Source organism: Polyangium spumosum (assembly GCF_009649845.1).
Taxonomy (GTDB): Bacteria; Myxococcota_A; Polyangia; order Polyangiales; family Polyangiaceae; genus Polyangium; species Polyangium spumosum.
In genome coordinates, this window is record NZ_WJIE01000018.1 from 1 (window position 1) to 57,671 (window position 57,671).

46 protein-coding genes and 2 pseudogenes (1 of these 48 running past the window's edge) are annotated in these 57,671 nt (G+C 68.5%); 27 read left to right on the forward strand and 21 right to left on the reverse strand.

What is annotated here, in order from left to right; genetic code table 11:
• Positions 1-143: 143 nt before the first annotated feature.
• From GF068_RS36980 to GF068_RS37005, 7 genes and pseudogenes are all read right to left on the reverse strand, one after another.
• Positions 144-845: a hypothetical protein gene (locus GF068_RS36980; protein ID WP_153824264.1), complete on the reverse strand. Its 702-nt coding sequence runs from the start codon at positions 843-845 to the stop codon at positions 144-146.
• Positions 842-1,855 (reverse strand): ATP-binding protein, encoded by a 1,014-nt coding sequence (locus tag GF068_RS36985; protein ID WP_153824265.1) that lies wholly within the window; start codon positions 1,853-1,855, stop codon positions 842-844. The genes GF068_RS36980 and GF068_RS36985 overlap by 4 nt, the downstream gene beginning before the upstream one ends.
• Before the next feature lie 756 nt (positions 1,856-2,611).
• Positions 2,612-2,881: pseudogene (locus GF068_RS47480) on the reverse strand (PAAR domain-containing protein); the annotation flags it as partial.
• Positions 2,882-2,907: 26 nt separating this feature from the next.
• Complete coding sequence (locus GF068_RS36995; protein ID WP_153824267.1) at positions 2,908-3,279, reverse strand: hypothetical protein; 372 nt, start codon at positions 3,277-3,279, stop codon at positions 2,908-2,910.
• A gap of 10 nt (positions 3,280-3,289) precedes the next feature.
• The gene (locus tag GF068_RS45760) at positions 3,290-3,895 is read right to left on the reverse strand and encodes a bacteriophage T4 gp5 trimerisation domain-containing protein (protein ID WP_240807984.1); all 606 of its coding nucleotides are present in this window, start codon (positions 3,893-3,895) and stop codon (positions 3,290-3,292) included.
• Positions 3,896-4,073: 178 nt separating this feature from the next.
• Positions 4,074-5,126, reverse strand: a pseudogene (locus GF068_RS47485) (type VI secretion system Vgr family protein); the annotation flags it as partial.
• Positions 5,127-5,251: 125 nt separating this feature from the next.
• Positions 5,252-5,695: a GNAT family N-acetyltransferase gene (locus GF068_RS37005; protein WP_153824269.1), complete on the reverse strand. Its 444-nt coding sequence runs from the start codon at positions 5,693-5,695 to the stop codon at positions 5,252-5,254.
• Positions 5,696-6,028: 333 nt separating this feature from the next.
• On the opposite strand from GF068_RS37005, the gene GF068_RS37010 reads away from it, so the two are divergent.
• The 3 genes from GF068_RS37010 to GF068_RS37020 all read left to right on the forward strand — a co-directional run bounded on the left by GF068_RS37010 (position 6,029) and on the right by GF068_RS37020 (position 9,425).
• Complete coding sequence (locus GF068_RS37010; protein WP_153824372.1) at positions 6,029-7,285, forward strand: aminotransferase class V-fold PLP-dependent enzyme; 1,257 nt, start codon at positions 6,029-6,031, stop codon at positions 7,283-7,285.
• Positions 7,282-8,913: a DEAD/DEAH box helicase gene (locus GF068_RS37015; protein WP_153824270.1), complete on the forward strand. Its 1,632-nt coding sequence runs from the start codon at positions 7,282-7,284 to the stop codon at positions 8,911-8,913. The genes GF068_RS37010 and GF068_RS37015 overlap by 4 nt, the downstream gene beginning before the upstream one ends.
• A gap of 221 nt (positions 8,914-9,134) precedes the next feature.
• Entirely contained in the window at positions 9,135-9,425 is a 291-nt protein-coding gene (locus tag GF068_RS37020; protein WP_153824271.1) for a hypothetical protein, read from the forward strand.
• 33 nt (positions 9,426-9,458) lie between these two features.
• Here the strand turns inward: GF068_RS37020 and GF068_RS37025 are convergent, their stop codons facing one another.
• Positions 9,459-12,005 (reverse strand): c-type cytochrome, encoded by a 2,547-nt coding sequence (locus tag GF068_RS37025; protein ID WP_170319893.1) that lies wholly within the window; start codon positions 12,003-12,005, stop codon positions 9,459-9,461.
• A gap of 469 nt (positions 12,006-12,474) precedes the next feature.
• Between GF068_RS37025 and GF068_RS37030 the strand changes: the two genes are divergently transcribed.
• From GF068_RS37030 to GF068_RS37055, 6 genes are all read left to right on the forward strand, one after another.
• Positions 12,475-13,176: a TetR/AcrR family transcriptional regulator gene (locus GF068_RS37030; RefSeq protein WP_153824273.1), complete on the forward strand. Its 702-nt coding sequence runs from the start codon at positions 12,475-12,477 to the stop codon at positions 13,174-13,176.
• A gap of 37 nt (positions 13,177-13,213) precedes the next feature.
• Complete coding sequence (locus GF068_RS37035; RefSeq protein ID WP_153824274.1) at positions 13,214-14,401, forward strand: cytochrome P450; 1,188 nt, start codon at positions 13,214-13,216, stop codon at positions 14,399-14,401.
• 224 nt (positions 14,402-14,625) lie between these two features.
• On the forward strand, positions 14,626-15,642 hold the full coding sequence (locus GF068_RS37040; RefSeq protein ID WP_170319894.1) for a sensor histidine kinase: 1,017 nt from the start codon (positions 14,626-14,628) through the stop codon (positions 15,640-15,642).
• Positions 15,639-16,376, forward strand: coding sequence for a LytR/AlgR family response regulator transcription factor (locus GF068_RS37045; protein ID WP_153824276.1), 738 nt, complete (start codon positions 15,639-15,641; stop codon positions 16,374-16,376). Before GF068_RS37040 ends, GF068_RS37045 begins: the two co-directional genes overlap by 4 nt.
• Positions 16,377-16,471: 95 nt before the next feature.
• Positions 16,472-16,840 carry a hypothetical protein gene (locus GF068_RS37050; RefSeq protein ID WP_153824277.1) on the forward strand — a complete coding sequence of 123 codons (369 nt, stop codon included), beginning with the start codon at positions 16,472-16,474 and terminating at the stop codon, positions 16,838-16,840.
• A gap of 27 nt (positions 16,841-16,867) precedes the next feature.
• A complete protein-coding gene (locus GF068_RS37055; protein ID WP_153824278.1) occupies positions 16,868-17,419 on the forward strand; it encodes an antibiotic biosynthesis monooxygenase family protein in 552 nt (183 codons plus the stop codon).
• Positions 17,420-17,458: 39 nt separating this feature from the next.
• Here GF068_RS37055 and GF068_RS37060 read toward each other — a convergent pair whose 3' ends face one another.
• Positions 17,459-18,070 carry a hypothetical protein gene (locus GF068_RS37060; RefSeq protein WP_153824279.1) on the reverse strand — a complete coding sequence of 204 codons (612 nt, stop codon included), beginning with the start codon at positions 18,068-18,070 and terminating at the stop codon, positions 17,459-17,461.
• 317 nt (positions 18,071-18,387) lie between these two features.
• On the opposite strand from GF068_RS37060, the gene mxcG reads away from it, so the two are divergent.
• The 5 genes from mxcG to GF068_RS37085 are packed head-to-tail and all read left to right on the forward strand — an operon-like array spanning position 18,388 to position 28,837.
• Positions 18,388-22,749 (forward strand): myxochelin non-ribosomal peptide synthetase MxcG, encoded by a 4,362-nt coding sequence (gene mxcG / locus GF068_RS37065; protein ID WP_153824280.1) that lies wholly within the window; start codon positions 18,388-18,390, stop codon positions 22,747-22,749.
• A 35-nt stretch (positions 22,750-22,784) separates the two neighbouring features.
• A complete protein-coding gene (locus GF068_RS37070; RefSeq protein WP_153824281.1) occupies positions 22,785-24,077 on the forward strand; it encodes an aspartate aminotransferase family protein in 1,293 nt (430 codons plus the stop codon).
• Between the two features lie 7 nt (positions 24,078-24,084).
• Positions 24,085-26,613, forward strand: coding sequence for a TonB-dependent siderophore myxochelin receptor MxcH (mxcH, locus tag GF068_RS37075; RefSeq protein WP_153824282.1), 2,529 nt, complete (start codon positions 24,085-24,087; stop codon positions 26,611-26,613).
• A gap of 29 nt (positions 26,614-26,642) precedes the next feature.
• Positions 26,643-27,866 carry a hypothetical protein gene (locus tag GF068_RS37080; RefSeq protein ID WP_153824283.1) on the forward strand — a complete coding sequence of 408 codons (1,224 nt, stop codon included), beginning with the start codon at positions 26,643-26,645 and terminating at the stop codon, positions 27,864-27,866.
• Positions 27,863-28,837, forward strand: coding sequence for a PepSY domain-containing protein (locus GF068_RS37085; RefSeq protein ID WP_153824284.1), 975 nt, complete (start codon positions 27,863-27,865; stop codon positions 28,835-28,837). Before GF068_RS37080 ends, GF068_RS37085 begins: the two co-directional genes overlap by 4 nt.
• Before the next feature lie 19 nt (positions 28,838-28,856).
• Here GF068_RS37085 and GF068_RS37090 read toward each other — a convergent pair whose 3' ends face one another.
• From GF068_RS37090 to mxcK, 6 genes are read right to left on the reverse strand one after another with little or no spacing between them, the layout of a single operon-like run.
• A complete protein-coding gene (locus GF068_RS37090) occupies positions 28,857-29,633 on the reverse strand; it encodes a 2,3-dihydro-2,3-dihydroxybenzoate dehydrogenase (protein WP_153824285.1) in 777 nt (258 codons plus the stop codon).
• Positions 29,617-30,549, reverse strand: a complete 933-nt coding sequence (locus GF068_RS37095) for an isochorismatase family protein (protein ID WP_153824286.1) — start codon at positions 30,547-30,549, stop codon at positions 29,617-29,619. The genes GF068_RS37090 and GF068_RS37095 overlap by 17 nt, the downstream gene beginning before the upstream one ends.
• 19 nt (positions 30,550-30,568) lie before the next feature.
• A complete protein-coding gene (locus GF068_RS37100; RefSeq protein ID WP_153824287.1) occupies positions 30,569-32,215 on the reverse strand; it encodes a (2,3-dihydroxybenzoyl)adenylate synthase in 1,647 nt (548 codons plus the stop codon).
• A complete protein-coding gene (gene dhbC, locus GF068_RS37105) occupies positions 32,215-33,456 on the reverse strand; it encodes an isochorismate synthase DhbC (RefSeq protein WP_153824288.1) in 1,242 nt (413 codons plus the stop codon). The genes GF068_RS37100 and dhbC overlap by 1 nt, the downstream gene beginning before the upstream one ends.
• A 47-nt stretch (positions 33,457-33,503) precedes the next feature.
• Positions 33,504-34,964, reverse strand: a complete 1,461-nt coding sequence (locus GF068_RS37110; RefSeq protein WP_153824289.1) for a 3-deoxy-7-phosphoheptulonate synthase class II — start codon at positions 34,962-34,964, stop codon at positions 33,504-33,506.
• 13 nt (positions 34,965-34,977) lie between these two features.
• Entirely contained in the window at positions 34,978-36,201 is a 1,224-nt protein-coding gene (gene mxcK, locus GF068_RS37115) for a myxochelin export MFS transporter MxcK (RefSeq protein WP_338046731.1), read from the reverse strand.
• 429 nt (positions 36,202-36,630) lie between these two features.
• Here mxcK and pqqA point away from each other — a divergent pair, with 429 nt between their 5' ends.
• Genes pqqA through pqqE form a run of 5 tightly spaced genes read left to right on the forward strand, consistent with a single transcriptional unit; the run spans position 36,631 to position 39,819 of the window.
• On the forward strand, positions 36,631-36,759 hold the full coding sequence (gene pqqA / locus GF068_RS47490) for a pyrroloquinoline quinone precursor peptide PqqA (RefSeq protein WP_170319895.1): 129 nt from the start codon (positions 36,631-36,633) through the stop codon (positions 36,757-36,759).
• Between the two features lie 6 nt (positions 36,760-36,765).
• Entirely contained in the window at positions 36,766-37,698 is a 933-nt protein-coding gene (pqqB, locus tag GF068_RS37125; RefSeq protein WP_153824291.1) for a pyrroloquinoline quinone biosynthesis protein PqqB, read from the forward strand.
• Positions 37,698-38,435, forward strand: a complete 738-nt coding sequence (gene pqqC, locus GF068_RS37130) for a pyrroloquinoline-quinone synthase PqqC (protein WP_153824292.1) — start codon at positions 37,698-37,700, stop codon at positions 38,433-38,435. Before pqqB ends, pqqC begins: the two co-directional genes overlap by 1 nt.
• Positions 38,432-38,719 carry a pyrroloquinoline quinone biosynthesis peptide chaperone PqqD gene (gene pqqD / locus GF068_RS37135; RefSeq protein WP_206079633.1) on the forward strand — a complete coding sequence of 96 codons (288 nt, stop codon included), beginning with the start codon at positions 38,432-38,434 and terminating at the stop codon, positions 38,717-38,719. The genes pqqC and pqqD overlap by 4 nt, the downstream gene beginning before the upstream one ends.
• Positions 38,716-39,819, forward strand: coding sequence for a pyrroloquinoline quinone biosynthesis protein PqqE (gene pqqE, locus GF068_RS37140; protein ID WP_153824294.1), 1,104 nt, complete (start codon positions 38,716-38,718; stop codon positions 39,817-39,819). Before pqqD ends, pqqE begins: the two co-directional genes overlap by 4 nt.
• On the opposite strand, the gene GF068_RS37145 is transcribed toward pqqE, so the two are convergent.
• On the reverse strand, positions 39,808-41,070 hold the full coding sequence (locus tag GF068_RS37145; RefSeq protein ID WP_153824295.1) for a PQQ-dependent sugar dehydrogenase: 1,263 nt from the start codon (positions 41,068-41,070) through the stop codon (positions 39,808-39,810). The genes pqqE and GF068_RS37145 overlap by 12 nt on opposite strands.
• A gap of 389 nt (positions 41,071-41,459) precedes the next feature.
• On the opposite strand from GF068_RS37145, the gene GF068_RS37150 reads away from it, so the two are divergent.
• Both GF068_RS37150 and GF068_RS37155 read left to right on the forward strand, forming a co-directional pair.
• Positions 41,460-42,698: a pyridoxal phosphate-dependent aminotransferase gene (locus GF068_RS37150; protein WP_206079634.1), complete on the forward strand. Its 1,239-nt coding sequence runs from the start codon at positions 41,460-41,462 to the stop codon at positions 42,696-42,698.
• 19 nt (positions 42,699-42,717) lie between these two features.
• Positions 42,718-43,569, forward strand: a complete 852-nt coding sequence (locus tag GF068_RS37155; protein WP_153824297.1) for a carbon-nitrogen hydrolase family protein — start codon at positions 42,718-42,720, stop codon at positions 43,567-43,569.
• Here GF068_RS37155 and GF068_RS37160 read toward each other — a convergent pair.
• On the reverse strand, positions 43,556-45,040 hold the full coding sequence (locus GF068_RS37160) for an alanine/glycine:cation symporter family protein (RefSeq protein WP_153824298.1): 1,485 nt from the start codon (positions 45,038-45,040) through the stop codon (positions 43,556-43,558). The genes GF068_RS37155 and GF068_RS37160 overlap by 14 nt on opposite strands.
• 318 nt (positions 45,041-45,358) lie before the next feature.
• On the opposite strand from GF068_RS37160, the gene GF068_RS37165 reads away from it, so the two are divergent.
• The 3 genes from GF068_RS37165 to GF068_RS37175 all read left to right on the forward strand — a co-directional run bounded on the left by GF068_RS37165 (position 45,359) and on the right by GF068_RS37175 (position 48,820).
• Positions 45,359-45,976 carry a hypothetical protein gene (locus GF068_RS37165; protein ID WP_153824299.1) on the forward strand — a complete coding sequence of 206 codons (618 nt, stop codon included), beginning with the start codon at positions 45,359-45,361 and terminating at the stop codon, positions 45,974-45,976.
• Between the two features lie 119 nt (positions 45,977-46,095).
• Entirely contained in the window at positions 46,096-47,820 is a 1,725-nt protein-coding gene (locus tag GF068_RS37170; RefSeq protein ID WP_153824300.1) for an MYXO-CTERM sorting domain-containing protein, read from the forward strand.
• Positions 47,821-47,971: 151 nt separating this feature from the next.
• Positions 47,972-48,820: an arylamine N-acetyltransferase family protein gene (locus GF068_RS37175; protein WP_153824301.1), complete on the forward strand. Its 849-nt coding sequence runs from the start codon at positions 47,972-47,974 to the stop codon at positions 48,818-48,820.
• 16 nt (positions 48,821-48,836) lie between these two features.
• Here the strand turns inward: GF068_RS37175 and GF068_RS37180 are convergent, their stop codons facing one another.
• From GF068_RS37180 to GF068_RS37195, 4 genes are all read right to left on the reverse strand, one after another.
• A complete protein-coding gene (locus GF068_RS37180) occupies positions 48,837-49,481 on the reverse strand; it encodes a CD3072 family TudS-related putative desulfidase (protein WP_153824302.1) in 645 nt (214 codons plus the stop codon).
• Positions 49,482-49,536: 55 nt separating this feature from the next.
• Positions 49,537-50,319, reverse strand: a complete 783-nt coding sequence (locus GF068_RS37185) for an amino acid ABC transporter ATP-binding protein (RefSeq protein ID WP_153824303.1) — start codon at positions 50,317-50,319, stop codon at positions 49,537-49,539.
• Positions 50,316-51,314 carry an ABC transporter permease subunit gene (locus GF068_RS37190; RefSeq protein ID WP_153824304.1) on the reverse strand — a complete coding sequence of 333 codons (999 nt, stop codon included), beginning with the start codon at positions 51,312-51,314 and terminating at the stop codon, positions 50,316-50,318. Before GF068_RS37190 ends, GF068_RS37185 begins: the two co-directional genes overlap by 4 nt.
• 81 nt (positions 51,315-51,395) lie before the next feature.
• Positions 51,396-52,274: a transporter substrate-binding domain-containing protein gene (locus tag GF068_RS37195; RefSeq protein ID WP_153824305.1), complete on the reverse strand. Its 879-nt coding sequence runs from the start codon at positions 52,272-52,274 to the stop codon at positions 51,396-51,398.
• 175 nt (positions 52,275-52,449) lie between these two features.
• Between GF068_RS37195 and GF068_RS37200 the strand changes: the two genes are divergently transcribed.
• The 3 genes from GF068_RS37200 to GF068_RS37210 form a co-directional block, all read left to right on the forward strand.
• On the forward strand, positions 52,450-53,640 hold the full coding sequence (locus tag GF068_RS37200) for a M20 metallopeptidase family protein (RefSeq protein WP_153824306.1): 1,191 nt from the start codon (positions 52,450-52,452) through the stop codon (positions 53,638-53,640).
• Positions 53,637-54,779: a carboxylate-amine ligase gene (locus tag GF068_RS37205; protein WP_153824307.1), complete on the forward strand. Its 1,143-nt coding sequence runs from the start codon at positions 53,637-53,639 to the stop codon at positions 54,777-54,779. Before GF068_RS37200 ends, GF068_RS37205 begins: the two co-directional genes overlap by 4 nt.
• A 131-nt stretch (positions 54,780-54,910) precedes the next feature.
• Positions 54,911-57,671, forward strand: partial view of a TOMM system kinase/cyclase fusion protein gene (locus GF068_RS37210; protein ID WP_153824308.1) — the 5' portion only. The gene runs 1,289 nt beyond the window's last position; the window shows 2,761 of its 4,050 coding nt (coding positions 1-2,761); the start codon lies at positions 54,911-54,913; its stop codon lies beyond the right edge, outside the window.

Here is a 57,671-nt window from a genome sequence, read left to right on the forward strand (position 1 = left end):
GTACGAGCGAACCACCACATCGAGTCGCGCCGATGTCCTTCACGCAATGACCGCATTGATGCTCCGACGCCTGACGACCACCGACGTGTCGCGCAAGGAAGCTCGGAAATCCTGATGAACACCCTCTGAGCGGCCCGCAGCGATCAGCCGCCGCGACGGGCCTCGAGCCACGCCCGGAACGTATCACAGGCGTCCTTCCAGGCCTCTTGCACCTCCGCGTCGAATTGCATCCGCTCCTGCCAGTACGCCTCCACGCGCCGTCGCTGCTCCTCGTCGAGCCGATAACGCGACAGAATGGAGAGCGCCTTCGCCGGGTACATCGAGAGCTCCACGTGGAGCGAGGCGTATTGCTCCAGCGACAGGACCGGCGTGGCCTGGAACGGCAACGTCGGGCCGCGCGGCGCGACGAACGCGGGCTGCGTCCCGCGCAGGTCGGTGACGTCGCGTGATCCTCTCGGCGCCGGTATTCGCGCCTCGCTCGCGGCAAACACGGGCTTCGCGCCGGGGTCGAAGGGCAAGGCTCTTTCGCCGGGCGCGACGAATGCAGGCTGCGTGCTCGCGAGATCGGCGAAATGCTGCATCCCCTTCGGAACCAGGAGCGGCGTCTGCTTCGCCTCGATCCGCCGCGCGGCATGCTCGTACGCGTCCCCGAAGCGCTTGCCGGCCCCATCGGGCGCGTCGGCCGAAGCTTCGAGTGCCGAGATCCATCGTTCACGCACGCGCGCGAAGCTGGTCTCGTCGAGGCCCACGGCTGCGAGCGTGGAAGCGCGGTCCGCGAAGGGATCGTCGAGCTCTGCCACGAGCTCGGCGAAGGCCTCGATGCTCGTCTCGATCCGCGCCGTCATTTCACGACCGCGCCCCTGGCCGCCTTTCCGAGATCGATCACCTGCTCGGCCGGGAATCGCGCGACGAGCGGCTCGGACCCGGTGGCGGCGAGGATCTGGTTCCCCGACCCGAGCTTGGCGAGCCGCAGCAAGAGCTCCGCGTGGTGCGCGGAATGCTGATGCAGCTCGGGCTCGTCGACGAGCAACACGGAATGGTGGAATTGCATGGCGCCATGCGCGAGCGCGAAGAGCAGAGCCTGCTCCTCGCTGGCCGAGACCTCTTCGAGCGTGACCGTCCGCCCGTCGCGGCGCAAAAGCTCGAGCGATACGCTGCCCTCGCGCAGCCGGACCGCGGTCAGGCGCAGCTCGGGGAGCATGGTGGCAATGGCGTGCTTGAAGGGGGCGAGCAGGTCCGGCACGTCGGCCCGTACGGCGATGCCGCGGGACCCGAGCGCCTCCGCCACGCGCGCGGCCTGCTCGTTCACCAGGTCGAAGAGCGCCCGTCGCAGCGACGTGTATTTGTCCGGATCGCCGCGGAGCCTGCGACCCTCCTCGACGGCGGCCGAGAGTGGCTCGTGGGGGAAGCGCCACTGATCGACGCGGAGGCCGCGGTTCTGGGGGAAGAGCTCCAGCTTGCCGAGGGTGGGGGCGCGGGAGAAGGGCGTGAAGACATTACGCAGGGAGGGATCCCCCGTGCGTTTCTCCGCGCCGGGCCCGAATTCGACGAGGGTGCGTTGCTCGCGGGCGGAGAGGTGCGCGCGTGCGGCCTCGTCTTCGGACAGGAGCCACGTGGCGCCGAGCACGCCGCGGTTTTTCCCCGGCCGGAGCAGGCGGCGCAGGTCCGGCGGGGAGCCGTAGGGGCCAAACGCCTCCTTGAGCGCGGCGATGGCCAGGAGAAAACTCGTCTTGCCCGAGGTGGGCGGGCCGGTGACGAGCACGACATCGTGCGGGGCGCCGCTCTGGGCGGCGCGGAAGGAATGGGTGCCGTCGGGAAAACGCAGGCCCTCAGCCGTGAAATCGAGGAGCTTCATGCGGGATCAATACGTCTCGTTGGCGGCCGAAACGTCACGCTCGACGACGCCCCTCGGGAAGAGGCGGTCCATCTCGCGATAACGGTGGGGGAAGAGCGCGCGCGCCGAGGCCTCGCAAGGGGTGCCCCGGGTGGAGGAGAAGACGATCATGAACTCGGCGAAGTCCTCGAGGAGGTTCGTGTCCCCGTACTCCGACACGCTGCGGCGATCCGCGTCCATGGCCTTCTGCCAGGCGTCCTTGGCGCCGGGATCCTTGGCCCAGGCGACGTCGAGGGAGAACGCGTGGCCGCTCTCGTGTTGCAAGGCCCAGTCGATGTCGGATTGCGGGTGCGGCTCGTTGCGGGGAAAATAGCGGATCGTGCCACCACTGTAGTCAGCGACCGTATTACGTCGGCCCACGGTGCAAGGGTGCGGGACGATGAAGACCCTGTCGAGGGCCTGCAATTGCTCGTCGGAGAGCGTGGCCAGGCCCTTGGCGACGCTATCGGCGGTGGGGAGCCACTTGTCCGGAGGCGGACCGTACACCGGCTCGTGGATCGTCACCTTGTGACCTCGAATCGTGACTTCGCGTGCGTCGAACGCGGTCACGCTCGTGTCGTCGGGTACTTCTTCCCACACCTGCGTCGGAGGCGAGAGATCGTACTGGTCGCGGAGGCGGCCCAGGCGCCTGCCCGTGGCTTTGTGACCAAAATCCTTGAGGAACGTGCATTCCGGGGGAATGGGGATCACCCGCCCATCCGCGTCGACGGGCGGATGGCCGATAAGCACGCGCGCGAAACCACCCGTGACCACGCCGCCATGCGCGCAGCGCTCTGCGAGGCGCGCCGCAGGCTGGTTGCCAATGAGCACCGTGGGGCAACCGTCGACGATGGGATCCGGGGTGGTATCCAGGCAAAGAGCGCTGTCCCCCTTCCTCGCGGCCGGCTGATTGCCGATGAGCACGGTCGGGCAGCACGGCCCGGTGACGGGGGACGCGCCGTGATGGGGGCACGTGTGAACGTCATCTCGACGGACGGAAGGGAGCATCACGAAAGCCTCTTTCAATCAGACTGTCAATGATCCTTGCCCGCATAGGCGTGCCGCCAGTGTTTCGGATTGAGCCCGACCTCCTCGTATTCGACGCGCCACCCCTGCTCCGGCGGGACGGGTTTTCCCTCCTTGTCGCGCGAGAAGATGATGACCTTGACGATCGGGACACGAAGCTTGTACGTCCCGTGATCACCGTACTCGGTGAACCACCGCTGACTCTCCGGCACCTCGGCCCATGGGATCTCCCTCGACACGCCGTTCAGGACCTCGATCTGCACCTTCGGCGCCTCTTCTTCCGTGTACACGTCCTTCGTCGTATCCACCTCGCCGCCCTTCTTCGCGCAAGCGCCTGCCAGAAGCCCGATCGAAAGCCCGAGGACCCATGCGAAACGCATTACCCACACCTCAATCGCAGTTGAGCTTCACGAGCGCCCCGCTCACGTCGACGTTGCCGGAGCTCGTGATCTGGATGCCGTCCTTCGAGATGACGATGGACGACCCTCCGCAGACCAGGCGAATGTCGTCCGCGAAGACGTGGAAATGCGGCGCGACGACCTGCACGACGTCCTGCGAGCGCAAGTACGTGCTGCCAGACCGGAGGAAATGGTTGCCGTGTGTCTGGTCCGTGCGATCCGCGTCCGTCGAGAGCGTCATGTCCCCGGCCGCGGAGAGCTTCATCGTCTTGCTCGAATGAAGCTCGACCCCCACGCCCGAAATCGCGATACGTCCCGTCGACGAGAGCTCCGCGTCCCCCTCGATGGACTCGACCTGCCGGCCCACCACGGTCTTTTGCACGTCCCCCCGCACCGTCACGTTCTCGTGCCGCCCGACGAACACCGTGCAATCTCGCCCCACCTTCACCGAGAGGTCCCGCTCTGCCGTGAGATCCACGCGCTCCGCGCCCGCCGCGTCGTCGAAGAGCAGCTCGTTGAACCCGGCGCCCCCGGGCGAACTGCGCGTCTTGAACGTGCTCACCGTCGGGTGCTTGCTCGCGTCGTACGGCGCCGGCATTTTTCATGACCCGCGCGGGGCGGAAGCGGTAGGCCATGGGCAGCGCGACGAAGCGGCTCTCTAAGCCGGGGCGATCGTCCTCCCGACCGAGCACGACTCCCTCCGGGAGGAGCTCGATCGCGTGGGTCTCGACGCGCACGACCAGAAGATCGACGTCCTCGCGCAGGCCATCCTGATCGTGCAAATGGACCCTCAGCCCCGCCTGAAGGGAGCGCACCGTGCCGCTGCCTTCGGCGAGGTGGCGCTCGGCCTCGGAGCGCTCGAGGCGAAGGGTGGCAGGGACGCGGCAGGTTTGCCCCCGGACCCGGCCCTCGGCGGCGGGATATTCGGTATACATTGCGGCCGAGCGGTCGCCGGCGACGGCCTCCACGCGGGTGAGCGGCTCCTCGGGCGCATAATCGCGCACGCGCACCGCCGCGAGTCCGATGCGCCCTGCGGGTCGGAATGCGCGCACGATCTCGCGCTCCGAGGGATCTCTGCCGAGATCGTGGAGGGTATGGAGCGTGTGCCGCTCCTCGGTTTGCAGCAGCGCGACGCGGCCGGGGTAATCGGTGAGCGTGAGGATGCTGCCGCGCGCGTCGTGCTCGAAGAAGTACGATATGCCCTCTTCCTCGAGCAAGCGGGAGACGAAATCGAAGTCGGTCTCGTTGTACTGGGTGACATGCTCGCGATGATCCGGGTCCGAGAGGCGCGCGGCGTCGTCTCCGACGAGCGCCCAGCGGAACGCGCCGACGAGCTCCCAGAACTCGCCTCGGTCGAGGTCGACGCCAAAGGGCACGGCCTTCCCATCAAACGGGACGAGCCCCCCTGCCCCGCGGGGCCGAGCCGGGGTGTCGTTCCGCAGCACGGCCGAGACGATGTCCACGATGCTACGATGCCGAAAGACCTGGCACGATTGCCGGAAGCGCGCGCGCAAGAGGTGCGGGGCGAGGACGACACGAAAGACGCGCAGAGAGCGTGTCTGCTCGAGCTCCTCGGCCTCGGCGAGGATGCCATGAACGGCGCGTATCCCCGCGCTCGTGCGGATGCAGAAGGTCGCGCCGGTGTCGACGAGGGTATCGAGATCGAGGTCCCCCTCCGCGCGCGGACACAAGAGGGTGATGTCATAATGGAAGGGGCGCGAGATCTCCTCGACGCAATGCCATCGCACGACACGCAACGCGCCCCAGCCCTCGCGGGTGCCGAGGAGGTAATTTGCCGTCACGCTCGCTGCTCGCACCGTCTCCGTCATCGCCGCCAGGAGACAGGAGGACGCGGTCCGGTGTCAAGGAAGCGGCCTCGTCTCGTGCCGCCACCCCCGGCCGGCGTATTGCGGGGCGCGACGCGCGGGATGATCATCGAGGAGCGTCGCGAGGCTCAAACGGGGCGTGACATGAGATAGTGGGGGCCGATGCCGGGCAGTTCGAACTCGGCCCCATCCGCCTCGAAGCCGAGCTTGCGGTAAAAGCCCGCGGCCGTCGTGCGCGCGTTGCACCAGAGCCGGGTGCCTCCGTGCTGACGCGCGTGTTCGATGCACGCGTGCACGAGGGCAGCTCCGTACCCGAGGCCCTGATGCTCGGGCAGGACCGCCATGCCGCGCAGCCGATAGGCGCTGGCATCCGGCGTGCCCGGCAATGGCTCGCGGAACATCGACGCCACGGCGCGCTGCTCGCCTTCCACGGAAAGGTCGAGGTGCAGCGTATCCGGCGCATCATCGCCCGGATAGACGAGATCCTCGGGGCGCTGGTGGGGGCGCAGGACGAAGTGGCGCAGGGGACGAGTTTCCGACGCGGAGATCCGACGGATGCCGTAGGTGGTCATGGGTCGTAGTGCGAGGAGGATACGCCAGAAAGGCGGGACCACGCGAGGGCAAGAAGAGGGAGGGACAGCCGGTGGGCGCCGCCGCCGCCCCCACCGTGTCTGCGGCCGTGCCCCGCACCGCCGCGGGCAGACGCGGGTAGACGTTGCTCCGGAGCAGCACGTCGTCCGAGACCTTGCCGAATGACCTCACCCATGAGAACCTCCCTCGTTTGCAAAGGGGGCGACGAGCGCCTCGGACAGCAAGAGGTGGGCCATTCGCCGGGCCCCGACGAGAATTTTTTCGTTCGTCATGGCCACGTCCTCGGCGGCACGCGTGTTGCTCCACCGCGGCGCATGAAGGACATGGGGCGTGAGAGGGCCGGCGGCGCGGCCGTCGAGGTCGAGCGCGTGCGGCGGGACTTCCCGATCCTCCAGCGGCCGGTGGACGGGCGGCCGCTCGTGTATCTCGACACCGCCTCGAGCGCGCAGAAGCCGCGGGCCGTCCTCGACGAGATGACGCGCTTCATGAGCGAGGACTACGCCAATGTCCATCATGGCGTGTATGCCCTGAGCCAGCGCTCGACGGCGCTCCACGACGCCGCGCGGGAGAAGGTGGCCCGCTTCCTCCACGCCGGAGATCCGCGCGAAATCGTCTTCGTTCGCAATGCGACCGAAGGGATCAACCTCGTCGCCAGCAGCTACGGGCGCCATTTCCTCCAGGAAGGCGACGAGGTCCTCGTCACCCAGATGGAGCACCACGCCAACATCGTGCCGTGGCAGCTCCTGCGGCAGGAGAAGGGTATCACGCTCTGCGTCGCGCCGATCACCGACGAGGGCGAGCTCGACATGGAGGCCTTCGAGCGAATGCTCACGGACCGCGTCAAGCTCGTCTCGGTCGTCCACGTCTCGAACTCGCTCGGGACCGTCAACCCGGTCGAAGAGATCGTCCGCCTCGCGCACGCGCGCAAGATCCCCGTGCTCATCGACGGTTGCCAGGCGGCCGTGCACATGCCGGTCGACGTGCGCGAGCTCGACGCCGATTTCTACGTCTTCAGCGGCCACAAGCTCTACGGGCCGACCGGGATCGGCGTCCTCTTCGCCAAGCTCGCGCACCTCGAGGTGATGCCGCCGTACCAGGGCGGCGGCCTCATGATCTCCTCCGTGACGTTCGAGAGCACCGAGTTCTCGCCGCCGCCGCAGAAATTCGAGGCGGGGACCCCCAACATCGTCGGCGCGATCGGCCTCGGCGCCGCGATCGATTACGTGTCCTCGATCGGCCTCGCGAACATTCACGCCCACGAGTCGGCGTTGCTCGCCTACGGAACCGAGCTGCTCCGGGAGATCCCGGGGTTGCGGTTGATCGGCACGGCGCGGGAAAAATCGAGCATCCTGGCGTTCGTCATGGAGGGGAGGGACCCGCAGGAGATCGGCGCCGCCCTCGGCAGGAACGGTATCGCGGTGCGAGCGGGACACCATTGCACGCAGCCGCTGATGGACCGCCTGGGGATCCCCGGCACGACGCGCGCGTCGATAGGGCTGTACACCACGAGGGAGGACATCGACGCGCTCGCTCGTTGCTTGCGGGAGGCTACACTGCCCGCCCCCGCATGACCCCTGCCCCGCCCCCGACGTCACCTGCGCCCTCGCTCCGCCCCTACCAGCGTGAAGCCGTGAGCGCTGTCCTCACCGCCCGGCGCGCGGGCCTGCGCCGCATGGTCGTTTGCCTCCCGACCGGCGCCGGCAAGACCGTCATCTTCGCCGAGCTCTCCCGCCTCGCGCGCCGCGGCGTCCTCGTGCTCGCGCATCGGGAGGAGCTCGTCGAGCAGGCCCGCGACAAGATCCACCGCGCCCTCGCAGGGGATGCCATCGTCGCCGTGGAGCAAGCCGCGCGCCGCGCGCCGCGTGAAGCCAAGGTCATCGTCGCCTCGATTCGCTCGCTCCACGAGGCGCGCCTCTCGGACCTGCTCGCCGGCCGCGACCTCGGGCTCGTCATCTACGACGAATGCCACCACGCCGCCGCCGACGACAACCTCCGCGTCCTCCGCAGCCTCGGCGCCTTCGATTCCGGCTGGAATGGCACCTTGCTCGGCTTCACGGCCACCACCTCCCGCGGCGACGGAAAGGGCCTCGACGTGGTCTTCGAGCGGATCGTTTATACGAAGACCTTGCCGGAGCTCATCGAGCAAGGGTATCTCGCTCCGCTCTCCGGTTATCGCATCGCCACCACCGCCGACCTCTCGCGCCTCTCGGGCGAGGGCCTCGACTTCGCCGAGGACGAGCTCGCGCTCGCCGTGGACATCGAGGAGCGCAACGCGCTCGTGGCGCGCGCGATTCAGGAGCTCGCGCGCGACAGGCGCACCATCGCCTTCTGCGTGACCGTGAGCCACGCGCGGAACCTGTGCTACGCGCTCAACGCCCTCGGCGTCCCCGCCGGCATCGTCCACGGCGCCATGAAGCCCGAGGACCGCGCGAGGGCCCTCGAGGATTTCCGCAAAGGCCGCACGATCGTGCTCACCAACGTCGGCGTCTTGACCGAGGGCTTCGACGATCCGGGCGTGAGCTGCGTCGCGATGGCCCGCCCCACGCGGAACGAGGGGCTCTACGCGCAATGCGTGGGGCGCGGGACGCGTCTATTTCCTGGAAAAACCGATTGTCTGATCCTCGATTTCGTGGATCTCTCCGCCCTGGATCTGTGCACGCTCCCGTCTCTCTTCGGCATGCCGCGGGACCTCGACCTCGAGGGCCGCGACGCCTCCGCGGCGAGGCGCGCCTGGGAGCGGATCGCCTTCGATCATCCGGGGTTCGCGCTCGAGGCGGGCGCGATCACGCTGGGCGAGATCCAGGACCGCGCCGCGCGCTTCGATCCGCTGGGGCTCGGGCTGCCGGGCGAGGTCCGCGCGATCTCGGGCAATGCCTGGTCGTCCCTCGGCAAGTACGGGCTCGTCCTGCATTTCGAGCGCAGGCCGGGAGAGCTCGCGGAGGCGCTCGTCGTGAGCCGCGGCGCGCGCGGCAAGCGCTGGGAGGTGCTCGTCGACGGCGAGAGCATGGCCCGCTTCAGCCGGATCGAGGAGGCGGTGGAGGCGGTCGATTACGAGGTGCAGCGGATGGGCCGCGCGGCAGAGGCCTCGGCGCTCGCGGGCGCGGCCTGGCGGAGCGCGCCCGCGCCCGCGGGATCGGCGGCGAAGACACGGGCGGACGCGCTGCGGCTCGAGGTGTTCTTGCGGGTCGTACGAGGCTAGCGGGCGAGCTTCCGGGGAGGGTGCGGTCGATACGACGACCAGGACGTACGGCATCGTTTGAATTGTGAAATGCAGCCAAGTGAGCCGCCCTCGCTGGCTGCGGCACCTTCGCGCGGCGTGCTCGATTCTCTTCAACTTGCCGGGCAGGTCATGGCATCATCCGCGATATGACAGTCCCCTCACCGTGCATGCGCCAAGAGCTCCTCGCGACCATTGCCACCTTGAGACTCCGCATCATCACGCGCGACTCCACGGGCACCGTCGAGCTCGGCGCGCTGGTGACGAAGGGCCTCCGGCCTGCCGAGCAGAAGTTCATGATCTCGAACGCGGAGTGGACGCTGGGCATCGTCCCGCCGGGCACGACGTCGTACCTCATCGCGCACGAAACGTTCGAGGTGCTCCGTCGGGCGACGGCGGCGGACGACGGCTCGTTCACCTCCGGTGGCAAGCGCTACTGGCTCAGGCCGAACGATACGGCGGCCCCTCCCGTCGCGGAGGTCGTCCCGGCCTGAACGCCTCCGGATTCGCCAAGGGAGACGACCGCATCAATCGCACCGAAAATCGCTCTCGACGCACGTCCCGAGGCCCACGGCGACCCGCGGCGTGTCCTCCGAGAGCGTGCGCGACGTGTCGATGCGGAGCCTCGCGTTGCGCGGGGCGCCGATCCGCCCGCCCGTCTGGACGTCGACCTTCGTTACTTGCCTCCAGCGCTCGAGGTTCGGCACGTTGAAGACACGCGAGGCGCTGTCCGCGGTCCCCTCGTCGAGCCTGAGCGTCTTCCACGAGAAATACTCGTCCCCCCAGAAGGTCGACGAGGGCGAGACGACGTGGAGCGCCTCGCGCTCGCCCTCCTTGCAATCGCCGCACGAGGTCCGGAACACGAAGGCCAGGCCATTCGCCACGGGCACCGCGTCCGCCACGATGCTCGACGTGAACCAGGTCTCGCGCTTCACCACGTGAATGAAGCCGCGGCGCTGCTCGACGTGGAGCCGGCCGTCGGGCAGCGGATCGATGGTCTGCACGAGGATGTCTCTCCAGTGACGCCTCCCATCCTCGTCGGGGGCGCTCACGCAGCGCTCGAGCAGCCGGGTCATACCCGTGGATCGCCAGTCGAGCATGAGCTGCGCGGCCGCGTGATACGGGACCGCCGCGCAACCCGATTTCCATACCAGGAGGTCCAGGCGGACGCCCCCTTGCGGCGCCGCCACTTTCTCGTCGTATTGCAGGCCGCTCTCCACGACGACCGTGGGCAACGCGCCGAGGTCGAAATCGACGTTCTCCCACACGCCGCGAGGCGGACGCTGGCGAAGGACGAGCCGCTCCATCGGGCTCGTCGCGACGGGCGGCAGCGACGCGGCGCCCGCCGGGCGAACGAATTCACGCATCGGTCGCGCTTCCACGGCCGCGGGCCCGAGCGACTCCATGTATGCGACCATCGCCGCGCGCGCGTCCGCCGAGAGATGCCTGGCGTGCCCCATCTTGTCGTCGGCCTTCGCGAGCAGATCGGAGAGCGAGGCGTGACGACCGTCGTGGAAATAGGGGGCGCTGCCCGCGATCGACAGGAGCGACGGGGTATCGAACGAGAGGCGCGCCTCGAGCGCCCCGCCCGTGCCGACGTCGTGCCGCCCGCGATCGGTGCCGCCGCCCGCGTGGCAATCGCCGCACCCCTGCGCGGCGTCGTGAAACAACTCGCGCCCTCGGGCGACGAGCTCCTCGGACGCCGGGTCGGGCGTAATCACGGGCGCCTTCATGCGCGTGATGTACGTCGCGAGCGCCGTGAGGTCGGCGTGGTCCCTGACCGCGAAGCCCTGCCCACCCAACCGCGAGACCGTGTGCGCGAGGTGATTCGACAAGGTCCCGTGCTCCCCGAACCAGCCGAACGGCGTCGCGCTCGCGAGGCGGCCGGCGAGCGAGATGGTCTGGCGAGGCCCGTCCGGGGTCGACCACGTGAGGCCGTCTTCACGGCCCTCGGGGTGGCAGCTCGCGCAAGCCCGGCCATCCGACGAGATGCGCGGATCGAAGCCGTCGTGGAAGATGCGGCGGCCCCGATCGAACACCGCGTCGACCTCGCCCCTCGGGCGGGACAAACGCACGACGAGCGGCTCGGGCGCCGCGCCGTCGAGGTCGACGATGCTGACGGCGCGGTCGAACTGCGAGACGACGATCGCGTGACGGTCGGAGAGCGCGAGCCCCAAGGGGCCGCCGGGCAAGCGGACGCGGCGTCGGACGAGCTCCGCGGCGTTCTGCGCGCGCCCGTCGAGCTCGAGCAACGTGTCGGAGCCGAGGCACGTGACGAACAATCGATCCCCCTTCGCCGCGGCGGCGCGCGGGAGCAAGCACTCGAGGCTGTGCGCGGACCGGCCGGGAAGGGGCAGATCGAGCGGCTTGCGGGCGACGAGATCCACGACGCCGACGAAGGGCTTGATGGGGCTCTCCGTGCCGCCGTAGACCGTGGTGATCTTCGGCTCGCCGGGGTCGACCGTCACCATGGGGACGAAGAGGCGGCCCTCGTTCGTGGCGAGCGAAAAGGCCTGACCGCCGCGGACGAGGTCGCCACGTGCCGCGCCGATCGATTTCGCCATCTTGCCCGACAGGACATCGAGCTCGTCGACCTTGCCCGTGGCGAGCTCCACGACGCTGAGCTCGGCGGAGACGACGTGGCTCACGAAGGCGTGCTCGCCCGAGATCACGACCGCGCGTGGATCACGCGAGAGGTTCGCCGTCCGCTCGAATGCGAGGTTTTTCGCGGAGAGCACGCCCAGGGTATGCCCGTACCCGCTGACGACGACGATCCGCTCGCCCGCGCCCGCGACGAAGGCCGAGAGGCCCACGGGCTCGCTCGGGACGACCGTCCGGCAACGCGCCTCGAGCGAGCCTGCGCCATTCGCGGCCGCCTCGAGCACGAGGACCTCGTTGCGATCGCGGAGCGCCACCACCAGACGCCCGTCGGACAAACCCACGAGGGCGGACGGGGAGCCGGGGAGCTGCATGACGGCCACTTCGTCACGCGCGTCGAGGTCGATCGTGTGAATGGCCGCGTCGTCCTCGTTCGCCACGAAGGCGAGCGTCCGCTGCGCGCTCCTCGCCAGCACGACGCGGTCGCCTCGACCCGGATGCAGCGGACGCAGGGACGCCGGATGGTGAGGAGCGCAGGGGCCGAGATTCGCCGCGGGTCCCGTGGTGACGGGCGCCGGAGCGGGCACGGTTTGCCCGGCCGAACGAGGCGGCGACGACGGGAGCGAGGGGGAGGTCGTCGGAGGCCCGCCGCCGCATCCGGCGAGGATCAACAGGGACGAGGCGGCAATCCGAAGGAAACGGCGACCGGCGATGCGTGCTCCCATGGCGGGTCGGAGCGCCTGGCACGAAGCAGACCAAGCGGCAATTCAAGGTGTTCCCGGGTGACGACGCGACGGGGAGGTTCGGCGCGGGACACGGCCGCGTGGCGCCGGGCCCACACGTCCACCCGTGTCCGTTTCTCCCTTGCCGCCGAGACCCAGCCTGCTACCTTGCCCGCTGACCAGATGACCGATTTATCAAAACTGGTCAACAGGTCAGCGAGGAATGTACCCCGTGTCCCAGCACGCGCAACAGGCCAGCAGCCGCGCCGACCGGATCCTCGACGCCGCGGCCACGTTGCTGCTGCGTATGGGTTACCGGAAGGTGACCATCGAGGACATCGCCAAGCAGGCGGACATCGGCAAGGGGACGGTGTACCTGCACTGGCGCTCCAAGGAGCAGCTCTTCCAGGCGCTGCTCCGGCGTGAATCCATCGCCCTCGTCGAGGAGATGCGGGCCGGGTTGCGGAAGGACCCGGCCGAGAGCAGGCCCCACCGCATCGCGCGGAGCAAGTTCCTGACGACCCACCAGAGGCCGCTCACGATGGCGCTGGTGCTCGGAAACGCCGAATTGCTCGGCAAGCTGACGCAGAGCCCCGTCTCCAGCCAGGAGCTGCTCTCGACGAACCGCTCCTTCGAGGTGATGATCCGCCACGGCCTGCTCCGCGCGGACGTGCCGAACATCGTTTATGCGATGCGGGCCGCGTCTGTCGGGTTTTACCTGCTCGGCGCCCTCGACCCCGCGAGCGCCGGCCCCGACCTTGAGGCCAGGGCCGACGCCCTCGCCCACACCATCCGGCACGCCTTCGAGCCTGCCGGCGAGCCACGAAAGGAGGCAACCGCGGCGGCCGCCGCCGAGCTCTGCGCAATATTCGACGATCTCATCGCCTGCTACCGCAAATGGATCTACGCCGCCGAGCCCGGCTGATCCCCGGACCCGGAAGCGCGCTGAAAAGGGGAACGCGATGACCACGCTGGCAGATACCTGGGGCATTCACAAAGCGCAGTTCTGGATACGCGGGCAAGTGCCGGACGAACCCGTCCGGTTCGCTCCCGAGCTCGGGATGTGGAACGTCTACGGCTACCCGGAGACGCTGCGGATCCTCGGCGATCCCGGCCTGTTCTCCTCCAACACCCTCCGCCTCGTCCCGGACATCCGGCGATCCACCGAGGGCAACCTGGTGCAGATGGACCCGCCGGAGCACAAGAAGCTCCGGAACCTCGTCAGCCACGCCTTCACGCCGAAGGTCGTCGCGGACCTCGAGCCGCGGATCGCGCGTCTGACCCACGAGCTGCTCGACGCGGTGGACGGGCGGGACCGGATGGAGCTCGTGGCCGATCTCGCGTATCCGCTCCCGGTCATCGTCATCGCCGAGCTCCTGGGGGTGCCCAGCGGCGACCGCGACACGTTCAAGCAATGGGTCGACAAGATGCTGGAGAACTCCACGCAGTTCTCCCTCGTCAATCGCTCCGAGGAGCAGGAACGCAGGCTGCAGGTGGCGCTCGAGCAGAGCAAGCTCCTGACCGACTACCTCGGTGAACACGCCGCCGAGCGCAGGCGAAAGCCACGCGAGGACTTGCTCACCAAGCTCGTCGAGGCCGAAGTGGACGGCGACCGCCTCACCGAGACCGAGGTCGCCAATTTCGCGAACGTCCTGCTCATCGCGGGGCACATCACCACGACCATGCTGCTCGGCAACACGGTGCTCTGCCTGGACACGAACCCGGAGCAGAAGGCGCGTGTGCGCGCGGACCGGTCTCTGGTCCCCGCCGCGATCGAGGAATCGCTGCGCTTCTTCAGCCCGTTCGCGGCCCTCGGCCGGGCCACGACGAGCGCGGTCGAGCTCGGCGGCAAGACGATCCCGGCCGATCAATTGCTCATGGTGTGGATCGCGGCGGCGAACCGGGATCCGAGGCAGTTCACGAATCCAGACGTGTTCGACGTGTCCCGTGACCCGAACCCGCACGTCGCCTTCGGACGAGGCATCCATTTCTGCATCGGCGCTCCCCTGGCCCGGCTGGAAGGCCGGGTCGCGTTGAACATCCTGATGGATCGTTTCCCGGGTTTGCGTATGGATCCCGAGGCGCCGCCGGACTTCATCCCCAGCCCGAACATGACCGGGGTGCGCAAGCTGCCGCTGCTGCTCCGCTGAAGGGGAAGCCGCGCCGAGCTCCGTCGCCGGCTTCCTCGACGCTCGTGGACGTCACCACGGCGTCGCCGCTCATCCGCCGGGAGAGACCATCCATCCGGGGCGGGTTGATCCCCGCAAGCGAGGCCCGCTACGCTCCGCCTCGTATGGGGAGGCCCTCCGAAAGCAGCCAGAGCAGCCGTCTCGAGGTCACCCTGCCGGGGAGCGGAGACCTCATCCCTCGCGAGATGCTGTGGCTCTACCCGATCGTGCCGTTCGCGGCCGCGCCGCTGCTCGCCGGGGACCTCTTCGTGGTGCGTCTCGAAGAGGCGCTCGTGCGGATCGCCGGGATCTATTTCCCTTTCATCACGATCTCGTTCTCCTTCCACGCGCTCTACGTCTGGGTGATGCCCGGGCTGGTGGCGCGCCTCCGCACGCCGTTCTCGCGCGGCGCGCTCCACGTCGCGGTCACGACCGCGGTCCCGGTCGTCCTGGCCCCGCTCATCCTCGCCGTGAAGGGGAGGTTCTTCCCGGGACAACACAAGCTCGCCAAGTTCGCCCTCGAGTGCGTCATCATCTCGTGGATCTACATCTTTCCGGCGCTCATCGTGCAGCGCCTGCGGAACCGAGCCCAGAACGTCGAACGAATGGCCCAGCTCGAGCGGCAGGCCGCGCTCGAGGCCCAGCTCAAGGCGCTCCAGGGCCGCACGAACCCGCATTTTTTCTTCAACAGCATCAACACGGTGGCGAGCCTCATCCCCGAGGACCCCGCGCTCGCCGAGCGCACCCTCGAGCGTATGGCCGATCTCTTCCGTTACGCGCTCGACAGCTCGAAGATCCGGCTCGTCACGCTCCGGCGCGAGGTGGAGATGGTGCGCGATTATCTGGCCATCCAGTCCGCGCGGTATGGATCGCGCCTCCGCGCCGAGGTCGAGCTCGACGAGCGGGCCGCCGAGGTCCTCGTCCCGCCGCTCCTCCTGCAGCCTCTCGTGGAGAACGCGATCCTGCACGGCATGGCCCACCGGCAGAGCGGCAGCGTGCTCGTGCGCGTGCGGCACGAGGGGCACCACGTCTCGCTCGAGGTGCTCGACGACGGGCCAGGGCCCTTCGCCTCGGAGCACCGCGGCAGCCAGACGAGCATGGAGGACCTCCGCGAACGCTTGCACCTGCTTTATGGGGAGCACGGAGCGATCACCCTTTCGGCGGCGCCCCTCGGAGGCTGCCTCGCGCGGGTGGCCATTCCGGTGAAGGACGGTCTGGCATGAAGATCCTGGTCGTCGACGACGAAGAGCCCGCGCGCCGGCGCTTGATCCGCCTGCTTCGAGACGTCCCGGGCGCCGAGGTCGTGGGGGAGGCCGGGGACGGGGATGAAGCGCTCCGGCGAATCGAGACGCTGGGGCCCGAGCTCGTGCTGCTCGACATCCGGATGCCCGGCCTGGATGGGCTCTCGCTCGCGCAGCGGTACACGGACCTGCCGCCCCTCGTATTCATCACCGCGTACGATGAATACGCCGTGCAGGCCTTCGAGGTGAACGCGGTCGACTATCTGCTCAAGCCCGTGCGCCCGGAGCGGCTGCTCTCCGCCATCGAACGCGCGCGCCAGCGGCTCCTCGCGACCAGGGAGGCAGCGGCCCGCGCCCTTGCGGCGGTGGCGAGCCGCGGGACGCCGTCGGCGCGTATCGTCACCGTCACGCGCGGGGTCATCCGCTTCTTCGATGCCCGCGACGTCACGCGATTCTGGAGCAGCGACAAGTACACGCTCTTCCGCGCGGACCGGGACGAACATTGCACCGAGGAGCCGCTGTCCACGCTCGAGGAGCGGCTCTGCGCCCACGGCTTTTTGCGCGTGCACCGGGGGGAGCTCGTGCACATCGGCAGCGTGAAGGCCCTGCACCGCGTGGAGGGCAGTTACGAGGTCGAGCTCAAAGATGGCCAGGTCGCGCGCGTGAGCCGGCGCTCCTTGCCCGCGGTGAAGGCGGCGCTCGGCCTGGAGGAGTAGCCGCTCATCGGCCAGGACGTGCCGCCCATCCGCTCTCCCGCGCCGCGTATCGGATCGGACCGGCGACGAACGGCGTGGCCTGTAGCTTTCGGGGCATGCGACGAACGGTCCTTGCCTCCCTGATGATGCTGGCCGCGGGGCTCGCGGTGGCCCACGCGGCCTCGCCCGAGCGGCCCGCCGAAAACCCCCTTTTGCGGTACGCGCTCGGGCCTTCGGCGAAGTTCGGCTTCACGGGGCGCGTCGAGGAGCGCCTGTCTGCGGGTTCCTACCTCTATCTCCGCGTGCGGGACGCGGCCGGTGCTGGGCACTGGGTCGCCACGCTGACGTCCACCGCCTCCGCGGCGGATGACGTCGACGTCCGGGTCTTCGCGCGCGCCGAAAACTTCCAATCGAGGCGCCTGGGCCGCGACTTCTCGCCGCTCCTCTTCGGCGCCGTTCGATCCCGATCCCCCGAAAACCGCTGATCTCTTGCTTCGAAAAGGAGTCACACCATGAACCTCAACTTCGCCACGACGGCTCTCCTCTCCGTTTCCCTCCTCGCGTGCGGCGGCTCGGACGCCGAGCCACCCTCGCAACCGCCCCCCGTCACGAGTGGCGACGGCTGTGTGCGCGACGAGCTGGAGCCCGATTTCGAGCCCACTCCATTGCAGGGCGCAGGGGTCGACGCCGAGGGGAAGCTCGCGCCGGGGACCTATCTCGTGAGCAGCACCTATATCCACCGGAAGGGCACGCCGGAGTCCGACGCGAAGTTCGGCGAGCTCGTGGGCCCCATCGTCCAGGCGCTCCAGAGCCAGCCAGGGCTCGTGGCGTTCCAGCTCGGCACCTCCGCGAGCTGCAGCGCGGGGCGCACGCTCACCGTCTGGGAGGACGAAGAGGCGATGTACCAGTTCGTCGGCAGCCCCGCGCACGCCGAGGCAATGGCGCGTACCGGGGAAGTGAGCCGCGGCGATAGCGTGGTCACGAGCTGGCAGGATGACGAGCGCGGCGCCACCTGGGAGAAGGCGCTCGAAAAGCTCGCCGCGGAGACGGGTCCTACCTACTAACCCGACGCTGCGAGCGGATCTCCTCGGGCACCCGCCGGATCACGGGAGCACGTCGAGGAGCTGGCGGCGCACGCCGGGGTTCAGCCTCACCGACAGATCGGGCAGCAGGATTTGCGGTTGCAGGACATAGACCCACCGGCCGTTGCGATAATAAAGAAAGTTGAACGCGTTCGCCACCCCCTGGGGGCCCATCACGTTGGCGTAATCGTCCCAGTTCACGATGGAGTGGACGGGCTGGTTCAGGTTGTTGATGTGGTTCCACACCGCCTGCACGTTGGGGTGCTGGTGGTGATAGAGGCGAAAGTACCCCCCGCCGTTCGGCGAGTCGGTCGCCACCAGGGCGCAGCCGTTCATCGCGGCGGTGAACACGAAGGGCGTCTGGGGGTTCTGGCGGGGGACGTCCACGTAGCCCGGCAACCCGTGACCCTGGAGGAAGGGGCACCAGTACGCCTGGATCGGGAGTTCGTTGCCGCCGGCGTTCGCGTTGACGACCGTGAGATCCACCGCGTTCTGGTTCCGGTTCGGCCAGCGGAGGTCGAAATGTCCCATTTTGAGATGGGTCAGCATGCCGATGCGGCGGCCTTCGTTCCCGTGGTTGTTGCGCATGATCCAGCGCACGGAGTTGACCGCGAACATGCTGGTGTACGCCACGGGGTCGGCCCTGAACCTCGTGTTGTGGTTGTCCATTCATCCAGTGGAGAATGGCTGGCTCCGAGCGTCAAGCGTGAAGCGCGCGCCCCTCCCGCCCCCCACCCCTCCCGCCCCCCGCGCTGGTCGATTCCACGAAGGTCCCGGGCATCGGGCCCATTCCGAATCCAGAACCACTCCTTGGGCCCCTGGCCCATGTCTGTTGTGTTCTTCACATCTGTTGAATGTGAGCCAGGATCCATAGCGATATGGACTTGACTTTGAACTTCATTTTCAACAAAGTTGGTGGAGTCTGCATCAAGGAAGTGGTCGGGACAACAATGCACAAGCGAGTTGGCGAGCGCTGGCCTCTCTCGGCCGCGCAGCACGGTATCTGGCTGGGCCAGGCGCTCGACCCGGCGAGCTCGCTCTACAACGCCGGCGAGTGCATCGAGATCTGCGGAGCCGTGGATCCGGCGGTCTTCGAGGCTTCCGTGCGTCAGGCGAACGCCGAGGCCGAGACGTTGCACATGCGGTTTTTCCCGGCGGAGGAGGGCCCGCAGCAGATCCCGAGTCCTTCTCTCGACTGGCCCATGCATCGAATCGACGTCGGCGCCGAGGCCGATCCATGGGCGGCCGCGCGAGCGTGGATGCAGGCGGACCTCGAGACGACCGTCGATCTCCAGCGCGGACCACTCTTCGCGGAGGCGCTCTTCATGGCCGGCCCCGACCGGACCTACTGGTATCAGCGGGCGCACCACATCGCGCTCGACGGTTTTGGATTCTCGCTCGTCGCGCGGCGCGTGGCGGAGCTGTATACCGCGCGGATCGAGGGCCGAGATCGCGTCGGCGCGCCGTTTGGTTCGCTGCTGCGCGTCCTCGAGGAAGACCTCGCTTATCGCGCGTCCCCCGATTGCGCTCGCGACCGCGACTTCTGGCTCCGACGCTTCGCCGATCGCCCCGAGGCCGTGAGCCTCGGCGGCAGGCCCGGCATGGTTTCTCGCAGCGCATCCCGAATTACGACCTCACTTTCGCCCTCGACGATGGAGCGAATGCAGGAGGTGGCGCGTCGCGCGGGCGCGACCTGGCCCGACGTGATCCTCGCCGCGACGGCGGCATATACGCATGGCATCACCGGCGCAGGGGAGCTCGTCCTCGGCCTGCCGGTGATGGGCCGCCTGGGCTCCGTTTCTCTGCGTATCCCGAGCATGGTGATGAACATCGTGCCGCTGCGTGTCCCGATCCCGAGAGAAGCGAGCCTGTCCGCGCTCGTCCGGGCGGTCGCGGAGGAGATTCGCGTGATACGGCCCCATCTGCGCTACCGGTACGAGCAGCTCCGCCGCGACCTCAAGCTCGTCGGCGGGGATCGGCGGCTGTTCGGCCCGGTGGTGAACATCATGCCGTTCGATTACGATCTGCGGTTCGGTGTCCACCGCGCCCTCGCGCACAACATCTCCGCCGGGCCGGTCGAGGACATCTCGATCAACGTGTACGCGCGATCGGACGGGCGCGGGCCCCGCGTCGATTTCGACGCCAATCCGGATTGTTACAGCGCCGAGGAGCTCGCGGCGCACGAGCAACGATTCCTGGGTTTTCTCGAGGCGGCCCTGTCCGCTCCCGCCGAGCCGATCGCCGGGATCACGATCCCCGGAGCCGCGGCGCCGTGCATGGCGGCGCATTCGCCCGGTATCGTCCTCGACGGCGGGCCGCTCCCCTGCCCGGCGCGTGACGTCGTCGAGCGGATCCTGGAGCGAGCGCAAGAACAGCCCACCGCGACGGCCCTCGAGCACGGCCCTCGGTCGATGACCTATGGCGAGCTCGTGCTCGCCGCCCGGCGGCTCTCGGCCCGCCTCGTGGCGCTCGGCGCCAGACCGGGCGCGCTCGTGGCGGTGCTCTTGCCCCGCGGCGTGGAGGCCATCACCGCCATTCTCGCCACGCTGCTGTCCGGCGCGGGATATCTGCCGCTCGATCCCCAGGGGCCGACCAGCAGGACGGCGGCGATCCTCGCGGACGCCGGCCCCGCGGTGGTCGTCACGTCATCTCTGTATGCCGCTCGAGCGAGGCAGGCGCATCGGGCCTGCGTCGTGGTGCTGGACGAGGAGGTCCTCCCGGACGCGCTGGAAGCGCCGGTGTTCCCGGGGAAGGAGGAGCCGGCGTACGTGATTTACACGTCCGGCTCGACGGGTCGCCCCAATGGTGTCGTGATCAGCCGCGCGTCGCTCGCGCATTTCGTGGCCGGCGCTGCCGATCGGTATGGGTTTCAGCACGACGATCGGGTGCTCCAGTTCGCGCCGCTGCATTTCGACGCGAGCGTGGAGGAGGTGTTCCTCACCTTGTGCGTGGGCGCCACGCTGGTCTTGCGCACGGAGGAGATGTTGCAATCGGTCCTCCGGCTGCTCGACGCCTGCGCCGAATACACGATCACCGTGCTGGACCTGCCCACGGCGCTCTGGCACGAGGTGGCCTACAGCCTCTCGACGGGCGCAGCCTCGTTTCCGCCCTGCATTCGCACCGTCATCATCGGCGGGGAGGCTGCCCTCCCGGAGCGCGTGGCTCGGTTTCGCCGCGCCGTCGGGCCCGCGGTCCGGTTGCTCAATACGTATGGTCCCACGGAGGCGACCGTCGTGGCCACGTGCGCCACGTTGTGCGGCGACGCGTCCGCGCCCGAGCGTGACGAGGAAGTCCCGATAGGCACACCGCTGCCCGGCGTCCGCGCGGCCGTCCTCGGCGCGGACCTTCGGCTCGTCGCGCGCGGCGTCGTGGGGGAGCTCCATTTGATGGGTGGAGGGCTGGCCACGGGGTATCTCGGGCAGCCGGAGCTGACCGCCGCGCGTTTCACGACCCTCGAATGTTTCCCCGATCGGCCCCGCGCGTACCGAACCGGGGACCTCGTCCGGCAAGACGAGGACGGCCAGCTCGTCTTCGTCGGCCGCGTCGACGAGGAGCTCAAGATCAGCGGGCACCGCGTCGATCCGGGCGAAATCGAGACCGTACTGCTTCGTTTCCCGGGCGTGCGCGAGGTCGCGGTGGTGGGGGCCGTCCTGCCAGGCGGCGTCAAGCGCCTCGCCGCGCATGTCGTGGCCGACGCTCCCCTCCCCTCGCCCGCCGCGCTCCGCCGGCACGCGCAGTCGGCATTGCCACCTGCCTCCGTCCCTTCGGCCATTCTGTTCATCGATCGATTGCCGAGGACCAGCACGGGCAAGATCGACCGGGCCGCGCTGCGCGAGGCGGAAATCACCCGCTCGGCCGCGTCGGGCCTCCCGACGACGGACCTCGAGAAGGTCGTCCTTTCGGTCTGGGAGCAAGTCCTCGGGATGGGCGACCTCTCCGTGGAAGATGATTTCTTCGAGCGCGGCGGACAGTCGTTGCAGACCATCCAGGTCGCCACGCGCCTCGGGATCGCGCTCGGGCGCGAGATCCCGGTCGCGATGGTGTTTCGTCATCCGACGATCGCCGAGCTCTCGCGGGCCCTGGAGCAAGGCGTCGCGAAGGTCTCCGCGGGGCTCACGGATGTAATGCTGGCCGACGCCGTCCTCCCGGAGGACATCGTCCCTCCCGCGCTCGCGCCCTCGCCTTCGCCGTCGTCGCCTCGACAGGTCTTGCTCACCGGCGCGACCGGGTTTGTCGGGGTGCACCTGTTGCATGCGCTCCTCACGGGGACGGACGCGCGTGTGGTTTGTCTGGTCCGCGCGACGGACGAGGCTCGAGCGGCTGGTCGGCTCCGCGCTGCCCTGGAGACGCAGCGCCTGCGGCCCGAGCATTTCGAGGACAGGGTGGTGGCCGTGCCGGCCGACCTCGCCTCGCCCCGCCTCGGGCTGCGGGTCGAGACGTGGGAGAGCCTCGCCGCGACATGCGACGCGATCTACCACGACGCCGCGATCGTCAGCCTGGTGCGCGATTACCGCAGCATGCGCGCGGTGAACGTCCTCGGGACGCGTGAGGTGCTCAGGCTCGCCGCCGCTGGGCGCCCGAAGCCCGTGCATCACGTGTCGACGCTGGCCGTGGCGCCGTCGATCGCCCGGAGCCCCGAGGTCCACGAGGCGTTTGTCCCGCCGCACGCGGAGCTCCTGGATGGATACAAGCAGAGCAAATGGGTCGCCGAGCGGCTCGTGCAGCAGGCGAGCGAGCGTGGCTTGCCGGCGTGCGTGTACCGCCTCGGCCGCGTCGTCGGCGCTCCCGATACGGGGATCGTCAACGAGCAGGACCTCGTCTTTCGCCTCCTCCTCGCCGGCGTCCCCGCGGGGGTGTTGCCCGATCTCGACGTCTCCGAGACGTGGACGCCCGTCGATTACGTGGCGCGAGCGATCGTGGCGCTCTCCCTCACCCGGCCGCCGAGCGTCGTCGTCTACAACCTGGCCCCCGCGCCCGAGGTGCGGCTGCGAGACGTGTTTCGCTGGGTCCACGAGTATGGTTATGCCGTCGAGACCTGCTCGGTGCCGGCCTTCCGCGCTCGCCTGGGGAGCCGCGCCGGCGCCGCCGAGAGCGCCACGCTCGCCTTCTTCGATCTCCAGGCCGACGCCGGAGAAGATCCGCAGAGCTTCGGCCTGGGGCGCGTGTGTTGTGACAACGTGATGCGTGGTCTGTCCAGGAGCGGGGTCGATTGTCCCGCCGTCGATCGTCCGCTCGTGTTTCGTTATCTGGATCATTGCGTCGAGACCGGCAAGCTGCCGCGTCCGCCTTCCCGGCGAGAGGGCCGTGCCTGAGAAGACGCGCTCACCCGAAGCAAAGGAAATCAACGATGACCTCACGGACCCCTGGTCTCCCGCGACCCATCGCGGTGGAATGGAAGCTCGATCGCTCGAATGCGCTGCTCGCCGAGGCGCGCCGGCTGATCCCCGGCGTCACCCAGTCGCTCATGAAGCGGCCGGAGATGTACGCGCTGGGCTCGTTCCCGGTGTACCTCGACGGCGGCGAGGGCGCGCTCGTGCGGGACGTGGACGGCAACGAATACATCGATTACATCTGCGGCCTCGGGGCGAACACGCTGGGGCACAACCACCCCGCCGTCGTCCGTACCATCCGCGAGCGGCTCGAAAAAGGCGTGCTGCATTCGTTGCCGACGGAGATCGAGGTCACGGCCACGCGCGCGCTGGTCGATCTGATCCCGGGCGCGGAGATGGCCCGCTTCTTCAAGACCGGAGCGGACGCGACCTCCGCGGCGCTGCGTCTCGCCCGCCACGTGACGGGGAAGGAGAAGGTCGTCACCATCGGCTACAACGGGTGGCACGATCAATTCATGTTCGACACGCCCGGCGTGCCGGCGGTGCTGCGCGAATACACGTATCGCATGCCGCTCATGGCCGAGGCCGACGAGCGGCCGCTGCTCGACTTGATCACCGACAAGGGATCCGAGATCGCGGCCGTGCTGCTCTCGTTGCCTTACAAGCGCTGCGTATCGGCGGAGTTCTTGCGTGTCCTCCGCGAGACCTGTCACGCCCACGGCGTGCTCTTCGTGCTGGACGAGGTCGTGACGGGCTTCCGGCTCGCGCGCGGCGGCGCCCAGGAGTTTTACGGGATCTCCGCTGATTTCGTGTGCCTCTCGAAGGGCATCGCGGCGGGCATGCCGCTCTCGGCCATCGCCGGCCCGCGGGAGGTGATGAGCCGCCTCGCGGAGCTGCAGGTATCGACGACGTTCGGCGGCGAGATGCTCTCCCTGGAGGTCTGCAAGGCGGTCCTCGCCGAGTATCGGGACACCGATTACATCGAGCGGCTCGCCGCGCTCGGCAAGCGGCTGCGCGAGGGCGTGAACGACAAGGCCGCGAAGAACGGGGCACCGCTCCGCGTGGTCGGATACGACTCGATCCCGTTCTTCCTCTTCGCCGACGATCTCGCGACGCACACGAGGCTCGCGGCCCAGTTCGTCGGCGCCATGGCGAAGCGCGGGGTGCTCCTGCGCCGTGACGTGAGCTTCCTCTGCGGCGCGCACACCGAAGCGCAGGTCGATTTCACGATCGAGGCGGCGCACGACGCGCTCGTCGAGATGGCGAGGAGCGGCGCATTCGAGGGCAGCCCCGCCGGCGCGAGGTCCTGATTCACAGATGTTCCGCGGACGCCGTTTTTCGTGCACCGGGTTTGCCGGAGCCCTGGCCCTCGTCCTCTCGGCCGCCCCGCCCGCCCTCGCGGAGGACGCAGCGCCCGCGCAGGCGAGCGCGACGAGCGAGCGCGAGGTGAGCCCGCCCGAGCTCATCGAATTCGCAGAGGCTGCCTATCCCGAGGAGGCGCGCGCGGCCCGGCAGGAGGGCCGCGTGGTGCTGAAGCTTCGTATCGACGTCGAGGGGCGCGTCACGCGGGCCGAGGTCGTGGAATCGGCCGGCAGCGGCTTCGACGAGGCCGCGCGCGAAGCGGCCCTGCGATTTCGATTCGCGCCGGCTCGCCGCGGTGAAAAGCACGTCGCAGCGATCATCCTCTACGCCTATGATTTCAGGCTGCCCCCGGAGCCTGCCCCGGTCGAGGAGGCTCCGCCCGCTCCAGCGCAGCCTCCACCGGACTCGACAGCGCGCGCGGCAGGGGTCTCGGTCGGTCCTGCCAAACTGCCGATCGATGTCATGGTGCGCGGAGCCTCCGAGGCCGACCGACTCCGGCGGTCCGCCCAGGCCGTCCAGGTGATCGAGACCGAGGAAGCGCAGCGGCAAACCGCGGATCTCGGCGAGGTGCTGGCGCGCTCCGAGGGCGTCTCCGTGCGCCGGGCCGGCGGGCTCGGATCGAGCGCGCGCCTCTCGCTCAATGGCCTCACCGGGGATCAGATCCGCTTCTTCCTCGACGGCGTGCCCCTCGACCTCGCCGGGTATGCGCACGGGATCACCAATGTGCCGGTCAACCTCGTCGAGCGTATGGAGATCTACCGCGGCGTCGTGCCCGTGCGATTCGGCGCCGATGCCCTGGGAGGCGCGGTGAACCTGGTGACCGATACGGACGTCCGCGGCACGCACGCCTCCGCGTCCTACCAGGTCGGCTCCTTCAAGACGTATCGGCTGACGCTGAGCGCGAGGCACAAGCACGAGCCGAGCGGGTTCTTCGCCCGCGTCAATGGGTTCTACGATTATACACGAAACGATTATCCCATCGACGTCGAGGTCTTCGACGAGCTCGGGCGCCTCTCGCCGGCGCGTGTACACCGATTTCATGACGGCTACCGCGCCGGCGGCGGGAGCGTCGAGGTGGGGATCGTCGAGCGCCCGCGGGCGGAGCGGCTCCTTTTGCGCGCCTTTTACACCGAGCACCAGAGGGACGTTCAACACAACGCGCTCATGTCCGTTCCTTATGGCTCCGTCACCTACGGCAAGCAATCGGCGGGCGCGCACCTCAGGTACGCGCAGCGCTTCTCCAGGCGGACGCGCCTCGACGCGGTGGCAGGGTACACGTACACGCGCACGGCCTTTCAGGATCTCTCCACGTGTCGATACGACTGGTTCGGTCGATGCGTGTTCGAGCTCCCGCAACGAGGCGAGATCGAGGCGCGCGCGATCGACCAGATCGTCGAGCAACACAACACCTTCGCCCGCTTCAACCTGGCGTGGAACCCCGCGCCGTGGCATTCGTTGCGCTTCGGGCTCTCGCCCACCCATGCCGCCCGGACCGGGAAAGACCAAGCCATCCCCGCGGACGATTACGATCCGCTCACCGCAGAGCGAGGCTTGCTGAGCAGCGTGGCCGGCGCCGAGCACGAATGGCGCCCGTTTGCAGGGAAGGTCGCGAACATCGCCTTCGTCAAGGGGTACTCGCAGGTCGCCCGGACCAAGGAACAATTGCCGAATGGGAACCTCCGCGATCTCGACCGAACGAGTCACCGCGTGGGGATCGGCGACAGCGTGCGTCTTCGTTTCTCGGAGGCGTTTTACGCCAAGGCTTCGTACGAGTACGCCACACGTTTACCCAACCCGGAGGAGGTGTTCGGCAATGGCGCGCTCGTCCTCGAGAACCTGCACCTCGAGCCTGAGGCGAGCCACAACCTCAACCTCGGCCTGACCCTGGAGCGCGTCGACACCGCCGTCGGCCTCGTCCGGTTCAATGTCAACGGCTTCGGGCGCTTCGCGGAGAACCTCATCGTCCTGCTCAGCGCAGGCAATTATTTCCAGCACGAGAACGTCCTCTCGGCTCGATCGGTCGGCGTCGAGGCGGCCCTGGGGTGGTCCTCGCCGGGGGATTGGCTCTCGCTGGACGGATACGTCACCTGGCAGGATTTCCGCAACACGGCAGGTGACGGCGCATTCGGCAAATTCGAGGGGGATCGCATCCCCAACCGCCCGTACCTGCTCGCCGGCGGGAGCGCCCGCGTGCAAGGGTCCGATTTGCTCCGGCCGCGCGACGCCCTCTCGCTCACGTGGCAGGCGCGGCACGTCCGGGCCTACTACCGCGGGTGGGAGAGCGTCGGGGCCGCCGATTCCAAGCTGGTGATCCCCTCCCAGCTCGTCCACGCGCTCGCGCTCACGTACACCGTCAAGCACGGCGACGGCTCCGTGAGCGGGACCGTCGAGGTGCAAAACCTGACGGATGAAAAGGTCTTCGATTCGTTCGGGGTCCAGCTCCCGGGGCGAGCGGCGCACGCCAAGGCCGTCCTCGAGCTCTGACCCCCCATTCTTTTCCAGGAGATACATCCATGAAAAACACGTCCGCGCTCATCATCACCCTCGTCTTCCCTTGCCTCGCCGCCTGCGGCGACGGAGGCACCGGCGGCGAGGGCGGTCAGGCCGGGGGCACTCCCGTGACCGGGCCCGCGTATGCCTTCACGACCCAGGTATTCGGCGCCAATGGCGGTGACAACCAGAGTTATCTCCTCGTGACCGACGAGATCGGGGGTGAAGCCACGCTCTCGCTCGATGATGGCGTCGAAATCGCCGGGCGCGCCCTCGGCGTCGGGCCCGAGGGCGGGGGCGCCGTGTTCGTCGCGGGCGACGCGGGGCCGACCTTGACGCGTTACGACCTGCAAGCGGACGGCAGCTTGCGAGCGGGCGCCACGGTGAGCTTCCAGGGCAAGGGAATTGCCACGTTCGGTGAATACCACGGCCAGTTTCAATTCGTCTCCGAGACGAAGGCGTATTTCTTCGACGGCCCGACGGCCCAGGTCGTGATCTGGAACCCGAAGGACATGACGATCATCGGGGACATTCCGCTCGATGGGCTCGTCATCGCGGATACCACCTTGACGTTCACGGCCGCGCCGCTGCGCCTCGGCGACGACGTCATCACCTTCGCGGGGTATCGAAAGGGGCCGGAGGTCCCGAGCCGGGCGGCGGTCGTCGTCGTGAATGGCAAGACGGACGAGGCGACCATCGTCACGGACGATCGCTGCGGCTACGTGCGTGATGGTATCGAGGGGCCCGACGGCAACATTTATCTCGCCACCGAGGCCTACGGCGCGGCCGTGCACCGGTTGAACAGCGCCAATGCAGCGCCGTCTTGCATGTTGCGGTTCGACCAGGCGACGAAGGCGTTCGACGCCGCGTTCCACGTCGAGCTCGGCGCGCTCTTCGGCGGGCAGACCGCCGGTTCGTTGATCCGCGGGCCGGGCAACGAGGCCTTTTTGCGGGTGCTCGACGAGGCGGTCTTCCCGATCATGCCGGACACGCACCCGCGTGTCCTGGCGAGCGCGCCGGCCTGGAAATGGGCGTCCGTCACCCTCGGCGATACCCCGACGGCCACGGTGCTGGACGCCGCCCTCAGCACGGGGAGCGTCATTCCGCTGGAGCTCGGCGACCGGAGCTTCATGGCGCTCTTCCAGGGCCAGGACTCCACGAAGCTCGTCGAGCTCGGCGCGACGGGCCCGAGCGACGCGGTGCTGAGCGCGCCGGGCCTCGTCTTCTCGGCCGTGAAGATCCGATGACGTCCCCGGATCCCGAGAAAGAGGCCTCGTCGCCGCGGGTCGAGCCCCCTCGCCCGCGCCGCAGGTATGGCGCCGTCATGAAATTCGTGCGGCGCCTGCACATGTATCTCGGCCTGCTCGTTTTCCCGTGGGTGCTCCTCTTCGGAGCGAGCGGCGCGCTGTTCAATCATCCCGAGATCGGGCGTGACATCGAGCAGCGGGACCTCTCCCCGGAGGAGCTCTCCACGCTCACCGGATGGAAGCCGTGGAATCCCGAGCAGATCGCGCAAAGGGTCGTCGCGCAGATCAACGCCGGCTCCTCCGGAATGTATACGCTGGATCCGAGCGCACCGAGCTCATTCTCGGGCTGGCCCTTGCTCGCGACGCCGAGCCGCGCGGGAGGCCGCCACGTGCTCATCGTCAGCCTCGACGGCGGCGGCGCGACGTTCTCCACGCATGCACCGGAGCCGAAATCCGACCCTCCCCCTTTCGTCGGCGCGACGATCGAGTTGCCAGAATACAGAATGGCGGCCGTGCAGGATCAGTTGACGGAGCTCTTGCCGAAGCTGGGGATCGACGCGGAGGGGCCTTTGCGGGCGCATCCCAAGGTCCACCCCGAGCTGCGTTTCCGTATGCGTGACGAGAACGGACGCACGTGGAACGTCGTTTACGACCTCGGCACCGGCCAGGTCGACGGGCGGCCTGCTGGAGCGGGGAAGCTCCGCTTCGTGGAGCTCCTGGAGAGGCTCCACACGACGCACCATTTTCCCATTCACGGCGACATGGCCTGGTTCTTCGCGCTCTTCGCCGACATCACGGGCATCACGCTGGTCGTGTGGGCCCTGAGCGGACTCGCGATGTGGTGGCAGATGAAGCCCACGCGGGTCGTCGGCGCGCTCGCGATTGCGATCGCCTTGGCCGCCGCCGCGCTCGTCATGCGCGGGACGGCCTCGGAGATTCAATTCGGCAACGTGCAGGGCGACGGCCCCTGAGCCCCGCGACGCGGCGGCGTCACGCTCCCAGCGTGGCGCCGCCGTCGACGCAAAGATCGTGCATGGTGATGTGGCGCGCCTGATCCGAGAGCAGGAACAACACCGCGCCCGCGACGTCCGCCGGATCGGCGATTCTTTGCAGGGGAATCCCTACCTTGAAAGCGCCCGGCGCGCCGTCGATGACGGCCTGCGCCCCGCTTTCGTCCCTCCACAACGAGCGCTGCATCGGCGTATCCGTCGATCCCGGCGAGACGACATTGCACCGGATGCCGTGCTTCGCGAGCTCGAGGCCCATGCATTTGGTGAACATGGCGGCGGCCGCCTTCGATGCCGCATACACCGACATGTGCATGCGTGGCGTCCGCCCCGCGTTGGATCCGACGGTCACGATGGCCCCGGCGCGGCGCGGCACCATGCGCCGGGCGACGGCGCGGCAAAGGTAAAACACCCCTCGGGCATTCACCGCGAAGGTCCGCTCCCAGTCCTCGTCGCGCAGCGCTTCGATGGGATCGACGCGCAAGACGCCCGCGACGTTGACAAGAAAATCGATGGGGCCGAGCTCGCGCTCGATCCGTTCCACCGCCGCGTCGACCGCCTCGCTGTCCGTGACGTCTGCGTGAAACGGCGAAGCGCAGCCTCCCCTCGCCTGCATTTCGGCGATCACCGCGCCGAGGCGCTCCGCGTTCGAATCCACCGCGGCCACCCTGGCGCCACGCGCGGCGAGCGCTCGCGCGACGGCCTCCCCGATGCCCTGGGCAGCGCCCGTCACGAGCGCGATTTTACCCTCGAACTCCATGAGCTCGCTCCCTCTCGGGTCCCTTCCCTCGCCCGAGCGGCATTCGCGCGGCGAGGATCTCCCACCAATCGTCGAGCGTCGCGCGCTCCGCGAGCTCCACGAACGAGATGTCGATCCCGGCGGCGCGTAGCCTCTCCACGAGGGTCATGAGGCGAATGGAATCGAGGCCCAGGTCGAGGAGCGAATCGCCGCTCTGGATGTCGGAGACCGGTCGCTCCAGAAGATCGGCGACCTCGCCGCGCAGGCGCTCCAGATCGAGCGTCGCGGCGCGGGGCGAGCTCTCCGCGAGCGCGTCGAGCACGTCGCGGGTCGAGAGCACGACGCCGCACCGCTGCGCCACGTAGGTCATGGCCATCTCGTGCCAGTTTCGCGTGAAATCGGAGGTCGCGTCGGCCACGAAGAAGGGCTGCACGTCGTTCATGAACGCCTCGCCGGCGGTGAGCATGCACCCGATGTGCGCGTAGACGCCGCAAATGATGAGCTGATCGCGGCGCCATCGACGCATGATGTCGAGGAGCTCGGTGCGTTGAAATGCGCTGTAGCGCCATTTCGTGAGGACGGTGTCCGTGTCCTCCGGCGCGAGCTCGTTCACGATGGGGTGCTTGTGCGGGTGCGCCGTCAGGCCGGGGCCCCACAGATCCAGCAGGAGGCCGCGCTCCTCGGCCGTCTGCTCCGGCGGCTGCATGGTATAAACGACCGGGATCCCGAGCGCCCGGCACCGCGCCCGCACCTTCTGGATGTTCTCCAGGAGCTCGACGACCGGCGACGCCTGGGGATCGTAATAATCGATGAAATACTGCTGCATGTCGTGGATGAGAAGGGCGGCGCGGCCCGGCTCCGGCGTCCAGGACATGCGGTTCTTCGGCAGCTCCTCTTTCCGCGGCATGAAATAAGGCTGGATGCTGGGGATTCCCATGGTCGATGTTCTCCGATCGTCATTGGCCCTTCTGGGCGATCTTGTCGGCGATCCAGTGGCGGAGCGCCTTCTTGTCCACCTTCCCCACGCTCGTCTTGGGGAGTTCATCGAGGAGCTCGATGCGGTCCGGGATCTTGTAGGGGGCGAGGCCACGCCCGCGCAGGAATGCGGTGAGCTCACGTGGGACCGGCGTTCTCTCCCGGGGGACGACGAACGCGCACGAGCGCTCGCCGAGGAAAACATCCGGCATGGAGACGAGCGCCACGTCGCGCACCGCGGGATGGGCGAGCAGGTGGTTCTCGATCTCCTCGGCCGCGATCTTCTCGCCGCCGCGGTTGATCTGATCCTTCGCGCGCCCCTCCACGACGAGGGCCCCGGACGGCGCGCGCCGCACGAGGTCCCCCGTCCGGTAGAACCCGTCACGGGTGAATGCCCTCTCGTTGTGGGTGTCGGCCTTGTAATAACCGCGGATGGTATAAGGGCCGCGCGTCAAGAGGTGCCCCACCTGACCGACGTCGACGTCTCGGTCGTCGTCGTCGACGATCCGGATCTCGTCGTCCTTCGATATGGGGCAGCCCTGGGTCTCGACGATGACGTCCTCGGGATCGTCGAAGCGGGTGTAATTGACGAGCCCCTCCGCCATTCCGAACACCTGTTGCAAGGTGCATCCGAGCGCGCCCCGTACGCGGCGCGCGACCTCCACGCTCAGCTTGGATCCGCCCACCTGCAGCAAGCGGAGGCTCGAGAGATCATGCCGGGTATTGCGCGCGGCTTCGAGCCAGACCGCGCAGAGGGGCGGCACGACGGCGGTCACGGTGACGCGCTCTTTTTCGATCCAGAGGAATGCCTCGTCCGGGCTCGGGCGCCGGCTGAGCACGACGCGGCCGCCTGCATGGAGCGCGCCCAGGCTACCGGGAGAGCTCAGCGGGAAGTTGTGCGCGACGGGCAACGTGACGAGATAGACGCTCTCCTCGTCGAGCGCGCAGATCTCCGCGCTGGCGCGGACACTGTAGAGGTAATCGTCGTGCGTTCGGGGGATCAGCTTGGGCACACCGGTGCTGCCGCCCGAGAGCTGAAAAAATGCGACGTCCCCGGGCGCGGGCTCGGGGAGCGGGGCAGGCTCGTCGTAGACGCTCTCGAGTGCGGTGAACGGCCCCGGTTCGCCGGCGACGAGGACGTGCTTCACGGTGCTCGCTTCGGCCCGGATCTCCTCGGCGAGCTTGCGGTAATCGAATCCCCCGTCCTTGTCGGCGATGATGTACGCGACGGCCTCGGTGAATTCGCAGAAATACGAGATTTCGGACCGTCGATGTGCGGGCAGGGCGAGCACGGGCAGCGCGCCCAGCCGGAACAAGGCGAAGCAGACCTCGAAGAACTCCACGACGTTCGGGAGCTGCACGACCACGCGATCCCTCGGCCGGATACCCAGCCGCGAGAGACCGGCCGCGAGGTGAGAGGCGCGTGTATCGAGCTCGCGGTAGCTCAGGCGGCGCCGTTCGTCGACGAGCGCGACCCGATCGCCGAATCGCGCCGCGCGCGCGTGGAGCCATTCTCCGAAGGTCTCACCTCGCCAGTGGCCGGCGCGCCGGTAACGATCGGCGAATTCGGGGGGCCACGGCGTGAATCCATCGAGCGCTTGCGGGCCTCGTGATTCATCGGCGCGCATCAGAGGTCCTCCGGCAAGGGATCGAGGCCCAGCGCGTTCAACACGGTGCGCATTTTCGACGATATCTCGGCTCGCTCGCGTTCGGGCACCGAGCCGGCGACGATGCCGGCTCCGGCATACAGGCGAACCGCGTCCCCGCGGATGTCGGCGCAGCGGATGGTCACCGCCCATTCGCCGTCGCCTGTCGCGTCGCAATACCCCACGAGGCCGGTGAAGTACCCTCGATCGAAGGGCTCGATGGCCTCGATCGCCGCGCGCGCGCGTGTCGTCGGATATCCGCACACGGCCGGCGTCGGGTGCAGGGCCATGGCGAGCTCGAGCGACGAGACCGAGAGATCCGCGAGCTCCCCCGTGATCGGGCTCGAGAGGTGCCACATGGCCGGCGTGTGCAAGAGCGACGCCTTCGAGGGGACGTCGAGCCGCCGGCAAAATGGCCGGAGCGCTGCGGCGACGGCGTCGACGACGACCGCGTGCTCGCGCCGGTCCTTCTCGGATGCGAGCAGCGCGTCTGCCCGTCGGCGATCCTCCTCGGGGTCCGGGCTCCGCGGCGCGGAGCCTGCCAGCGGATTGGCGAATACCGTGTTTCCGGATCGGGACACCAAGAGCTCCGGGCTCGCTCCGAGGAGCGTCCGCGCCGGAGGCTCCGATGCGGAGCCCGACGCGCGCTCCTCGGGGAGCTTGACGGCGAACGTATACCCGGTGGTGTTCTGCTTCGACAACCGCTGGAGCAGGAGGGCGAGATTGACCGCCGATGGCAAACGCAGCTCCAGCACCCTGGACAGGACCACCTTCGACAGCTCGTCGTCACGTATCGAGGCGAGGGCTCGTTCGACTCCGCGCAGATAATCGTCACGCTGGGGGACCATTCGTATCTCGTCGGCGGACACCGGCGCCGGGGCGCGAGGCGACATCGACGCCGCGTCCACGGGCCCGGCCATCCGGATGGACCTCGGAACGAGGAGGTGGGCCGGGGATTGCACGTCGAATGGCAACGCGCCGACGGCCATGGGATGGTCGTGCCCGGACCTCTTTAGCGAACCGAGCGCCGCCGCGACGCGTCCCGGGAGCTCACCGCGAGCCGATCCGCCCGGATCCGCGATGATCTCGCGTATGCCCTGCGCCAGGATCGTGCGGGTTGACGACGAAAAGAAGAACGACGATTCGGCGTTGTACTCTCCGAGGAGCGCGGCGCCGCTGCGCGCGGGTGAAAGTGTGGCTTCGGACGGCGAAATCGAGGTCATCGGGCGACTCTCCTTCCAGGCTGGGGCGGGATCATGAGCATCACGGGTCACGGGCTCGTCGCCCGCATTCGCCGCGCGATGCAATACGAGAGCTCCAGCGCCTGGGCCTGGTTCAGTCTTGGATCACAGAGGGTCTCGTAGGCGCGCGAGAGGTCCTCCTCGCGCACGCTGCCGCCGATGCATTCGGTGACGTCGTCCCCCGTGAGCTCGAAATGGACGCCGCCGAGGTAGGTCCCGCAGGCGTCGTGTGCGTCGTACGTCCGCTCGATCTCGCGCAGGATCGACGCGAACTCGCGCGTCTTCACGCCCGAGCTCGTGGTGATGGTGTTCCCGTGCATCGGATCGCAGACCCAGAGCACGCGCCGGCCGGCGCGCTTCACCACCTCCAGCAGGGGCGGCAGGGCATCCCCGACGCGTGTTGCGCCCATCCGCGTGATGAGCACGATGCGCCCGGGGATCTCGCCCGGGTTCAGCGTGTCGAGCAGGCGCAGGACGTCGACCGGCGATACCGTCGGCCCGAGCTTGATGCCGATCGGATTGCTGATGCCCCGGAGAAACTCGACGTGCGCGCCGCCCGACACCCGCGTCCGTTCGCCGAGCCAGGGCATGTGCGTGGTGAGGTCGTAATATGCGTCCCGGTCCGGCGCAGGGCGCGTCTGCGCGGACTCGTAATGGAGGTTGAGCGCTTCGTGGGACGTGAAGAACTCGACGCGCGAGAGCTCGTTCCCTGCCCCGCCGAGCGCGTCCATGCATCGAAGCGCATCGCCGAGCTGCCGCGTCGTCGCCTGGAAGCTCTCGCGCACGGCCGCGGGCAGCCCATCACGCTCGGAGAACGAGAGGCTCCAGCGCTCCGGGCGCTCGAGATCCGAGAGCCCGCCGGCCGAGAACGAACGCACGAAATTGAGCGTCATCGCCGCGTGCTGGTAACAGGCGAGCATCCGCTCCGGGTCCGGGCGTCGCGCCTCGGGCGTGAATTCGGGGCCGTTCACGAGATCGCCGAAATAACTCGGCAGCTCGAGCCCGCCGCGGAGCTCGGTCGGGCGCGAGCGCGGCTTGGCGTATTGCCCGGCGAAGCGCCCCACCCGCACCACGGGCCTGCGGCCCCCGACGAGGAGCACGAGCGACATCTTGAGCAGGATGTCGAGCTTCTTGACGATGGTGCCCGCGCGACAATCGCGCATGGTCTCGGCGCAATCGCCGCCCTGGAGCACGAAGCGCCGGCCGAGCTGCGCCTCCGCGATGAGGGATCGCAATCGCTCCACCTCCCACGAGCTCACGAGCGGCGGCAGCTCCTCGATCCGCGAAACCACGCGCTCGACCGCGGCGGGTTCGTCGTACCGCGTTGCCTGCGGATCGGGCTTGTTTTTCCAGGACGTGGGGCTCCAGTCGCTGGCGCGTGCCGGGGGGCGCGGGCGCGCGAGCGGGCTCTCCCCGGGCGCACGCTCCGCGGCGACCTCGCTGTTCGAGGAGCTGCGCGCCGGCGTGCTCGTGGCGATTTCGTGGATCATGACGGCTTCCGATTCAGGTATGCGCGGCGCGCTGCGGGACGACGTTGCGCCCGAGCACCCACAGGATGCAGACAGCGAGGAGCGAGATGCTCGCCGCGAGAAAACCCATGCGACCGAAGCCGATCAGCGCGCCGTCCGGCGTGGTCGTGATGAAATGGCCGCTCGTCCACGCGGCGAGGCCGGAAGCGCCGTCGCTCGCCGCCATGTTGACCGAGAGATAACGCCCGCGCAGCGCGGGCGGGACCCGGGCCGTGATCAGGGCGATCGTCGGAATGGCCCGTCCTGAATTCAACGTCATGAAAAGGACGAAACATGCGGCCACGACCGCTTTCGGGGAGGCCGAGATGTGCGTGAACAGGAGATACGGGCCCAGGGCGGCGACGAGCAGAGAGCCCAGCACGCGGGGCGGACCGTGACGGTCCGAGAGGTGGCCAATCCAGCGCGCGCTGAAGAGTGTGGCGGCGCCGCCGCATAGATACACCCAGGACAGGTCCGAGAGGCGGAGCCCGAGATTGCCCACCATGAACGTGCTCAGGTACGGGATCAGCAAAAACCCTGCGAAGACCACGCTGAACGTCAGCCCCCAGCCGAGCAAATGCCCGGGCGCCCAGAGGGCCGGGGCGGGAGGGTTCGGGCCCTCCTCGCGCGCTCGGGCGAGGTGATGATCGACGGCGGGCAACATTCGCCAGGCGAGGAGCCACAGGACGAAGGCGAGCGCGCCGATGACCCAGAAGGGCGCGCGAAAGCCCCATCGACTGGCAATCGAGACCCCCAGCGGCACGCCGACGACGGCCGAGATTCCGTAGGCCGACATCACGGTGCCGATGGCGCGGCCGCGGCGCTCGGCGGGCACCCGATCGGCGAGAATGGCCATGACGACGGCGCTCATCAGGCCCGCGCAAGCGCCCGCCATGATCCTCGAGAGGAGCAGCCACGTCGGGCTGGCCGCGAAGCCGCACGAGACCGTGGCGGCCACGAAGCCCGCATAAAGGAGCAAAAATGCGTGCTTGCGATCCCATCGATCCAGCCAGAGCACGCCGAGGAGGCCCATGGCCGCGGAGGCCAGCGTGTACGCCGACACCATCGCCCCGAACCCGGCGGCCGAGAGGCCGAATTGCTGGAGGAGCTCCGGCCCGAGCGGCATCAGGATCATGAAATCGACGAGGTGCGTGAACTGCACGGCCGCCAGCAGCCAAAGGAGATGGCGCTCATGCCTTGTAATGGGGGAATCGGCCACGAAAGGACTCCAGGGGACGCCGGGGGCGAGGCGACGCGCGTGGGTGGTTTGATGTGCCCATGCTCACGTCTTGAGCGTACCCCGCGATCTTGCTGAAAATGATAATGAGAACCATTATCAACTGTCAAGGTGATGGTGCTGGGGGCGACGAGATTTCAGGCGTCGCGGTAGAAAAATTTGATTGGACTAGAAAAATTCGGCCTGTACTGTTGGCTTGTTAACCAAAATTGTGCGCTTAGGCACCAAACGGCGACCTCGTGCCGGCCGACGTTCGGGGGCCAGCCGGTGCGAGGAGGCCAAGTGAGGTCGCCTCAAGTGGGGGCAACTGTGGTTTATTTCACGTTGTGAGCCCAGGGGTGAAGGCCACGAAGGGTGCGCGGACTTGCCACGGCAGGGCCGGTGCCTATGAAATCCGAGCGGAGGAGGGGCATGAACACGAAACCTGCATGGCAGACGCCGAGGATCGTCGAAATCCCGGTGGGATTGGAAATCGGCGCATATACGCCTCCGGAGGTGGATCGGGAGCGGCTTGCCAAACGACCGCCGCCCCGGGGATGAACGGAGATGTCGCTCGAGATCAGAGTCCTGGGCTCCGGGGCCGGCGGCGGAATACCGCAATGGAACTCCGCCGGAGCGGCCTGCACGCGGGCGCGCGAGGGAGATCCTGCTTCACCCCGGAGAACGCAAACGTGCCTTTGCGTGAGCGCGGATCGTGAACGCTGGCTCCTCCTCGACGCCTCGCCGGACTTGCGCGCTCAGATCGAGCAAACTCCCGTTCTTCAGCCGGATCCATCACGCGGGCCCCGCCACACGCCCATTCTCGGCGTCGCGCTGACCGGAGCGGACGTCGATCGCGTCGCAGGACTCCTCTCGCTCCGCGAATCGCAGCCCCTCGCGCTTCACGCGACGGACATCGTCCACGCCGCGCTCGACGAGAACTCCATCTTCGACGTCCTCTCCCCCGCGCAGGTCCCTCGCCGAATGCTGCCGCTCGATCACGAAATCGAGCTCCTCGGGCCGAACGAGGAGCCGAGCGGGCTTCTCGTCGAGGCATTCGTGGTCCCCGGCAAGGCGCCACGATGGCTCGAGGGCCGCGCCGAGAGGAGCGGAGATCCAGGGTATACCGTCGGGCTCCACGTCCGCGCGGCGCGCGGCGGGGCCTCCTTCCACTACATTCCGGGGTGCGCGGCGATCACGGACGCGCTGCGCGACCGCCTGCGAGGAGCCGCGCTCCTCTTCTTCGACGGGACGTTTTTCCGCGACGACGAGATGATCACGGCGGGCGCGGGCGCGAAGACCGGGCGAAGGATGGGCCACGTCAGCATGTCGGGGCCGAGGGGCGCCATGGATGGATGGGCCGACGTCGGCATCCAACGAAAAGTATTCATCCACCTGAACAACACGAATCCGGCCCTGCTCGCCGATTCTCCCGAGCGGCGCGTCGTCGAGAGCCGCGGTTGGGAGGTCGCGTGGGACGGAATGGAGATCATCCTGTGATGGAATCCGTCCCGCTCTCACCCGATGCGCTCGAGGCGAGGCTCCGGGCGATCGGCCGCGATCGTTATCATCACAGGCACCCGTTTCACGTGCTGATGCGCGACGGCGAGCTCGGGCGCGGGCAAATCATGGCCTGGGCGCTGAACCGCTATCATTACCAGGCGGTCGTCCCGCGCAAGGATGCGGCGATCCTGTCGCGCATCGAGGACCCCGCGCTGCGGCGCGCGTGGCGGCAGCGCCTCGTGGACCAGGACGGCGCGGAAGCTCCGGGCGGCCTCGCGCGCTGGCTCGCGCTCACCGATGGGCTCGGGCTCGATCGAGGCGACGTCGTGGCCGGGAGGGGCGTCTTGCCCGCCACGCGCTTCGCCGCGGACGCCTATTTGCATTTCGTCCGCGAGCGCCCGCTCGTCGCCGCCATCGCGTCCTCGCTGACGGAGCTGTTCGCGCCGTCGATCATCGCCGAGCGCGTCGCGGGGATGCTCGCGCATTACCCGTTCATCCGGAGGGAGACGCTCGCCTACTTCGACACGAGGCTCACGGAGGCGCCGCGAGACGCGGACTTCGCGCTCGCCTGGGTGAAACACGAGGCGCGAACGGCGGCGGAGCAGGAGCTCGTCCTCGAGGCCCTTTCATTCAAATGCGACGTGCTCTGGGCCATGCTCGACGCGCTTCACCACGCGTATGTCGCGCCGGGCCACGTCCCGCCGGGCGCGTTCGTCCCCGGAGCGGAGACGTGAAGGCGCGGGCGCTCCTCGACGGCGCGAGCGTGCCCCGCCTCGGGGCGCACATTCGCTTGCGTGAGGATCCCGCGCGCGCCTCGCTGGCATTGCTCGCGCCCGAGCGCGTCCTCTGGTCCGACCCGATCGCCGCCGAAATCCTCCGGCTCTGCGACGGCGAGCGGAGCGTCGAGGTGATCACGACCGCGCTCGCCGAGGTGTTCGAGGGCGAGCGCGAGCGCATTCGCGCGGACGTCATCACGCTGCTCCAGGAGCTCGCAGACAAGGGGCTCGTGGAGACATGAACGACGCGCCGCCCCCGCTCGCGTTGCTCCTCGAGCTCTCGCACAGGTGCCCGCTGCGATGCCCTTATTGCTCGAATCCGGTGAAGCTCGAGCCCGCGCAGGACGAGCTCGACACGGAGATCTGGGCGCGCGTCATCGAGGAGGCCGCGGAGCTCTCGGTGCTCCACGTGCACTTCTCCGGCGGAGAGCCCGCGGTGCGGCCGGATCTCGAGGCGCTCGTCCGCCGCGCCGCCGGCCTCGGCCTTTACACGAACCTCATCACCTCCGGCATGTTGCTCGATCGAGCGCGTGTCGTGGCGCTCGCCGAGGCGGGGCTCGACCACGTGCAGCTCAGCGTGCAGGACGCGCGGCCTGCGCTCGCCGACGCGATCGCCGGGTTCTCCGGGGCCCACGAGCACAAGCAAAACGTCGCCGGATGGGCGCGGGAGCAAGGCATGTCGTTGACGATCAACGCCGTCGTCCACGCTCTCAATGCTGACGGCGTGCGCGAGATCATCGAGCTCTCCCGTACGCTCGGCGCCGGGCGGGTCGAGATCGCGCACGCGATTCACCATGGATTCGGGCTCGTCAATCGCGCGGCCCTCCTGCCAGCGCCCGAAGCGGTGGCGGACGTCCTCTCCGTCGTGGAGGAGGCGCGGGAGAGGCTCGTCGGCGTGCTCGTCATCGATTACGTGCCGCCGGACGCGTACGGGAGGTTGCCCAGGGCATGCATGGGCGGCTGGGGGCGGCGGTTCATGAACATCACGCCGAAGGGCCTGGCGCTCCCGTGCCACGCGGCCGAGACGATCCCCGGGTTATGCTTCGATTCGGTGCGAGAGCGGAGCTTGCGGGCGATATGGGAGCGCTCCCCGGCATTCCAGCGCTTCCGAGGCACGGCGTGGATGCGCGAGCCCTGCCGGAGCTGCGAGCGGCGCGAGGTCGATTTCGGCGGATGCCGCTGCCAGGCGCTCGCGCTGACCGGCGACGCGTCGAACGCCGACCCGGTATGCGAGCGATCGGAGCACCACGCCGATCTCGCGAAATTCGTCGAGGCGTCGTCGGGACGTCGGCGTTTGCCGCTCGTCCCCCGCAGGAAGGGCCCCGCCAGATCAGCGAGGTGATTGCCTCGACGGCGCTCCGGCAGGGGTCAGGCGCAAGAGGTCCCCTTTCTCGGCATCGACGATGACGAGGAGGGCGCCGTCGGGCGTCTGGATCACGTCGCGAATGCGCCTCTTCATGTCGATCCGCTCTTCGAGCGCCACGCGCTCGCCATGCAGAACCAGCCGGATGAGAGCCTGCGACGAGAGCCCGCCGACGAGCAGGTCACCACGCCATTGCGGGAAAAGCGCTCCGGTGTAGAAGACCGCGCCCGAAGGGGAAATCACCGGCGTGAAGCTTCGAATGGGGGCCCGATACGCCTCGCTCGTCCCATGGCCCGGGATGAGGGTGTGAGCGGAAGAGATGGAGGGACGCGTGTAATGATCGCCGTTGCTCACGAGCGGCCACCCATAGTTGCGCCCCGGCTCGACGAGGTTGAGCTCGTCCCCACCGAGAGGGCCCATCTCGAGCGCCCACAACCGACCCGAGGACGGATCGATGGCGGCCGAGAGGACGTTGCGATGGCCGTAGCTCCAGACGTCGCCACGCGCGCCGTCTTTTCCGACGAAGGGATTGTCCTCCGGGATCGACCCATCGGGACGGATCCGCACCACTTTGCCGAGGTTCGATCCGAGATCCTGGGCCGGCGCGAATTGCATTCGATCGCCGGAGGTGATGAAGAGGCTGCCGTCCCGCGCGAAGAGGAGGCGGTGGCCGAAGTGGCCTCGCCCCACGGTCTTCGGCACCTGGCGCCAGATGACCTCGACGTCCCGCAGCTCGTCGCCCACGAGCCTGCCGCGCGCGACGGCGCCGCCTCGCAAGACGTCGTCGGTCAGGTCGAGCTCGCCGAATCGGAAGTCATCGATCGCCCCGATGCTCGGCGGCTGCTGCTCTGCGGCCTCCACGTACGAGAGGTAGACGAGCCGGTTGCGCGCGAAATCCGGGTCGATCGCGACGTCGAGCAGGCCTCCCTGCTCCGAGGAAGTGCCGCGATACACCACCTCCGGCACGCCACGAACCGGCTCCGACAGCGCGCCGTTCGCCCAGATGCGCAGGCGCCCCGGCTTCTCCGTGAGGAGCAGCCTGCCATCCGGCAGAAGCTCCATTCCCCAAGGAAACTCCAGCGTCGCGAGCCGCTCGACGTGGAGCGCGCCCGAATTCGAGGAAACCACCTCCGGCGCGGCAATGGCTTGCGTCTGCCCGAATGCGTGGGGCACGAGCGCGAAGACCGTGCCCGCCGTCGCCGTCACCCGAGTTATCCATGATGATCGCATACGCCTCTCCTTCCCGCGGTGACGAGCCAGGTGCTGCTCTGCTTCTCCTCGTGCTGCTTCCCAATGTCGGACCTCGACCTCCGCGCCGAAACCAGGGAACGGCCGTACCGCGCGGTGCGGTCCGCGCCAGAGGACGTACAGGCAGCACTCGAATGGACGGATCGGTCACGATGGCCCGGATGTTACGACCGTCCAGGGGATACATGCCCCGTCGCCGCCACGATCCGTCCGATGATAAAACCGATGGAAGCGACGTTCTCCTTGACGCGCCTCCTTTTCCGTATCATCTGATTTTGATGGAACGGTCACTTCCGTCACCGGCGTCGCGGAGCGGGGCTTTGGGCACATTTCCAGCGCCGGAGCACGCGCTCGAGCCGCGGCTCCGGGGGATGAAGCCCTCAGCGACGCTCGCCATTCAGGAGCGATGCAGCAAGCTCGCAGCCGAAGGGCGCGCTGTGTACAAGCTCGGCCTCGGGCAATCACCTTTTCCCGTGCCTACCTGCGTCGTCGAGGCGCTGCGCGCGCACGCGGCCGAGAAGGACTATCTCCCCGTGCGAGGGCTCCCGCAGCTCCGCGCCGCCGTGGCGCAGTATCACCGATACCGGCACGGGATACGCTCGACGGCGGAGGATGTCCTGGTGGGGCCCGGCTCGAAGGAGCTGATGTTCCTGCTCCAGGTCGTGTTTCGGGGCGAGCTCGTGTTGCCTTCCCCGTCCTGGGTGTCGTACGAGCCGCAGGCGCGGATCCTCGGGCAGCGGGTGCGGCGCATTCCGACGGATCCTTCACGCGAGTTCCGCATCACTCCCGAGCAGATCGACGAGCTCTGCCAGAGGGAGCCCGGCTTGCCCCGTATCCTCATCCTCAACTACCCGAGCAACCCCACGGGATGCAGCTACGACGCGCGCGAGCTCGAGGCGCTCGCGGCCGTGCTCCGGCGACATGGCGTCGTCGTGCTCTCCGACGAGATTTATGGCGAGCTCGAATTCGATGGGAGGCACACGTCGATCGCGCGGTTCTACGAGGAAGGGACCATCGTCGCCAGCGGCCTGTCGAAATGGTGCGGGGCCGGCGGATGGCGCCTCGGGACGTTCACGTTCCCGGCGCAGCTCGGCTGGCTGCTCGACGCGATGGCCGTCGTGGCGAGCGAGACCTACTCCGCGACGAGCGCCCCCATTCAATATGCGGCCGTCCGCGCCTTCCAGGGGGGAGACGAAATCGAGACGTACCTCCGGCGCTCGCGTCGGATCCTCGCTGCGGTGTGTGGCGCGTTCCGCGACGCGCTCGTGGCCGAGGGGGTCCTTTGCCGACCGGCGACGGGCGGATTCTACCTGTTCCCGAGCCTCGATCCCCTCGCCGAGCGCCTCGCGCGACGGGGGATCTCCACGTCCCCCGAGCTCTGCGCGCGTATCCTCGACGAGGCCTCCGTGGCCACGTTGCCCGGCTCTGACTTCGGCGTCCCCGAGGACCGGCTCTTCCTGCGCGTCGCCCTGGTCAATTTCGACGGCGCGCGGGCGCTCTCGGCCCTCGCGGACGACCGCCCCGTCGACGCCGACTTCCTACGCGACCATTGCGCGCCGACCATGCGGGCGATGGACGCGATCGTGGACTGGATCCGGCGTGCCGTGTGACGCGTTGCGAGGGACGAAGATGATCGTACGCGTCGCATGCGTCCAGACCACCGTCGTTTTCGGCGACCCTTCGGCGAACGCGTCGTGCGCCGTGACGCACCTCCAGGCGCTCGCCGCGCGCGGCGTCCACCTCGCCGTGTTCCCCGAGGCATTCTTGACCGGGTATGCCGTCGAGGATCAAGCAGGCGCGCGGCGTATCGCGATCGACGTCCGCGGCGAGCGGCCCGACTCGGTCGACGCCGCGCACCCCTGCGTGAGCACGATACAGGCGGCCTGTCGCGAGCTCGGCATACACGCCGTCGTCGGCTTCGCGGGGACGGACGGGACGGAGCTCTACAACGGCGCGATCCTCTTCGAGCCCGGCGGGCGCATGCGGCGTTACGTCAAGACGCATCTCCCCGAGCTCGGCTTCGACAAATACGTGACGCGGGGCTCGACGCTCTCGGTCTTCGACACGGCGCTCGGGAAGATTGGTATCCTCATCTGCTACGACGTTCGTTTCCCCGAGGCTGCGCGCGTGCTCGCGCTCGAGGGCGCCGAGCTCATCGTTTTGCCCACGAACTGGCCGGTGGGCGCGGAGATCTCGCCCGATTACCTGGCTCCTGCGCGCGCCGCGGAGAACAGGCTCTTCGTGGCGACGTGTAATCGTGTCGGCGTCGAGAATGGCTTCCGGTTCATCGGTCGCTCCGCGATCCACGACATCACGGGCCGTGCGCTCGTGACCGCCGGCGACGAGGAGACGAACCTCATCGCCGATCTCGACCTCTCTCGTGCTCGTGAAAAGCGCATCGTCGTCGACCCCGGCAAGTACGAGACCGACTCGTTCGCGACGCGTTATCCGGAGATCTACGGGCGGGTCACGTCCGGTTGACCACTTCGCGCCCTTCGTCCGCGGCCTTTTCGGGCGCGGGCGCCGGGGTGGGATCGAACTTCCACGCATCCAGGTCGATGTCCAGGTCGGCGAACTTCGCCGGCTCGAACACCGGGTGTTCCTTCCCTTGCTTGAGCTGGTCCTTGTAGTCTTTCAAGACCCGCATGCCGATCGGGAACAACATGGTCATGGCCAGCAGGTTGATCAGGGCCAGGATCCCCATCACGGGATCCGAGAAGAAGAACACTTCCGTGGCCTTGGGCGCCGAAGACCCGACGAAGATCACCCCGATGATGAGGATGCGCAGGGCATGGCGAGGCTCAGTGCGCTCCGTGAAGACCGTGAGGGCATTTTCGCCCAGGTAGTAGTTGTAGATGATGGAGCTGAAGGCGAAGAGCAGGGTGGCGCCCGTCAGGAAGTACTGGCTCCATGCGCCCACGTGTGAACTCAGGGATTGCTGGGTCAAAGCCACGCCGTCGACGCCTTCCACCCCCGGCACGTAGACGTTGCCCAGGAGGATCACGAAGGCCGTGCAGGAGCAAATGACGACGGTGTCGATGAAGACGGAGAGCGACTGCACGATTCCCTGGCTGACCGGGTGGCGCGCATAAGCGACCGCGGCCACGTTCGGAGCGCTGCCCAGGCCCGCTTCATTCGAGAACAACCCGCGACGAACGCCGTTGGCGATGGCTGCGCCGACGCCGCCGCTGACGACCGCCTCGAACCCGAAGGCGTTCTTGACGATCGTGACCATCATGGCCGGGACGTGCGTGATGTTGAGCGCGATGACGACCAGCGCCATACCGATGTAGCCGGCGGCCATGATGGGGACCACGACGTCGGCGGCCTGCGCAATGCGCTTGATGCCGCCATAAACGACAAAGCCGGTCAGGATCGCGAGGCCGATCCCGGTCCAGATCCTGCTCAAGCCGAGGCTGTCCTGCGCCGCGGCGGCGACGGTGTTGCCCTGGAAGGCGTTGAAGCCCAGGGCGAAGACCGCGATCAGCGAGATCGCGTACGCGGTCGCCAGCCATTTGTATTGCGGACCGAGCCCGTGGAGAATGTATTGCGCGGGGCCGCCGCGATACGTGCCATCTCCCTCCGCGCGCTTGTAGAGCTGGGCGAGCGTGCACTCGAAGAAGCTGGTCGCCATGCCGACCAGCGCGACCACCCACATCCAGAACACGGCGCCGGGGCCGCCCAGGGTGATGGCGACGGCCACGCCCGCGATGTTCCCACCGCCGACCCGACCCCCGACGCTGATCAGCAGCGCCTCACGTGAGCTGACGTGCCCCTCCGCCGGCAGGCTCTGGCCGGGGAACAACATCCGGAACATGCGCCCGAAAAAGCGGAATTGAACGAACCCGGATGCCAGGGTGAAAAACGCGCCGAGGACGATCAAGAAGGGTATGAGAGACCATCCCCACGTCATGTCGCCGATGAACTGGAAGATGGTCTGTAGATATTTCATTTCTCGTCCCTGGTTGTCGTGGATTCGCGGTTCGCCCGCTGGCCGCTCGCGGGCGGCGTCGGACCCTCCCCCGGGCCCATTCGACGGGGCCAGGTGGTGCCCACGGCCGTACCCGTGGCTCACGCGCGCGTCAACCCTGGCGCGCCGGCGGCGTCGGGGACGAGCGTGGCCCGCGCAGAGTGGCTCCGCCTCGCGCCCGTCCTGGACATCGACGTCTCCGGCCGGGGGCGCCCCACGATTCCTATCGCCGACGCCCCTGCCGCCTGTATCATGGGGGCAGCGCTCGTGAAGCGCCTTCTCTCAACCTTGGAGGCTTCCATGTCCCATCGCTTGCTCGCCGCGTTCGTGCTCGCCGCGCCGCTCTTCGGCTGCGAACAGATCTCCGAGCTCACCGAGCTGTCGCTCGGTAAGGAAGACGGCATCCCGCCCATTTCCGGCTCCACGACGCTCGACGTCCCGCAGGATTTCCAGTGCGGCGACCCCATCGAGGACCCGGAGAAGAAGTACACGGTGACCACGAGCGGCACCGCCGACGCTTGTACCTTCTCGTTCCGGCAGGACGTGCTCGCGCTGAAGGCCTCCGACTACGCGAACCGGCCCGAAATGGAAGGCGCGCGGTTCGTCAAGTCCGTGGACATCGACGTGAACAAGCTCGGCGTCAGGGACGGGGCGACGGGCATGGAGCTTGCCCCGATCGATCTGAACGGCAAGGCCTTCGGGACGACGATCCTGACGAAGGAAGACCTCGCGAGGACGCCGCCGTACACGAAGAGCGTGACCGGCCAGCCGATCGAGTCCCTGAAATCGATCATCGCGCAGAAGCAGGACGTCGTCATCCCGATCGACGTGGTCGTGGTCGTGAACATGGCGCCCACGCCGCCGGCGAAGATCGCGCTCGATTTCGACGCCCAGCCCAACATCGTCGTCGGCTTCTGAGGGCCCGGCCCGCGCCGCGCGCGCGGGCGCGGGAGGAGGCGCATCCGCGGGCGCTCCCGTGGTAACATCATGGAGCATTCTTCCCCTTGGCTGCGGTGGCCGCGCCGGAAAGGATCTCCATGCTCGGATCGAGCTCTCCCAGGTTCCCCCTCGTCTCCTCCTTGATCGGCGCCGCGGTCCTCTGCGCGGGAGGGGCGGCGTTCGCCGTCGTCACGCAGCCGAACGGCACCGTCATCCCCGCGAACGGGGGCGCTGCCTTGGCCGGCTACCTCAACGGATCGGCCAACAACGACTCGATCAACGAGGGGATTGACGCGGTGCAGGACGCCGCCGTGGAGCCCCAGGTGTTCTCGCCGCTCTGCGACTTCAGCGGCAAGTACATCGCCAAGGGGGGCGGCGCCAATTTCGCCGTCGGCTGGTACAACGTCGACGACAACATCCCGAGCAACAACCCGCCGCAGTACGTCCCCGTGGACCTCGGCGCGAACCTCAACGTGGCGGCGCCGGAGAGCGACATCCAGATCCTCTTCCCGTTCTCGGGCAGCCTGCCGCCTGCCGACCAGCTCAACCTGAACGCCGTCTCGATCCGTGAGCATCCGGCCTACAAGGGGGGCTACATCGGCTTCGTGCTGATCCCCAACCCGAATGGCTCCGGCAACGCGAACGCGACGCAGTATCACTACACCGAGCACCGGTTCAACGTCACCTGCACGCTCTGCTCGAACCCGGGGCCCTGGTACTCGACGCTGCTCTACAAATCGAAGATGCTCGAGAGCACGATCTACCTCGGCTTCGAGGATCTCGACTTCAAGGACGCGGCGGGAGCGGAGGGCGTCAACGGCAACGACCTCGACTACGAGGATTTTCTCTTCCGTTTCACCGGCGTCGCCTGCCCCGGCGCCGGCCAGCCCTGCGACGTGCCCGACGCGCAGGGGGTGTGCGCCAGGGGCATCTCCGACTGCGACGCGCAGGGAAACCTCATTTGCAAGCCCGTCCTTCAGCCCGGCGCCCAGGCCGAGGCGTGTGACGCCGTCGACAACGATTGTGACGGCCTGATCGACGATGACGCGACGTGCCCGCCGGAGATGGTGTGCAGCAGCGGCACCTGCGTCGCGTCCTGCGAGTCCGGCGAGTTTCCCTGCCTCCCCTCGTTCGTGTGCAAGGGGAGCCTGTGCATCGAGGAGAGCTGCGCGAACGTGGTATGCCCGTCGGGCGAGGTTTGTCACGGCGGCGAGTGCCGCGCTCCCTGCGCCGGCGTGGTTTGCCCCGCGGGCCAGGTCTGCAGCGGTGATCACTGCGTGGATCCGTGCGCGGGCGTCACCTGCGGAGACGGCCAGGTGTGCGTGAGCGGCGTCTGCATCGCCGGGTGCGCGTGCCGGACGTGCCCCACGGGCGAGAGCTGCCATGTGGACAGCGGGCAATGCGTGGAGACCACGTGCCTCGGCGTGGAATGCGAGGCCGGCACCCATTGCAAGGCGGGGGCCTGCGTCGACCTCTGCGACGGCGTCATGTGCCCGCCGGGAGAGGCTTGCGAGGGCGGTCAATGCGTCGTCATCCCGCCCTCGATGGCGAACTCGTCATCCACCGGCAATTTCGTCGGGGCCGGCGGAGCGGGCGAAGGCGGCATGGGCGGCATGGGCGGCATGGGCGGCATGGGCGGCATGGGCGGCATGGGCGGCGCGCCGGCCGGGAGCGGCGCGTCCGCGAGCTGCGGCTGCCGCGTCGAGTCCGCGGGCTCCAGCGCGGGCGGCGCCGGCCTCACCGCGCTGCTCGCGGCCCTCTTCTTCGTTCGACGCCGATCGAGCGGCCTCGAACGCGGGCTGCGCGCGAACGTGAGCCGCTGAGCGACCCCCTCGCGCTCCCGCCGACCTCCTCCGTCCCTTCCCACCCTTCGAGCAGCGCGGATCCGGAGCGGCCAGATGGTCAGGCGATGGGGCTGGCCCGAGATCGATCCCAGGATCCGCTCCGGGAGGAGCCGTGACCCTCGGTGACTCGATGTCCACCACCTACCTGCCGCGTTATCTCGCCCGCCTCGGCTTCGCCGGCCCGCCGCGACCGACCCTCGACGCGCTCGCCGACCTCCAGCGTCGGCACCTCCTGACTTTCCCCTTCGAAAACCTCTGCCTCCATTTGCCGGAGCTCCGCGCTCCGATCCGCCTCGACCACGACGCGCTGGTCACCAAGATCGTCGATGGCGCGCCCGGCCGCGGCGGCTATTGCTTCGAGCTCAACACCCTCTTCGCCCGTCTCCTCGTCGACCTCGGCTTTCGCATGACGACCGGGGCAGCGCGGGTGCTCTCGCACCTCCAGCCGGTCGGCGCCGACCCCGACCGCCTCGTCCTCCAGCCGCTCACGCACATGATCCTCTTCGTCGACCTGGACGACGCCCGCTACCTCGTCGACGTCGGCTTCGGACCCCGTTGCCCGATGGCGCCGATCGCCCTCCAGCACCTCGCCACGGTCGCCGACGCCGCGCCGGTCCTCCACCGCCTCCGCCGCGGCGACGCCGGCCGCCGGGCGATTGTCCTCCCTGGCGAGGGCTGGTACGTGCAGGTTGGCTTGCCGCCGGCCCCCTGGGAGGACCAGTACTTCTTCACCGAGGCGCGATACTTCGCCGCGGACTACGACGTCCTCAATTACTACACGTCGACGAGCCCGGACGTCTTCTCCACGCAATGCCCCCTGTGGTGCAAGCCCCTCCGCGAGGGCGGCCGGATCGAGCTCTGGGGCTCTCGGTTCCGCCGTTACGCCGCCGACGAGACCGTCGTCGACGAGGCGAAAATCGAAGGTCTGGACGCCCTCCGCAGCGTCCTCCGCGACCGCTGCGGCGTGCGCGTACCATGAGCGCCAGGGGGGGGCGCTACCCCGTCGGGCTCACGGCAGCGGTCCCCTGGATGGCGTTCCGGATTTCCTCCAATCGCTCCTGGAAGGAGCCTGCCTCCTCCACCTCCGGCAGGCTCAACAAGCGGACCCGGGTCAGCCCGCGCTGCTCGCGCTCGGCCATCAGCTCCTCCGTGAAGACGCCGGGCGTGTCTCCGAAGCGCTGAAGCGGGCAGGCATTCCACACCATACCGCCCCACACCTGCTCCTCATCCGCGCTCACGGCCGCGCAACGCAGCCCGCACGTCGGGCTCCCGTCCCGCATGACGAAGCCAATGACGTCGTGTCCGTTGTCCAGATACGTCTGCGCCTGATCGCACACGTATTCCGCGATCTTCCGGCAATGCCGCCGGAACATGGGCGACCCGTACATCTGCTTCGTCTGCCCCCAGCGCTGCGAGCCGATGTACGAGACCTCCGGACACGGCATCTGGAAGAAGGCCACCTCGTTCTCCAAAAGCAGGTCCACGATCTCCCGAATGACGGCCGGCTGGCTCGCGAGACCGCGCACGCAGGCGTTCTGGTTGAGGATGCAGTGCGATACGAACATCAGCCTCCCCGATCGTGCATCCGAGATGCTGCCCTTGATGCGTCCGATTCGCCCGGTCATGGATGTCTCCGACATGTCGCTCGCCTTTTTCTGAGAACCTTCGACAGGAGGCGCAAGGGCTGCGCCGGCCTCAGAGCACCTGAGATAAAAACCGCCGCGTCCGTTCGTCCTGGGGATCGTCGAACACCACCTTCGGCTCCCCCTGCTCCACGATGACGCCCTCGTCCATGAACACGAGGTGCGTTCCCACCTCCCGCGCGAATGCCATTTCGTGTGTCACGACGACCATGGTCGTCCCCTCCGAGGCGAGCCGCTTCATCACTTCGAGCACCTCGGCCACCAGCTTGGGATCGAGCGCCGAGGTGACCTCGTCGAACAGGATCAGGTCCGGGCGCATGGCGAGGGCTCGTGCAATGGCCACCCGCTGCTGCTGGCCCCCGGAGAGCTGCCCTGGATGGTTGTCCGCCTTGTGGGACAAACCCACGTGCGCGAGCTCCTCCATCGCCCGCTCCCGGGCCTGCGCCCGGGGCATGTGCAGCACCTTCTCCAGCGCCAGGGTGATGTTCCCAAGCGCGGTTTTGTGGGGAAAGAGGTTGAAGGCCTGAAACACGATTCCCATGTGGGTCCGGACCTCGTTCAGGTTCACGCGGACGTCCGTGATGTCGCGGCCCTTGAACCAGACGCGGCCCGCGCTCGGCTCTTCCAGCATGTCGATGCAGCGCAGGAGCGTGGACTTGCCCGATCCGGAGGTGCCGATCACCACGAGGACCTGGCCCTGCGCGAGGTCGAGGTCGATCCCCCGCAGCACGTGCAGATCCCCGAACCATTTGTGGATGCCCTCGAGCCGGATGAGCGGCGCGCCCGCCGGGACCGGGCCCGCCGGCCACGCGAGGGCATGCGCGTCGCGGCTCATCCCCCCACCCCCGGAATGCCGCTTCGCATCCGCTTCTCGGCCCAGTTCACGAGCCGGATCAGGGGCAACGTGACGACGAGATAGCCGAGGCCGGCAGCGACATAAAACGTCGCATTGAAGTACTGCGAGTAGCCCTGCGAGCCGACGGAGAACAGGTCGCGCTGCGCGTAGGACAGCCCCAGAAAGGCGATGAGCGAGGTGTCCTTGATCAGGATGACGAACTCGTTCATGAGGGGCGGGATGACCCGCCGCACGGCCTGGGGCACGACGACGTACCGCATCGATTGCATGTAGCCGAGCCCGAGCCCCCGGGCCGCCTCCATCTGGCCGCGCTCGATCGACTGGATGCCCGCCCGGAACACCTCCGCGGAGTATGCGCCCGTGTTGAGCGAAAACGCCAGAATGGCGGCCGTGTAGGCGGACATGTTCACGCCCAGGCCGAGGGCCAGGCCGAAATAGATCAAGGAGAGCTGGAGCAGGAGCGGCGTCCCTCGAAAGAGGTTGATGTACACCCGCGCCGGGGCCCGCACGACCGCTCGCCTGGACATCGTGAACAGCGAGAGGACGAGGCCGAGGATCACCCCGAAGAGCTCGCCCGCGCCGGCCAGGACGAGCGTGTTTCCAGCTCCGCGGAGGAAGGCCTCGGAATGCGGTACGATCTGCTCGAAGCTCAGGAAATTGCGGGCGAACCTCTCCATGTCGCCATGGACGAACCAGAGCAAAACGAGGCCAGAGAGCGCAGCCTGAAGGCCCAGCACCGCGCCGGCGATCGCCTCCTCCCGTGATATCCGGGTCGGCATGCGCCGGTAGGTCCCGAAGCCGAGCGCCGTGGCGACCGCGCCGAGCAGGCTCCCGGACACGAGGACCGCGAAGAGCTCACTCGATTGCAGCGCCGCCGCGATCCGGTCCTCGTGGCTCATCCCGCCCTTGGCGAGCACGAAGGTGGTGCCCCCCAGCACGACCATGAGGGCGAGCCCCCCGACGGCCGCGCTCACCACCCCGAGGGGCCGGCTCCCCTCGCGGAGCGCGGCGATACCTCGTATCGGACGTGGCGCCGTTGTCCCGTTCTTGTGCACTCAATCGCTCGCCTTCACCGTCAGCGCCTGCAGGGCCGAATAATAGGGCTTCGTGAAAGACACGATCTTCTGCCGGGCCTCCACCGTGGCATGCGAGGGAGAGCCCTCCGGCGCGTACGCGGTCACCGCCGCGGCGACCGCGTCGAACCTGCCCGCCGAGAGGCTCGTGAAGATGGTGTCGAAGTTCGTGTTCACCCATTTCGGCGTGAGGCAGAGCTCCCGGGCGACGGCTTCCATGAGCTCGACGTCGAACCCTGTCGTTTCGCCGCTCTCGGTGAAGTATTCGAAGGGCGGATACGGGATGTCCGAGCCGATCGTCAGCGTCTTCGGCTGCACCGTCGAGAGCGAGGGGCAGCCGGAGAAGGGCACGGCCGTCGCCTCTCCCGCGGACGACGGGAGCGGCTGCCCGGGGAAATACTTGGTGAAGATCGCCTCGTACGTGCCGTCGGCGAAGAGGTTCCCGAGCGCCTGGTCGATGCCGTGGAGGAGCGCCGTGTTCTCCTTGTCGACGGCGAATGCATACTTTTCACCATTGTCGATCCGCTGGACGATCTCGAGAGCGGGCTTCCTCTCGACGACGTCTTCGGAGATCGGCAGGTCGTTGATGATCGCCTGGATCCGACCCGCCTCGAGCGCGTTGTACATGTCGGGGGCCTTGAGGAAGGTCACGATCTCGACGCCCCTCGGCGCGAGCGTGTCCTCCGCATAAAAAGCGCCGGTCGTGCCCCGCTGCACGCCGACCCTCGCCCCGGGCATGAGGTCGTTCACGCTCGTGATCGGGGAGGTCGGGGCCGGGGGCGGCGCCCTCCTGTCGCACGCCGCAGCGGACAGCGCCGCCGCGGCGAGCAGGGCCGGCGTAAAGGCGAATCGCTTCTGCATCGTCGTCCTCTCTTCGCAAGAAACCGGGCACGAACCGGACCAGGCGCCGCGCGGCGCCGCTCGACCTCGAGGGCGCGCGAGGCCATTCGGGTTCGCCGCTTCCTTTCCCCGCGTTTGGCTCTACGTGCCTGTCGAGGCCGCGGCATTTGCCGAGCCGCACCGTGGCAGGCCCCTCATGGACATCCCGGAGACTCGTGTCTTCCTCGACGAGCTCGTCGCCCTTCGGCGCGGGCTGCACCAGATACCCGAGCTCGCGTTCCTGGAGGAGAGGACCGCCGGTCTCCTCCTGCAGGAGCTCTCGCGCCTCCGGATCGCCGCGACCTACGGCGGGCGCGGGACGGGCGTGGTCGGCCGGATCGAGGGACGCGACCCGGCGGCCCCCGTCATTGCGCTGCGCGCGGAGATGGATGCATTGCCGGGCCACGAGTCCACGGGCCTGCCCTTCGCCTCGCAGCATCCGGGGCGCGTGCACGCCTGCGGCCACGACGCGCACATGACCATGGTGCTCGGGGCGGCGCGGCTGCTCGCGCGAGGCGAGAGGCCCGCGGGGGACGTGGTGCTCGTCTTTCAGCCCGCCGAGGAGCACGGCGGCGGGGCGCGCGTCGTGATGCAGTCCGGCGCGCTCGCCCGTGTCTCCGCCATCTTCGGCGCCCACGTCACCCACCATTATTACACCGGGCAGATCATGGTCACCGAGGGCGTGGTCACGGCGCAGTCGGACCGGTTCGTCCTGCGCGTCCGCGGCAAGGGCGGGCACGGCGCGCGCCCGCACGAGACCGTGGACGCGGTGATCGTCGCGGGATTCTTGATTTCAGCGCTGCAAACGCTGGTCTCGCGCGAGGCCGATCCCCTCTACCCCACGGTGGTCACCATCGGCCGCGTGCAGGCGGGCACAGCGGCGAACGTCATCGCCGAGGAGGCTTTGCTCGAGGGGAGCATTCGCACGACCGTCCCGGCGGCCCGAGCCCGCGTGCTCCACGGCATTCGCCGCATGGCCGGCGCCGCGGGCGCCTTGCACGGCGCGGACGTCACCGTCGAGCTCTTCGAGGGATATCCTCCCGTGGTGAACAGCGCGCTCGAGGCCTCGATATGCCGCCGCGCGGGCGAACGCGTCTTCGGCGCGCGCGACGTCTTGCCCCAGGAGCACCCCAGCATGGGCTCGGAGGATTTCGCCTATTACCTGCACGAGACGCCCGGCTGCTTCGTCCGCCTGGGCGCGCGCAAGCAGGGCTGGGACTACGTCCCCTTGCATAGCCCCGCCTTCACCGTGGACGAGGACGTATTGCCGCTCGGCGCGTCCTTCTTCGCGGAGGTCGTGCGCGAGGCACAGCGCTCGTTACCGGGGCCGAGGCCGAGGCGCCCATGATGATCCGCGATTTCCAGCCGAGCCCGCCCACGGTCGGCCTCGAGCTCGAATGGCAGCTCGTCCACCACGAGACCCTCGATCTGCACGACGGCATCTTGCCCTTGCTCGAGCTCCTCCCTCTTGATCCCCTCGTCAAACCCGAGGCGATCGAGCCCTGCGTGGAGGTCGTCACGGCCCCGATGGCGTCGACGGCGCTCCTTCGTGGCGCCCTCGTCGAGAAGGTCTCCCGTGTCCAGGAGGCCGCGGCGCGGCTCGGCGTGACCCTCGTCGGCGCGGGCACGCACCCCTTCTGCGAGCGCCTCGTCTCCGTCACTCCATTGCCGCGGTACCTCGTGATGCAGCGCAGGAACGGGTATCTGGCGAATACGCAGATCGCCTATGCGCTCCAGGTCCACGTGGGCATGCCGTCGGGGGAGGTCGCGATACGCGTGATGGGCCTGGTGAGCTCGGTCTTGCCCGTCCTGCTCGCGCTCTCGGCCTCGTCGCCCGCTCATCACGGGCGGGAGACGTCGTTCGCCTCGTTCCGGCGCTGCCTGCTCGCGCCCACGCGCACGAGCGGGAGCGCCCCCGCGTTCGACGACTGGGCGGCGTTTTTGCATTTCGTGGACGTGTCCGAGCGGGCGGGGATGTTCGAATCGTACCGCGACATCCACTGGGACCTGCGCCCGCGCCCCGACCTCGGCACGCTCGAGGTGCGGATCATGGATGCGCAGCCCACGGTCGAGGACGCGCTCTCGCTCGGCGCGCTCGTGCATTCGCTCCTCGTGCTCGTGATCGAGGACCGGGCGCCCGATCCGCGCCTGCCTCGGCGCGTACCCTGGTGGATCGAGAAAGAAAACTGTTATCGAGCTTCGAGAGACGGGCTCGAGGCCGAGCTCGTCATCGACGCCGAGGGGCATTCGCGGCCGCTGCGGGGGATCGCCGAGGACCTGTTCGCCCTGGTCTCGCCGGAGGCGCGCGCGCTGGGCGAGCAGGCGGATCTCGCGCGCGCCGAGGGCCTGCTCGCGCGGGGGAGCTCGAGCATGCGGCAGATCGAGCTCTTCCGGCGGACCGGATCGATGAAGGCCGTGACACGAGCGCTCGCGGACGAGCTCGTCGAGGAGCTCGCGCGCGCGAACGTGGTGCCGCGGGTCGCGTGAGGGGCGCCGGGCCGCACCTTTGCGTGGCGCCGTATTGTGGTTCGTGACGCCCGTTCTAGTCTTGGACCCGATACGCCGGGCGAGGACGCAGACCGGAACGGCGGTTCCAGGGAGCGGGCGAGATGGGCGGCATGCGCGGGAAACGAATCGCGGAGAGCGCGACGCTCGCAGGGCGCTACGAGCTCCTCGAGGTGCTGGGCGAGGGCGCGTTCTCCACCGTGTACAAGGCGCGGCAGTTGACCACCCACCAGCCGGTCGCCGTCAAGGTGTTACGCGTCGTGGAGGGTGGTGGCTCGCAGGCGCTGAACAAGCGAAGAATCGCGCGTTTCCACCGCGAGGTGCATATCTGCGCGCAGATGCACCACCCGAACATCGTGCACCTGCTCGACTCGGGGCGGGCCGACGAGGGGCTCGTGTATTCGGTCTTCGAGTTCGTGCCCGGGAAGGACCTCGCCAAGGTGCTCGCCGAAGAAGGCCGCCTGAACCCGCTCGAGGCGCAGCATTTCATGTTGCAGGTCCTCGACGCCCTCGCCTGCGCGCACGCGAGCGGCGTGGTGCACCGGGACCTCAAGCCCGAGAACCTGCTCGTCACGACCACCGGCGCGCGGCGAAACGTGCTCGTCCTCGATTTCGGCGTCGGCGCGCTCATGGAGGAGGCGCGCCGAGGAAAGCGCCGGATCACGATGTCCCACGAGTCGCTCGGGACGCCCGCTTATGCGGCGCCCGAGCAGCTCCGCGGATTGCCGCTGACCCGGCGATCGGATCTGTACGCGTGGGGGCTCATGTTCCTGGAATGCCTCACCGGCAAGCGAGCCGCCCCGGGCGCGACCATGGCCGAGGTGATGGCCGCGCAGCTCTCGCCCGAGCCCATCCCCATTCCCGCGAGGATCGCGGACCACCCGCTCGGGCGCTTGCTCCGGCGCGCGACCGAGAAGGATCCGGCCGCGCGCAGCGTCACGGCGGAGAAGCTCCTGCGCGAACTCGAGGCCATCGATCTCGGCGATCTCGCGCCGAGCGCCTGGACGACGCGGCCTTCGACCGCGGACGGCGGCGGCGCGGGGCGCGCGCGGTTGATCGAGGGAGAGCGGCGGCAGATCACGGCGGTGTGTTGCTCGCTGACGGCCGTGAGCGTGAAGCCCGGCGCCGTGGATCTCGAGGAGCTCGACCAGATCCTCGGCGCGGAGCAGGAGGCGTGTGTCCGGATCACGCAGGAGCGCGGCGGGCACGTCGCGGGCGCGCTCGGCGGCGCGGTCCTCTTCTATTTCGGTTATCCCGCCGCGCGCGAGGACGACGCCCAGCGAGCCGCGCAGGCGGCCCTCGCCGCGATGGACGAGATCCGCCGGGTGAGCGCGGCGCTCGAGGCCACGCGCGGCGTGCGCGCCGAGCTCCGCGTCGGCATTCATACCGGTATGGTCGTCGCCCGCGAGTTACATGAGCCTTTGACCACGGGCGGCGGATACGTCATCGGTGATACGCCGAAGCTCGCGTGCCGGCTGAGCCGGCTGGCGCAGCCCGGGGCCATTCTGGCGAGCGAGAGCACGCACCGGCTGCTCCGCGGCCATTTTGCGTTCGACGAGGGCGGGGAGCAACCGCTCGGCAATGCCGCGGCCCCGGTGGAGCTTTACCTGCTCCAGCAGGGGGAGCCGGAGGGGGCCAGGGCGGCTCCTCTGGTCGGCCGCGCGCGGGAGATCGAGGCCCTGCTCGAGCGCTGGGGCCGGGTGCGCGGCGGCGCTGGGCAGGCCGTCGTCGTGAGCGGCGAGGCGGGCATCGGGAAATCCCGCCTGGTCCACGAGCTCCGGGAGCGAATTGGCGGCGAGGCGCATGCGTGGCTCGAGTGCCGCTGCACGCCGCGCACGACGAACAGCCCGTTTTTCCCGATCATCGACGCATTGACGCGGCTCCTCTGGCCGGGGCGAGAGGCGGCCCCCGAGGACCGCGCTGCGCGGCTCGAGGTGCTGCTCGCGAGACATGGCTTCGATCTCGCCGAGGCCATGCCCCTCTTCGCGTCCTTCCTGTCGATCCCATTGCCCGAGCGGTGGGCGCCGCTCGACGTCTCGCCGCAGAAGTTGCGGGATCTCACGCGGAATGCCGTCCTCTCGTTGCTCTTCGAGATGGCCGAGCGGGATCCGCTCGTGCTCCTGGTGGAGGACCTGCACTGGGCGGATCCGAGCACGCTCGAGCTCCTCGCGCAGCTCACGGGCGAGCTCGCCTCGGCGCGTGTCTACGCCCTCTTTTGCGCGCGCCGCGAGCTCGTGACGCGCTGGTCGCCCTCCGCGGTGCACCACGTCCAGCTCGAGCGGCTCGGTCGGCCCGAGGTCGAGCAAATGGCCGCGGTGGCGTCCGGTGGGCGTATCTTGCCGCCCGAGGTGCTCGACCGTATCGCCGCCCGCACCGATGGGGTGCCGCTCTTCGTGGAGGAGCTCGTCCGTATGATGATCGAATCGGGCGCCCTCGTGGAGAAGGCGGGCCGCTACGAGCTCGCCGGTCAGCTCTCGGAGCTCAGCATCCCGAGCACGCTGCGGGACCTGCTCACGGCGCGCCTCGACGGTCTCGGCCGGGCCAAGGAGACGGCCCAGGTGGCCGCCGCCATTGGTCGGGAATTCACGCTCGACCTGCTCGGCGCGGTCAGCCTCCTCGAGCCCGACGAGCTCTGCGAGCACCTCGACCAGCTCGTGGCGTCCGAGCTCGTGTATTGCAAGCGGCGGCTGCGAAACCCGGTCTACCAGTTCAAGCACCTCCTGGTCCGGGACGCGGCGTACGAGTCGATGCTGAGGCGATCACGAAGGGACGTGCACGCGCGTATCTCGACGGTGCTGGAGGAGAAATTCCCCGACATCCCCGAGGGGCGGCCCGAGCTCTTCGCTTATCACCTCGCGGCCTCGGAGCAGAAGC

Excerpts from the sequence above, each read along its gene's own strand:
- mxcG (WP_153824280.1), top strand. The coding sequence starts at position 18,388 with ATGCACAAGCGAGTTGGCGAGCGCTGGCCTCTCTCGGCCGCGCAGCAC.
- GF068_RS37040 (WP_170319894.1), top strand. The coding sequence starts at position 14,626 with ATGCTGTGGCTCTACCCGATCGTGCCGTTCGCGGCCGCGCCGCTGCTC.
- GF068_RS37100 (WP_153824287.1), bottom strand. The coding sequence starts at position 32,215 with ATGCGCGCCGATGAATCACGAGGCCCGCAAGCGCTCGATGGATTCACG.
- GF068_RS45760 (WP_240807984.1), bottom strand. The coding sequence starts at position 3,895 with ATGCCGGCGCCGTACGACGCGAGCAAGCACCCGACGGTGAGCACGTTC.
- GF068_RS37090 (WP_153824285.1), bottom strand. The coding sequence starts at position 29,633 with ATGGAGTTCGAGGGTAAAATCGCGCTCGTGACGGGCGCTGCCCAGGGC.
- GF068_RS37145 (WP_153824295.1), bottom strand. The coding sequence starts at position 41,070 with ATGCGATCATCATGGATAACTCGGGTGACGGCGACGGCGGGCACGGTC.
- GF068_RS37195 (WP_153824305.1), bottom strand. The coding sequence starts at position 52,274 with ATGCAGAAGCGATTCGCCTTTACGCCGGCCCTGCTCGCCGCGGCGGCG.
- GF068_RS36985 (WP_153824265.1), bottom strand. The coding sequence starts at position 1,855 with ATGAAGCTCCTCGATTTCACGGCTGAGGGCCTGCGTTTTCCCGACGGC.
- GF068_RS36980 (WP_153824264.1), bottom strand. The coding sequence starts at position 845 with ATGACGGCGCGGATCGAGACGAGCATCGAGGCCTTCGCCGAGCTCGTG.
- GF068_RS37095 (WP_153824286.1), bottom strand. The coding sequence starts at position 30,549 with ATGGGAATCCCCAGCATCCAGCCTTATTTCATGCCGCGGAAAGAGGAG.
- GF068_RS37035 (WP_153824274.1), top strand. The coding sequence starts at position 13,214 with ATGACCACGCTGGCAGATACCTGGGGCATTCACAAAGCGCAGTTCTGG.
- pqqC (WP_153824292.1), top strand. The coding sequence starts at position 37,698 with ATGGAATCCGTCCCGCTCTCACCCGATGCGCTCGAGGCGAGGCTCCGG.
- GF068_RS37165 (WP_153824299.1), top strand. The coding sequence starts at position 45,359 with ATGTCCCATCGCTTGCTCGCCGCGTTCGTGCTCGCCGCGCCGCTCTTC.
- GF068_RS37200 (WP_153824306.1), top strand. The coding sequence starts at position 52,450 with ATGGACATCCCGGAGACTCGTGTCTTCCTCGACGAGCTCGTCGCCCTT.
- GF068_RS37055 (WP_153824278.1), top strand. The coding sequence starts at position 16,868 with ATGAACCTCAACTTCGCCACGACGGCTCTCCTCTCCGTTTCCCTCCTC.
- GF068_RS37080 (WP_153824283.1), top strand. The coding sequence starts at position 26,643 with ATGAAAAACACGTCCGCGCTCATCATCACCCTCGTCTTCCCTTGCCTC.
- GF068_RS36995 (WP_153824267.1), bottom strand. The coding sequence starts at position 3,279 with ATGCGTTTCGCATGGGTCCTCGGGCTTTCGATCGGGCTTCTGGCAGGC.
- GF068_RS37010 (WP_153824372.1), top strand. The coding sequence starts at position 6,029 with ATGAAGGACATGGGGCGTGAGAGGGCCGGCGGCGCGGCCGTCGAGGTC.
- GF068_RS37155 (WP_153824297.1), top strand. The coding sequence starts at position 42,718 with ATGATCGTACGCGTCGCATGCGTCCAGACCACCGTCGTTTTCGGCGAC.
- pqqB (WP_153824291.1), top strand. The coding sequence starts at position 36,766 with ATGTCGCTCGAGATCAGAGTCCTGGGCTCCGGGGCCGGCGGCGGAATA.
- GF068_RS37015 (WP_153824270.1), top strand. The coding sequence starts at position 7,282 with ATGACCCCTGCCCCGCCCCCGACGTCACCTGCGCCCTCGCTCCGCCCC.
- GF068_RS37005 (WP_153824269.1), bottom strand. The coding sequence starts at position 5,695 with ATGACCACCTACGGCATCCGTCGGATCTCCGCGTCGGAAACTCGTCCC.
- GF068_RS37050 (WP_153824277.1), top strand. The coding sequence starts at position 16,472 with ATGCGACGAACGGTCCTTGCCTCCCTGATGATGCTGGCCGCGGGGCTC.
- GF068_RS37180 (WP_153824302.1), bottom strand. The coding sequence starts at position 49,481 with ATGTCGGAGACATCCATGACCGGGCGAATCGGACGCATCAAGGGCAGC.
- pqqA (WP_170319895.1), top strand. The coding sequence starts at position 36,631 with ATGAACACGAAACCTGCATGGCAGACGCCGAGGATCGTCGAAATCCCG.
- GF068_RS37160 (WP_153824298.1), bottom strand. The coding sequence starts at position 45,040 with ATGAAATATCTACAGACCATCTTCCAGTTCATCGGCGACATGACGTGG.
- GF068_RS37110 (WP_153824289.1), bottom strand. The coding sequence starts at position 34,964 with ATGATCCACGAAATCGCCACGAGCACGCCGGCGCGCAGCTCCTCGAAC.
- GF068_RS37185 (WP_153824303.1), bottom strand. The coding sequence starts at position 50,319 with ATGAGCCGCGACGCGCATGCCCTCGCGTGGCCGGCGGGCCCGGTCCCG.
- GF068_RS37085 (WP_153824284.1), top strand. The coding sequence starts at position 27,863 with ATGACGTCCCCGGATCCCGAGAAAGAGGCCTCGTCGCCGCGGGTCGAG.
- pqqE (WP_153824294.1), top strand. The coding sequence starts at position 38,716 with ATGAACGACGCGCCGCCCCCGCTCGCGTTGCTCCTCGAGCTCTCGCAC.
- GF068_RS37175 (WP_153824301.1), top strand. The coding sequence starts at position 47,972 with ATGTCCACCACCTACCTGCCGCGTTATCTCGCCCGCCTCGGCTTCGCC.
- GF068_RS37045 (WP_153824276.1), top strand. The coding sequence starts at position 15,639 with ATGAAGATCCTGGTCGTCGACGACGAAGAGCCCGCGCGCCGGCGCTTG.
- dhbC (WP_153824288.1), bottom strand. The coding sequence starts at position 33,456 with ATGACCTCGATTTCGCCGTCCGAAGCCACACTTTCACCCGCGCGCAGC.
- GF068_RS37150 (WP_206079634.1), top strand. The coding sequence starts at position 41,460 with ATGAAGCCCTCAGCGACGCTCGCCATTCAGGAGCGATGCAGCAAGCTC.
- GF068_RS37030 (WP_153824273.1), top strand. The coding sequence starts at position 12,475 with ATGTACCCCGTGTCCCAGCACGCGCAACAGGCCAGCAGCCGCGCCGAC.
- GF068_RS37070 (WP_153824281.1), top strand. The coding sequence starts at position 22,785 with ATGACCTCACGGACCCCTGGTCTCCCGCGACCCATCGCGGTGGAATGG.
- GF068_RS37205 (WP_153824307.1), top strand. The coding sequence starts at position 53,637 with ATGATGATCCGCGATTTCCAGCCGAGCCCGCCCACGGTCGGCCTCGAG.
- GF068_RS37170 (WP_153824300.1), top strand. The coding sequence starts at position 46,096 with ATGCTCGGATCGAGCTCTCCCAGGTTCCCCCTCGTCTCCTCCTTGATC.
- mxcH (WP_153824282.1), top strand. The coding sequence starts at position 24,085 with ATGTTCCGCGGACGCCGTTTTTCGTGCACCGGGTTTGCCGGAGCCCTG.